This window comes from Celeribacter sp., from assembly GCF_048261515.1.
Classification (GTDB): Bacteria; Pseudomonadota; Alphaproteobacteria; order Rhodobacterales; family Rhodobacteraceae; genus Celeribacter.
Genome location: NZ_JBLXFZ010000006.1, coordinates 112,090 through 169,063 on the forward strand (window position 1 = coordinate 112,090; position 56,974 = coordinate 169,063).

The 56,974-nt window shown below is 59.9% G+C and carries 52 protein-coding genes and 1 tRNA gene (1 of these 53 cut by a window edge); 21 read left to right on the forward strand and 32 right to left on the reverse strand.

Translation table 11 applies throughout. The features are described 5' to 3' along the window. The coding region (gene pilP, locus ACN0SC_RS11865; RefSeq protein ID WP_417249889.1) for a type IV pilus biogenesis protein PilP at positions 1–2,478 on the forward strand (2,478 nt) is incomplete at its 5' end. 226 nt (positions 2,479–2,704) lie between these two features. Continuing rightward, positions 2,705–4,603, forward strand: a complete 1,899-nt coding sequence (locus tag ACN0SC_RS11870; RefSeq protein WP_417249890.1) for a monovalent cation:proton antiporter-2 (CPA2) family protein — start codon at positions 2,705–2,707, stop codon at positions 4,601–4,603. Positions 4,604–4,631: 28 nt separating this feature from the next. On the opposite strand, the gene cobT is transcribed toward ACN0SC_RS11870, so the two are convergent. Beyond that, entirely contained in the window at positions 4,632–5,636 is a 1,005-nt protein-coding gene (cobT, locus tag ACN0SC_RS11875) for a nicotinate-nucleotide--dimethylbenzimidazole phosphoribosyltransferase (RefSeq protein ID WP_417249891.1), read from the reverse strand. Positions 5,637–5,749: 113 nt separating this feature from the next. On the opposite strand from cobT, the gene cobS reads away from it, so the two are divergent. After that, positions 5,750–6,457, forward strand: coding sequence for an adenosylcobinamide-GDP ribazoletransferase (gene cobS / locus ACN0SC_RS11880; RefSeq protein WP_417249892.1), 708 nt, complete (start codon positions 5,750–5,752; stop codon positions 6,455–6,457). 10 nt (positions 6,458–6,467) lie between these two features. Then, a complete protein-coding gene (locus ACN0SC_RS11885) occupies positions 6,468–6,974 on the forward strand; it encodes a GNAT family N-acetyltransferase (protein WP_417249893.1) in 507 nt (168 codons plus the stop codon). A 76-nt stretch (positions 6,975–7,050) separates the two neighbouring features. Here ACN0SC_RS11885 and ACN0SC_RS11890 read toward each other — a convergent pair whose 3' ends face one another. The 5 genes from ACN0SC_RS11890 to ACN0SC_RS11910 all read right to left on the reverse strand — a co-directional run bounded on the left by ACN0SC_RS11890 (position 7,051) and on the right by ACN0SC_RS11910 (position 12,357). Further along, positions 7,051–7,563: a CarD family transcriptional regulator gene (locus ACN0SC_RS11890; protein WP_417249894.1), complete on the reverse strand. Its 513-nt coding sequence runs from the start codon at positions 7,561–7,563 to the stop codon at positions 7,051–7,053. Between the two features lie 480 nt (positions 7,564–8,043). Beyond that, on the reverse strand, positions 8,044–8,382 hold the full coding sequence (fdxA, locus tag ACN0SC_RS11895; RefSeq protein ID WP_417249895.1) for a ferredoxin FdxA: 339 nt from the start codon (positions 8,380–8,382) through the stop codon (positions 8,044–8,046). Between the two features lie 52 nt (positions 8,383–8,434). Next, positions 8,435–8,815: an RNA-binding S4 domain-containing protein gene (locus ACN0SC_RS11900; RefSeq protein ID WP_417249896.1), complete on the reverse strand. Its 381-nt coding sequence runs from the start codon at positions 8,813–8,815 to the stop codon at positions 8,435–8,437. A 6-nt stretch (positions 8,816–8,821) separates the two neighbouring features. Beyond that, complete coding sequence (locus ACN0SC_RS11905; protein WP_417249897.1) at positions 8,822–11,665, reverse strand: helicase-related protein; 2,844 nt, start codon at positions 11,663–11,665, stop codon at positions 8,822–8,824. Between the two features lie 101 nt (positions 11,666–11,766). Continuing rightward, positions 11,767–12,357: a tetratricopeptide repeat protein gene (locus ACN0SC_RS11910; RefSeq protein ID WP_417249898.1), complete on the reverse strand. Its 591-nt coding sequence runs from the start codon at positions 12,355–12,357 to the stop codon at positions 11,767–11,769. Positions 12,358–12,501: 144 nt separating this feature from the next. Here ACN0SC_RS11910 and ACN0SC_RS11915 point away from each other — a divergent pair, with 144 nt between their 5' ends. The 3 genes from ACN0SC_RS11915 to ACN0SC_RS11925 all read left to right on the forward strand — a co-directional run bounded on the left by ACN0SC_RS11915 (position 12,502) and on the right by ACN0SC_RS11925 (position 15,908). After that, on the forward strand, positions 12,502–12,792 hold the full coding sequence (locus ACN0SC_RS11915; protein WP_417249899.1) for an SCP2 sterol-binding domain-containing protein: 291 nt from the start codon (positions 12,502–12,504) through the stop codon (positions 12,790–12,792). Positions 12,793–12,913: 121 nt separating this feature from the next. Then, entirely contained in the window at positions 12,914–13,915 is a 1,002-nt protein-coding gene (locus tag ACN0SC_RS11920) for an alpha/beta fold hydrolase (RefSeq protein ID WP_417249900.1), read from the forward strand. A 151-nt stretch (positions 13,916–14,066) separates the two neighbouring features. Continuing rightward, positions 14,067–15,908: a M3 family oligoendopeptidase gene (locus ACN0SC_RS11925; RefSeq protein ID WP_417249901.1), complete on the forward strand. Its 1,842-nt coding sequence runs from the start codon at positions 14,067–14,069 to the stop codon at positions 15,906–15,908. Positions 15,909–15,999: 91 nt separating this feature from the next. On the opposite strand, the gene ACN0SC_RS11930 is transcribed toward ACN0SC_RS11925, so the two are convergent. Continuing rightward, the gene (locus ACN0SC_RS11930) at positions 16,000–16,317 is read right to left on the reverse strand and encodes a DUF4389 domain-containing protein (protein WP_417249902.1); all 318 of its coding nucleotides are present in this window, start codon (positions 16,315–16,317) and stop codon (positions 16,000–16,002) included. Positions 16,318–16,499: 182 nt separating this feature from the next. On the opposite strand from ACN0SC_RS11930, the gene ACN0SC_RS11935 reads away from it, so the two are divergent. Further along, positions 16,500–17,669: a dipeptidase gene (locus ACN0SC_RS11935; RefSeq protein WP_417249903.1), complete on the forward strand. Its 1,170-nt coding sequence runs from the start codon at positions 16,500–16,502 to the stop codon at positions 17,667–17,669. A gap of 406 nt (positions 17,670–18,075) precedes the next feature. On the opposite strand, the gene ACN0SC_RS11940 is transcribed toward ACN0SC_RS11935, so the two are convergent. Next, positions 18,076–19,050, reverse strand: a complete 975-nt coding sequence (locus tag ACN0SC_RS11940; protein WP_417249904.1) for a Gfo/Idh/MocA family protein — start codon at positions 19,048–19,050, stop codon at positions 18,076–18,078. Between the two features lie 159 nt (positions 19,051–19,209). On the opposite strand from ACN0SC_RS11940, the gene ACN0SC_RS11945 reads away from it, so the two are divergent. Continuing rightward, on the forward strand, positions 19,210–20,967 hold the full coding sequence (locus ACN0SC_RS11945; RefSeq protein ID WP_417249905.1) for a hypothetical protein: 1,758 nt from the start codon (positions 19,210–19,212) through the stop codon (positions 20,965–20,967). Position 20,968: 1 nt separating this feature from the next. Here ACN0SC_RS11945 and ACN0SC_RS11950 read toward each other — a convergent pair whose 3' ends face one another. From ACN0SC_RS11950 to ACN0SC_RS11980, 7 genes are all read right to left on the reverse strand, one after another. After that, entirely contained in the window at positions 20,969–24,202 is a 3,234-nt protein-coding gene (locus ACN0SC_RS11950; RefSeq protein WP_417249906.1) for a type I restriction endonuclease subunit R, read from the reverse strand. Next, on the reverse strand, positions 24,199–25,071 hold the full coding sequence (locus ACN0SC_RS11955) for a TIR domain-containing protein (protein ID WP_417249907.1): 873 nt from the start codon (positions 25,069–25,071) through the stop codon (positions 24,199–24,201). Before ACN0SC_RS11955 ends, ACN0SC_RS11950 begins: the two co-directional genes overlap by 4 nt. Next, complete coding sequence (locus tag ACN0SC_RS11960) at positions 25,068–26,315, reverse strand: restriction endonuclease subunit S (protein WP_417249908.1); 1,248 nt, start codon at positions 26,313–26,315, stop codon at positions 25,068–25,070. The genes ACN0SC_RS11955 and ACN0SC_RS11960 overlap by 4 nt, the downstream gene beginning before the upstream one ends. A 17-nt stretch (positions 26,316–26,332) precedes the next feature. After that, on the reverse strand, positions 26,333–28,354 hold the full coding sequence (locus tag ACN0SC_RS11965) for a type I restriction-modification system subunit M (RefSeq protein ID WP_417249909.1): 2,022 nt from the start codon (positions 28,352–28,354) through the stop codon (positions 26,333–26,335). A gap of 41 nt (positions 28,355–28,395) precedes the next feature. Further along, positions 28,396–28,560 (reverse strand): hypothetical protein, encoded by a 165-nt coding sequence (locus tag ACN0SC_RS11970; protein ID WP_417249910.1) that lies wholly within the window; start codon positions 28,558–28,560, stop codon positions 28,396–28,398. A gap of 256 nt (positions 28,561–28,816) precedes the next feature. Continuing rightward, complete coding sequence (gene rpoH, locus ACN0SC_RS11975; RefSeq protein WP_417249911.1) at positions 28,817–29,707, reverse strand: RNA polymerase sigma factor RpoH; 891 nt, start codon at positions 29,705–29,707, stop codon at positions 28,817–28,819. A 482-nt stretch (positions 29,708–30,189) separates the two neighbouring features. Further along, positions 30,190–31,212, reverse strand: coding sequence for an RluA family pseudouridine synthase (locus ACN0SC_RS11980; protein WP_417249912.1), 1,023 nt, complete (start codon positions 31,210–31,212; stop codon positions 30,190–30,192). On the opposite strand from ACN0SC_RS11980, the gene ACN0SC_RS11985 reads away from it, so the two are divergent. Then, positions 31,202–31,537: a DUF6476 family protein gene (locus ACN0SC_RS11985; RefSeq protein ID WP_417249913.1), complete on the forward strand. Its 336-nt coding sequence runs from the start codon at positions 31,202–31,204 to the stop codon at positions 31,535–31,537. The genes ACN0SC_RS11980 and ACN0SC_RS11985 overlap by 11 nt on opposite strands. 61 nt (positions 31,538–31,598) lie before the next feature. Here the strand turns inward: ACN0SC_RS11985 and ACN0SC_RS11990 are convergent. Continuing rightward, a tRNA-His gene (locus tag ACN0SC_RS11990) sits at positions 31,599–31,675 on the reverse strand. A gap of 134 nt (positions 31,676–31,809) precedes the next feature. Here ACN0SC_RS11990 and ACN0SC_RS11995 point away from each other — a divergent pair. Beyond that, a complete protein-coding gene (locus ACN0SC_RS11995; RefSeq protein ID WP_417249914.1) occupies positions 31,810–31,995 on the forward strand; it encodes a DUF6324 family protein in 186 nt (61 codons plus the stop codon). A gap of 14 nt (positions 31,996–32,009) precedes the next feature. Here the strand turns inward: ACN0SC_RS11995 and ACN0SC_RS12000 are convergent, their stop codons facing one another. Then, entirely contained in the window at positions 32,010–32,477 is a 468-nt protein-coding gene (locus tag ACN0SC_RS12000; protein ID WP_417249915.1) for an MmcB family DNA repair protein, read from the reverse strand. Positions 32,478–32,549: 72 nt separating this feature from the next. On the opposite strand from ACN0SC_RS12000, the gene ACN0SC_RS12005 reads away from it, so the two are divergent. Next, positions 32,550–33,401 carry an aminoglycoside phosphotransferase family protein gene (locus ACN0SC_RS12005; RefSeq protein ID WP_417249916.1) on the forward strand — a complete coding sequence of 284 codons (852 nt, stop codon included), beginning with the start codon at positions 32,550–32,552 and terminating at the stop codon, positions 33,399–33,401. A gap of 202 nt (positions 33,402–33,603) precedes the next feature. On the opposite strand, the gene ACN0SC_RS12010 is transcribed toward ACN0SC_RS12005, so the two are convergent. From ACN0SC_RS12010 to ACN0SC_RS12030, 5 genes are all read right to left on the reverse strand, one after another. Further along, positions 33,604–33,936 (reverse strand): hypothetical protein, encoded by a 333-nt coding sequence (locus tag ACN0SC_RS12010; RefSeq protein ID WP_417249917.1) that lies wholly within the window; start codon positions 33,934–33,936, stop codon positions 33,604–33,606. An 89-nt stretch (positions 33,937–34,025) separates the two neighbouring features. Next, positions 34,026–34,499 carry a transcription antitermination factor NusB gene (nusB, locus tag ACN0SC_RS12015; protein WP_417249918.1) on the reverse strand — a complete coding sequence of 158 codons (474 nt, stop codon included), beginning with the start codon at positions 34,497–34,499 and terminating at the stop codon, positions 34,026–34,028. Further along, positions 34,496–35,041 (reverse strand): 6,7-dimethyl-8-ribityllumazine synthase, encoded by a 546-nt coding sequence (locus tag ACN0SC_RS12020; protein WP_417249919.1) that lies wholly within the window; start codon positions 35,039–35,041, stop codon positions 34,496–34,498. Before ACN0SC_RS12020 ends, nusB begins: the two co-directional genes overlap by 4 nt. Before the next feature lie 3 nt (positions 35,042–35,044). Continuing rightward, positions 35,045–36,148: a 3,4-dihydroxy-2-butanone-4-phosphate synthase gene (gene ribB / locus ACN0SC_RS12025; RefSeq protein ID WP_417249920.1), complete on the reverse strand. Its 1,104-nt coding sequence runs from the start codon at positions 36,146–36,148 to the stop codon at positions 35,045–35,047. 131 nt (positions 36,149–36,279) lie between these two features. Next, positions 36,280–36,885 (reverse strand): riboflavin synthase, encoded by a 606-nt coding sequence (locus ACN0SC_RS12030; RefSeq protein ID WP_417249921.1) that lies wholly within the window; start codon positions 36,883–36,885, stop codon positions 36,280–36,282. Between the two features lie 235 nt (positions 36,886–37,120). Between ACN0SC_RS12030 and ACN0SC_RS12035 the strand changes: the two genes are divergently transcribed. The 3 genes from ACN0SC_RS12035 to ACN0SC_RS12045 all read left to right on the forward strand — a co-directional run bounded on the left by ACN0SC_RS12035 (position 37,121) and on the right by ACN0SC_RS12045 (position 41,642). Next, positions 37,121–38,434: a capsule biosynthesis protein gene (locus tag ACN0SC_RS12035; protein WP_417249922.1), complete on the forward strand. Its 1,314-nt coding sequence runs from the start codon at positions 37,121–37,123 to the stop codon at positions 38,432–38,434. Between the two features lie 192 nt (positions 38,435–38,626). Further along, a complete protein-coding gene (locus ACN0SC_RS12040; RefSeq protein ID WP_417249923.1) occupies positions 38,627–39,772 on the forward strand; it encodes a polysaccharide biosynthesis/export family protein in 1,146 nt (381 codons plus the stop codon). 7 nt (positions 39,773–39,779) lie between these two features. After that, positions 39,780–41,642, forward strand: coding sequence for a capsular polysaccharide biosynthesis protein (locus ACN0SC_RS12045; protein ID WP_417249924.1), 1,863 nt, complete (start codon positions 39,780–39,782; stop codon positions 41,640–41,642). Here the strand turns inward: ACN0SC_RS12045 and ribD are convergent. The 9 genes from ribD to dnaG form a co-directional block, all read right to left on the reverse strand. Beyond that, entirely contained in the window at positions 41,635–42,717 is a 1,083-nt protein-coding gene (gene ribD / locus ACN0SC_RS12050) for a bifunctional diaminohydroxyphosphoribosylaminopyrimidine deaminase/5-amino-6-(5-phosphoribosylamino)uracil reductase RibD (protein ID WP_417250057.1), read from the reverse strand. The two genes, ACN0SC_RS12045 and ribD, sit on opposite strands and share 8 nt — an antisense overlap. 26 nt (positions 42,718–42,743) lie before the next feature. After that, positions 42,744–43,211, reverse strand: a complete 468-nt coding sequence (nrdR, locus tag ACN0SC_RS12055) for a transcriptional regulator NrdR (protein ID WP_417249925.1) — start codon at positions 43,209–43,211, stop codon at positions 42,744–42,746. Positions 43,212–43,357: 146 nt separating this feature from the next. Beyond that, positions 43,358–43,777 (reverse strand): secondary thiamine-phosphate synthase enzyme YjbQ, encoded by a 420-nt coding sequence (locus ACN0SC_RS12060; RefSeq protein ID WP_417249926.1) that lies wholly within the window; start codon positions 43,775–43,777, stop codon positions 43,358–43,360. Then, positions 43,774–44,175, reverse strand: coding sequence for a hypothetical protein (locus tag ACN0SC_RS12065; RefSeq protein WP_417249927.1), 402 nt, complete (start codon positions 44,173–44,175; stop codon positions 43,774–43,776). Before ACN0SC_RS12065 ends, ACN0SC_RS12060 begins: the two co-directional genes overlap by 4 nt. Before the next feature lie 139 nt (positions 44,176–44,314). After that, positions 44,315–44,590 carry a hypothetical protein gene (locus ACN0SC_RS12070; protein WP_417249928.1) on the reverse strand — a complete coding sequence of 92 codons (276 nt, stop codon included), beginning with the start codon at positions 44,588–44,590 and terminating at the stop codon, positions 44,315–44,317. Positions 44,591–44,717: 127 nt separating this feature from the next. Then, a complete protein-coding gene (locus tag ACN0SC_RS12075) occupies positions 44,718–45,002 on the reverse strand; it encodes an HlyU family transcriptional regulator (protein ID WP_417249929.1) in 285 nt (94 codons plus the stop codon). Between the two features lie 154 nt (positions 45,003–45,156). Continuing rightward, positions 45,157–45,729 carry a hypothetical protein gene (locus tag ACN0SC_RS12080; protein WP_417249930.1) on the reverse strand — a complete coding sequence of 191 codons (573 nt, stop codon included), beginning with the start codon at positions 45,727–45,729 and terminating at the stop codon, positions 45,157–45,159. Between the two features lie 52 nt (positions 45,730–45,781). Beyond that, positions 45,782–47,785: an RNA polymerase sigma factor RpoD gene (gene rpoD, locus ACN0SC_RS12085; protein WP_417249931.1), complete on the reverse strand. Its 2,004-nt coding sequence runs from the start codon at positions 47,783–47,785 to the stop codon at positions 45,782–45,784. 284 nt (positions 47,786–48,069) lie between these two features. Beyond that, complete coding sequence (gene dnaG / locus ACN0SC_RS12090) at positions 48,070–50,061, reverse strand: DNA primase (protein WP_417249932.1); 1,992 nt, start codon at positions 50,059–50,061, stop codon at positions 48,070–48,072. Between the two features lie 503 nt (positions 50,062–50,564). On the opposite strand from dnaG, the gene ACN0SC_RS12095 reads away from it, so the two are divergent. From ACN0SC_RS12095 to ACN0SC_RS12105, 3 genes are read left to right on the forward strand one after another with little or no spacing between them, the layout of a single operon-like run. Beyond that, positions 50,565–52,184 (forward strand): pilus assembly protein TadG-related protein, encoded by a 1,620-nt coding sequence (locus ACN0SC_RS12095; RefSeq protein ID WP_417249933.1) that lies wholly within the window; start codon positions 50,565–50,567, stop codon positions 52,182–52,184. Further along, a complete protein-coding gene (locus ACN0SC_RS12100; RefSeq protein WP_417249934.1) occupies positions 52,181–52,726 on the forward strand; it encodes a TadE/TadG family type IV pilus assembly protein in 546 nt (181 codons plus the stop codon). Before ACN0SC_RS12095 ends, ACN0SC_RS12100 begins: the two co-directional genes overlap by 4 nt. A 16-nt stretch (positions 52,727–52,742) precedes the next feature. After that, positions 52,743–53,324: a TadE/TadG family type IV pilus assembly protein gene (locus ACN0SC_RS12105; protein WP_417249935.1), complete on the forward strand. Its 582-nt coding sequence runs from the start codon at positions 52,743–52,745 to the stop codon at positions 53,322–53,324. 121 nt (positions 53,325–53,445) lie between these two features. Here ACN0SC_RS12105 and ACN0SC_RS12110 read toward each other — a convergent pair whose 3' ends face one another. Continuing rightward, on the reverse strand, positions 53,446–53,940 hold the full coding sequence (locus tag ACN0SC_RS12110; protein ID WP_417249936.1) for a hypothetical protein: 495 nt from the start codon (positions 53,938–53,940) through the stop codon (positions 53,446–53,448). Here ACN0SC_RS12110 and ACN0SC_RS12115 point away from each other — a divergent pair. From ACN0SC_RS12115 to glpX, 3 genes are all read left to right on the forward strand, one after another. Beyond that, positions 53,917–54,438 (forward strand): hypothetical protein, encoded by a 522-nt coding sequence (locus ACN0SC_RS12115; RefSeq protein ID WP_417249937.1) that lies wholly within the window; start codon positions 53,917–53,919, stop codon positions 54,436–54,438. The two genes, ACN0SC_RS12110 and ACN0SC_RS12115, sit on opposite strands and share 24 nt — an antisense overlap. A gap of 109 nt (positions 54,439–54,547) precedes the next feature. Continuing rightward, a complete protein-coding gene (locus tag ACN0SC_RS12120) occupies positions 54,548–55,858 on the forward strand; it encodes a homoserine dehydrogenase (protein WP_417249938.1) in 1,311 nt (436 codons plus the stop codon). Between the two features lie 267 nt (positions 55,859–56,125). Beyond that, on the forward strand, positions 56,126–56,974 hold the 5' portion of the coding sequence (gene glpX, locus ACN0SC_RS12125; RefSeq protein WP_417249939.1) for a class II fructose-bisphosphatase. The gene runs 129 nt beyond the window's last position; only the first 849 of its 978 coding nucleotides appear in the window; its start codon is at positions 56,126–56,128; its stop codon lies off the right edge, out of view.

A 56,974-nucleotide genomic window follows, 5' to 3' on the forward strand; every position in this document is an offset into this window, starting at 1 on the left:
ACGGACACGGACACGGACACGGACACGGACACGGACACGGACACGGACACGGACACGGACACGGACACGGACACGGACACGGAGAAATCTGCCCTCGGCGAGGCCGCGTCAACAGATACTGACCACACCGAAACCGCGCAAGAGCCTGACGTCAAGCCGCGACCGCTGACCGCCTTCCGTTCCAACCGCGTGCAAAGCGACACCCCCGCGCCGCAGGTCTCGACCGACAGCATCAAGGCACAGTCCTCGCGCCTCTTCCGCGCCACTCCTGACGCGCCGGAAGAAAAAACGCTCACCCATCTCGCGGTAACGGCCGACACCCTGCCTGCAGATGATGTTCCCAAGAAACCGAAGGCCAAGCCCGCGCCCAAAGTTTCGCGTGGCGGTGCATTGCCCGAGCCACCGCCGATGCCCGCGCCGCCACCCTTGGGCCGCGCCTTTAGTTCTGCTGCATCGACGCCCCCCGCGGCCCCACGCACGCCAACACCAAGCGATCCCCCGCCGAGCCTGTCTCTGGGCAAAATCGACGACAAAGATGACGCGAAAGTAGACGCCAAGGTTGCACCCGCAATCGCTCCGCTGTCGCCGCCCGCCGACGAGGAAACAAGAGGTGGTCTGGGCCGCGCATTGGCACGTTTGGGCAGCCTTCGGCGCCCGCGGTCCGAGAAGGAAACGAGCGTCGAAAAGGATAAGGCTGACACGAAGGTGAGCGCGGCAGCTCCTACAGTCACGACGACATCCGACGCCCCAACCACGCCAGCGACTGACGCCCTCTCCGCCGACGAAACCGAGAAGACTGAAGCGCCAGCAGAGGCGCCTGCGCTCACCACAGCATCTCTGACGCCGCCAACACCGACGCCCGCACGATCTCCCGTGTCGCCACCGGCCTCTTCCCCTGCGTCCGCCCCCATCCCGACGCCTGCGTCCACGCCAGCACCGAAATCGAGCGGCCTTACCGCCAAGCCTTTGGTTGATGACGCACCCGACAGCGCGGTTCTTGCCGAGAGTGGCGCGCTAACCGAAGAGGAGGCGTTGACCGTCTTTGGCGCACGCAAGCCGCGCGGCGAGAGCGGGACACGTGGCAAGCCGCGCTTCATGGGGTTGATCCTGACCGCCGTGCTGATCCTCGCGCTTGTGCTGATCGGCCTGTGGGCCAGTTTCCTGCCTGACACGGATGCACCGCAGACCAGCGCCCTGTCGCCTGAAGAGACCCTACCCACTGAAGAACAGGCGCCCGAAACAGTCGCGCAAACCCCGACAACCATCATCGACACCACACCCGACGAAAGCGAACTGGCCCATGAGCCAGAGGCAGATTTCGCGGAGACGCTCCCTGCCGAACCGCTTTTGGACGAGGATCCTGATGCGCCCGCGCCGCAACTGGCCGAAACGGAATTGCCGCCGCCCCTCGCACCTGAAGCAGCTTTGCCAGATGCCGAAGAGGTCGCCGCGCATTTCGAGACCACAGGCGTGTGGATCGCCCCGCCTGACGCGGGCAATGCCGCCGCCCCTGCCGAGGACACGACGGAAGCGCTCTATATCGCCTCCATCGACCCGCAGATCAGCTCCAAGGACGCCACCGCCCTGCCCGATGTTGCGCGGCTACAATCGGATCCGATGACACTCGACGGCCTTCTGCCGCCCGCGCCCGCAGGGACAACCTACGACTTCGACGAACGCGGCCTTGTGCGTGCCACCCCCGAAGGGGCCCTGACGCCCAGCGGTGCCGTGGTCTTCGCGGGCCGCCCCGATGTGGTGCCTGGACCGCGCCCCGTGGAAGCCGCTGCCGCCGCACAAGCCGCCATTGACAGCGATCCCGAAGGCCCCGCCGCCACCCGCGCCGCCGAAGAGGACGCGATCCGCGAAAGCCTTGAGGGCTTTGTGCCACGCCTGCGACCAGAGGCGCTGATCGAGAACAACGAACGCGCCAATCTGGGCGGGTTGACGCTGGCCCAACTGGCCGCCTTCCGCCCCACCCTGCGTCCCGCTTCGCTCCAGCAGGAAGCACAGGAAGCCGCCGAAGCTGCAGGTCAGGACGCGCCCGCCGCAACAGCGCCGCGCGTGGAAGCCTCACCAATCCCGTCAGCGCGCCCGCAGGACTTCGCCAAACTCGCCGCCGCCGCACGCGCGGCTCAACAAGCCGCAGCGCAGGCCGCCGAAGCGAACACCACAACCAACTCGGCCGCCGCTGGCGTCACCGCGAACGTGCCGCAATCGCCTCTGCCTTCAGGTGCACCCGTTACCGTGGCGCGCGCGGCCACCGAAACCAACCAGATCAATCTGCGCCGTCTCAACCTGATCGGCGTCTTCGGCAGTTCTTCGGACCGCCGTGCGCTCCTGCGCCTGCCCTCAGGGCGGTTCAGCAAGGTCAAGGTCGGCGACAGCATCGATGGCGGACGGGTGCAGGCGATCTCCGCCGATGCACTGACCTACGTCAAGAACGGCCGCTCCATCACCTTGCAGGTTGGTGGAGGCTAATTCCTTCCCGTCCTGTCCATGCGACGGATCACCCGTCACATCGCAGCGGCACCCAAGGCCCTTTGGATACAAAAATTACGTTCTGATAGCTGCTTTCGGAATTTATTCACGTGGAGATACTTGTTCTTCACCAATGCAGACTTAATCTTTTAGGAGCGGTCCGTTCTTCCCTGTGACCGCCGCCCCCAAAAACTGACCCGCCCGTGGAAAAGGAAATTACACCGCGATGAACGGACTCCTGATGCAAGCGACCATCTATCTCGCGGCAATGGTCATTGCGGTCCCTATCGCGCGGCGTCTCGGGTTGGGTTCTGTGCTGGGCTACCTCATCGCGGGCATCATGATCGGCCCCGTGTTCGGCCTCGTCGCCCATTCCGAAAGCGAAGACCTGATGCATGTCGCCGAATTCGGCGTGGTGATGATGCTCTTTCTGATCGGTCTCGAACTGGACCCGCGTGCGCTTTGGGAAATGCGACACAAGTTGCTCGGTCTGGGAGGTTTGCAAATCGGCCTCACGGGCGGGGTCATCACCGCCGCCGCCATCTACCTCGGTCAGCCGTGGCAGACGGGCGTGGCGCTTGGCATGATCCTGTCTCTGTCCTCCACCGCGGTCGTCCTGCAAACCCTGTCGGAGAAAGGGTTGATGCGCACAGGCGGAGGGCGCTCGGCCTTCGCGGTGCTGTTGACGCAGGATATCGCCGTGATCCCCATGCTCGCCCTCATGCCGCTTCTGGCGGTCGGGTCGAAACTTTCCATTAACCCCGATGGCTCGATAAGCCGTGCGGTCGACGATCTGGCCCATTCGGGTAACCTGTCGCTGGTCGAGGGCTTGCCAGCATGGGGCGTGACGCTGGTCACATTCGGTGCGGTCGGCGCAATCATTTTTGCAGGTGTATTCCTCACCCGCCCCGTCTTCCGCTTTATCCACGCCGCCAACATGCGCGAGATCTACACCGCGATTGCGCTGCTGATGGTGGTGGGAATCGCGCTGTTGATGAACGCCGTGGGACTATCGCCCGCGCTCGGCACCTTCCTCGCGGGTGTGGTGCTGGCCAACTCCGAGTTCCGACATGAGCTTGAGAGCTCCATCGAACCCTTCAAAGGGTTGCTACTTGGCCTCTTCTTCATCGCCGTGGGCGCGGGCATCAATTTCACCATCCTGTTCCGCGATCCCATGCTGATCGTCGGCGCGACGCTTGCCCTTATGGTGACGAAGGGCCTGATCCTTTACGGCATCGGGAGGTTGTTCTCGCTGCGCAAACGCGCGCAATGGCTCTTTGCACTGGCGCTGGCACAGGCGGGGGAATTCGGCATGGTGCTGACCACTTTTGGCCTCCAGCAAGGCGTTCTTAGCGTCTGGCTCGGTCAGCGGCTGATGCTGGTCATCGCGCTGTCTCTGGTCTTCACACCGCTGTTCTTCATCCTCCACGACTACCTGCGCCGCAAGCTTACCGAACGTGGCGAGGGCAGCATGAGACAGGCAGATGAAATCGACGACCAACAAGCCGTGATCATCGCGGGCATCGGACGTTTCGGACAGGTGGTCAACCGCCTCGTGCAGGCCTCGGGGTTCAAGACCGTGGTCCTCGACAACGATCTCAAGACCATCCAGTTGATGCGCAAATTCGGCTTCAAAGGGTTCTTCGGCGACCCCACCCGTCCCGAGTTGCTCCATGCGGCAGGGATCAACGATGCGAAGGTTCTGGTGGTCACGCTCGACGATCCAGAGGCCGCCACGCGCCTCGTCGCCTATGCGCGCCAGCAGAACCCCGACCTCTTTATCATCGTGCGCGCGCGCGACCGCATCCACGTCTACCAACTGTTCAAGGCAGGCGCGGACAAAATCGTGCGCGAGATGTTCGACAGTTCACTGCGCGCGGGCCGCTACGTGCTCGAACAGATGGGCTTCTCCGAATATGACGCCGCGATGAGTGAGCAGGCCTATTTCCAACACGACCGCGAGGCGCTGCGCGTGCTGGCCGAGCTTTGGGATCCCAAGGTGCCGCTGAGCGAGAACACCGCCTATGTCGAGCGCTCCCGCACCCTTGATCGCAATCTCGAAGCCAGCCTGATGGAGCAGCTCGAAGCCCGCCACAAGGCGCAGGAAAAACCCGCCGCCGAGTGAACCGATTTCATGGGAGCGGGAGCAGCGGTTAGCCCGCCGACACCCCCGCCTCCGCAAAGGTCGCCATACCCGAATGACATTCGAGCGCCGCCCGCACCAAGGGGATGACCAACGCCCCGCCCGACCCTTCGCCAAGGCGCAAGCCGAGCGAAAGAAGCGGCTCCTTACCAATCCCTGCAAGCAGGCGACTATGTGCGGCCTCGTCGGACTCGTGGCCCGCGATACAGTGATCAAGCGCCCCGGAAACAGCCCGCTCCAATGTCGCCGCCGCCGCCGTACAGATGAACCCGTCCAGCACCACGGGAATGCGCAGGTCGCGTGCACGCGCAATCGCCCCAGCCATCGCTGCCAGTTCGCGCCCGCCCAAGGCAGCAAGAATGTCGAGCGGGTCTTTGTCGCCGTGCAGAGCCACGCCCGCCGCGACCACTTCTTCTTTGATCTTCAGGCCCGCGTCATCCACGCCCGTCCCGCGCCCGACCCAATCGGCTGCCGTGCCGCCGAAAAGCGCATGGGCAATCGCCGCCGCCGAGGTCGTATTGCCGATCCCCATTTCGCCTACGACGAGCAGGTCGGCTTTTTCGTCCACCGCATCCCAACCCACGCGCAGCGCCGCAACGCAATCGGCCTCGTCCATCGCCACAGTCTCGGTAAAATCACCCGTGGGACGATCAAGCTCGATGGCATGGACAGACATGCTGGCCCCTGCGTTGCGCGACAGTTGATTGATCGCCGCGCCGCCGTGTTCGAAATTCGCCACCATCTGCACCGTTACTTCCGCAGGGAATGCCGAAACCCCGCGCGCGGTGATGCCGTGGTTGCCAGCGAAGACAATGACTTGCGGTGCCTCTACCTTCGGCTGCGCATTCCCGCGCCAGCCCGCATACCACTGCGCGATCTCCTCCAATCGCCCGAGCGACCCCGCAGGCTTGGTCAACTGCGCGTTGCGTGCGGCGGCTCCATCGATCGCAGCAGCATCAGGCATAGGCGCATCAAGAAGGCGCGCGCGTAACTCGGAAAGGGTGGAAAAGGACATCGGCTAGGCTCCCGCATTGTATTTCTTTGCCCGCTTGTCTATCGCTAGACCCCATGGAGAAACAGACCCGATCGGTTAATTTTCGCCCCGAGCAAGGAGATATCGCGACGGCGATGGCGCTGCTCACGCGGCTGCCCGTGCGCGCGCGTTTCGAGCGCTCCGCACAGGCTATCTGGGCCTTCCCGCTTGCAGGTCTGGCCGTGGCAATCATCGCGGCGGCGGTGGCGACACTGGCAGGATGGGCTACCCTCACCGCCCCTCTCATCGCCGCCCTTGCTCTCGTAACGCCGATCATCGTGACAGGTGCGATGCATGAGGACGGGCTGGCCGATAGCGCCGACGGGCTTTGGGGTGGGTTCGATCCCGCACGCCGTCTGGAGATCATGCGCGACAGTCGAATTGGCGCCTATGGGGTGCTGGCCCTGATCGGCGCGCTCCTGATCCGCTTCGCCGCCCTCTCCGCCCTTGCCCATGCAGGCGCAATCGTCCCTGCACTCATCGCCGCTGCCCTCCTGTCACGCGCCGCCATCGGTGTGCCTATGCTCGTGCTACCCCACGCGCGACGCGACGGTCTGGCGGTGCAGACAGGTCGCCCTCCACGCGAAGCGGTGCTGCTCGGTGCGCTTATCGCCTTGGCGCTCGGATGGCTTGTGGCGGGGTTTGTCGCCGTGGTGGTCGCCGCCTGTGCCATCGCCGCCGTCACCTCCGCCGTCATGGCTATCGCACGGGCCAAGATCGGCGGTCAGACGGGCGATATTCTCGGCGCGACGCAACTGCTCGCCGAGCTTACCGCGCTGATCACCTTCGTCGCGCTGCTGTGAGACCGCGCGTATGAGATTGCGCACGGAAACCCCTGCTGACCACCAACGCATTTGCGACCTGACACAAGAGGCCTTTGCCCCGATGCCCTATGCGGACGGGGACGAGGGTTACGCCATCGGACGGATGCGGGAGGCGGGCGACCTGACCCTCTCGATGGTGGCCGAAGAAGCTGGCACAGTCGTAGGTCATGTTGCCTTCTCCCCTATCGCCATAGCAGGCCTGAATGACGGCTGGTTCGCACTCGGCCCTATCGCGGTCGACCCTGCCCATCAGGGCAAAGGCATCGGGCGCGCCTTGATCGAAGGCGGACTGGCCGCACTCAAAGCCCGCGAACCCAAGGCCAAAGGCGTGGTTCTCACGGGCGATCCCGCGCTCTACACGCGCTTCGGCTTCACCTCGGACGGGAGGCTGAGATACGGCGGACTGCATCCGCGCTATATCCTCCACCGCACGTTTGACGCTTCGACGCCCGTCCCAACGGGCGAGGTGCGCTTCGTCGACGGGTTGGAGACCTGAGGGGCAGGCAAAGGAAAACCGCCGCGCGAGAATCAGCTCGCACGGCGGTCAGAAATTCCAGCTCGGTCAGGAACGGTTAAGCCGCGGCGCGGCTCACCAGAACGTCACCAACCTGCTTTTGCGCTTCGACTTCATCGGTGCCTTCAACAGCGGCCACTTCGCGGGTCAACCGATCAAGAGCAGCTTCGTAAAGCTGACGCTCGGAGTAGGATTGCTCGCGCTGGTCGTCGGCGCGGTGCAGGTCACGAACCACCTCGGCAATGGCGATGAGATCGCCCGAGTTGATCTTTTGCTCGTATTCCTGCGCACGACGCGACCACATGGCGCGTTTGACCTTCGCCTTGCCTTTAAGCGTTTTCATCGCATGTGCCACGACGTCGGGTGAGCTCAAGCCCCGCATCCCCACTTCGGTGGCCTTATTGGTCGGCACGCGCAACGTCATCTTGTCCTTCTCAAACGAGATGACGAAGAGTTCGAGGGGCACGCCCACAACTTCCTGTTCTTCGATCGAGACGATTTTGCCCACACCATGCGCGGGGTAGACAACAAAGTCGTTGGGGCTGAATTCGGGTTTCTTGGCCTTGCTCATTTGCAGCATTTTCCTCGCAGAACCATCAATGCCACGAAGTCCCGACATCGCCCCGTTTCATGGTCCCTCGCACCAAATATCCCCGCCTCCCCTGTCAAAGGGTGGAAAGGAATCGCGGTCTGTCTTGCAACAGCACCGACGCGCGGCGCGAAAAACCTGATCCCCGGTCACGCGAAGCGCTGGGGTTCAGGGGCGATATGTCGTTTCGTGGTTGGGCCACCATACCAAAAAATTGCGCCAAAAGAAAGCGATGCACGAACTAGACCATCCCCACGGAGCCGCAGAACAGAGAAATAGGCACGTACCCCTGACAAATATGACGTTTTTCCAACAAACACGCCCGCGCCTCTCAAGAGGAACACGGGCGAAAAACGCGCGATGATGCGCAAAATCGGCCTTTTGAGCGAATCACATTGGCGCGCGGAAATCCATCTCAGACCACCGCACAGCCTCCCCTCTCACAAAGAAGGGCTTGTGGGATCAATCCCCCTCGCCAGGTGCCTCGGAGAAGTATTTCTCCATCTTGCCGGGCTCGCCGTCTTTTTCCTCATAGCCAGGAAGCGGATCTTTTTTCGAAAGGATCACAGGCCATGCTTCGGAATATTTACGGTTGAACTCGACCCATTTCTCCATGTCCGGCTCGGTATCGGGGCGGATCGCGTCGGCAGGGCATTCAGGTTCGCACACGCCACAGTCGATACATTCGTCGGGGTGAATCACCAGCATGTTCTCGCCTTCGTAGAAGCAGTCTACAGGGCAAACCTCGACACAGTCAGTGTACTTACAGGCAATGCAGTTTTCGATGACGACGTAAGTCATGGGCGTAGGGTCCTCGTTTAACCGTGGCACCTAGCTACCGCCACGGCGCGGATCATTCAAGCATATCACGGCGGGAAAGGAGACCGGTGCGACGATCTTTCTTCGTCGGGCGCCCCTTTCCTTCAAAGCGCGGCGATGGTGGAACAACGTCCCGATCGGGCGGCGGCGGGCTGCGATCCGTGTAAAGTGTCTGCGCTTCGGGTGCAGGGCCGCGGCGCGTGCCGCAAGCGGCAATCTCCACGACACGGATCGCGCGGCCTTGCGCAAAGGTCAGCACATCGCCCGCACCAACGGCGGTTGCGGCTTTCGCTACCTTCTTGGAATTAACCCGCACGTGACCCGCGGTGACGGTTTTCGCCGCCAGACCGCGGGTTTTGAAAAAGCGGGCATACCAAAGCCACTTGTCGAGGCGAATGGTTTCCCGCTCAGCCATTTCGGCTTACTTCTTGTCCTTCAGTGCAGCCAGCGCGGCGAAGGGGTTGTCAGGGTCGATGGGTTTTTCGCGACGCGGAGGACGTGCGGCATAGGTTTGCGGCTTGTTGCCACCCTTGCCACCACCGTCGCGACGCGGGCCTTTGCCCTTACCCTTCGGCTTGCCACCTTGCTTTTGCCCCTGCGGACGGTTGCCGCCACGACGGTTTCCGCCGCGATTACCCGCCCACTTGAAGGTATAGAAGACCTCCATTTCAGGCGCGGCATCCTCAGCGGGAGCTTCCGTTGCGGCTTCTGCCGTTGCAGCCTCATCTGTCGAGGTGGTCTCCTCGGCAGGAGCTTCCTCAGCCTTAACCTCGTCGGTCTTGGCCTCCGCCTCGGCAGGTGCAGCATCCTTGTCGGCTGCATCGTCTGTCTCGGACGCGGCAGGAGCAGCAGCCTCGACCGCCTTTACCTTGACCCGCTCGCCCTTTTCAGCGCGATAGCCAAGGCCGCTCATCAGGTCGGCAAACTGTTCCAACGTCATACCCGTGATCGAGAGCATATCGGGATTGGCTTCAAAACCGCCACGGCTGTCCTGACTGCGCAGCAGGTCGGCGAGACGTTCGAGCATGTCGATACGGATCGCGCGAGCACCAGCAAGGCGGTAGCCCGACATGTCGTAATAACCATCAGGCGCGCCCTCAAGCGCGGGGATGGTCACAAGACCCGGCGGCGGGCTGTCAGGGAAAACGTCAAACTTCGCGGCCAGTGCCCACAGCAACAGACGCAAGCGCGTCGGCGCGGGCTTCAAGAGCGCGGGCATGAAAATGGTGAACTGACCGAAACGCACACCGTGTTTGCGCAGTGCGCCACGGGCGTCTTGGTCGAGTTCCTTGACCTCGTTGGCCACCTGATCGCGCGGAATAATCCCCTGCGATTCGACCAGACGGAAAGCAAATCCGCGCGCCAGACCTGTCAGAGCCTCGTCACGCGACATCGCCAGAAGCGGCTCGAACAGGGTCGAGATCTTACGGTCGATGAAATGCTGCAAACGGCGCGTGACCTTCTCGGCCACATCCGCACCCGCCGCTTCATCGACGAAAGCTTCGACACGGGGCTTGAGCGGGTCGTCGCCCGCCACGAGTTTGCCCACGGCCATCTCGCCCCACATCAGACCACCTTGCTCGGTGAAATCCATTTCCGTATCGGGAGCGTTATAAAAACGGTCCGCCCGCAGATTGAATTCAGGCGCCAACGAGGCAACCGCCGCTGCTGCCAGCGTCTTCGCCTCATCTGGGCTGGACGCCTTGTCCTGCCTGAAACGGAAACCTTCGAGACGGCCGACGAATTCGCCCTCTACCGTCACTTCACCCTTGTCGTTCACCTCGGCCACAAGGCTCTCCTTCTGTTTGAGCCGCCGAAGGAGCACACTCGTCCGCCGGTCCACAAATCTCTGCGTCAGTGCGCCATGGAGCGCATCTGACAATCGGTCTTCTACTGCGCGGGTCGCTTCGCGCCAATGTCTTTCGTCATCGACCCAACCCGCACGTTGCGCAACATAGGTCCAAGTGCGCACATAGGCCAGCCTTTTAGACAGCGTGTCAATATCGCCGTCCGTACGATCGATCCGTTTGATGCGCCCCGCCAACCAATCATCGGGCACACGGCCGTATTCGTGCACGAAACCAAAGATTTGTTCCAGAAGCGACGTATGCTCCCCGTGGCTGATATCGCGGAAATCGGGAATGCGGCATACGTCCCACAAAAGTCGCACATCGCGCGAGGTGCGCAGGCGCGGCGCAACCGTTTGCAGACTTGAAAGCGTTTTGAGCGCGGCCAGATCATCGGCCTCACGCGCCTTGACCAATGCGCTATCCTCAGGCGAAGCCTCCAATGCAGCAATCAGAGCGCGCACAGAACCAAAGTTCAGCCGCGAATTGCGCCATTGCAGTTTCTTGAGCGGAGTGAACCGATGCTCCTCAATGGCCTCGATTACCTCGTCATCAAGCGGCTCGGCCTCACCAGTGACACCAAAGGTGCCGTCGGTCTGATAACGCCCCGCGCGCCCTGCGATCTGCGCCATTTCGTTGGGCGCGAGATGCCGCATCCGCCGCCCGTCGAACTTGATGGTCGAGGAGAAGGCCACATGGGTAACGTCGAGATTGAGCCCCATCCCGATGGCGTCCGTGGCCACGAGGTAGTCCACATCGCCGTTCTGATAGAGCTCTACCTGCGCGTTGCGTGTGCGTGGCGACAAAGCCCCCATGACCACCGCCGCCCCGCCCTTCTGGCGGCGCAGGAGTTCGGCCATTGCATAGACATTATCAACAGAAAAACCCACGATTGCGGCGCGAGCGGGCATCCGACTTATCTTTTTCGAACCTGCGTAGGTCAGGCGCGAGAACCGCTCGCGACGCATGAATTGCGCTTTCGGCACGAGGTGCTGAATCGTGCCTCGCATGGTCTCGGCACCCAGAAACAAGGTCTCATGCGTGCCGCGTGCATTCAAAAGGCGGTCGGTAAAGACATGCCCGCGCTCGGGATCGGCGCAAAGCTGGATCTCGTCCACGGCGAGGAAGTCTGGGCCTGTGTCTTGCGGCATGGCCTCCACGGTGCAGACCCAGTATTGCGCGCGTGGCGGAACAATGCGCTCCTCACCTGTCACCAGCGCCACAACAGACGGGCCACGGATCGCAACGATTCGGTCATAGACCTCCCGCGCAAGGAGCCGCAGCGGCAGGCCAATCACGCCCGTGCGATAAGACAGCATCCGCTCGATCGCGTAGTGGGTCTTGCCCGTATTGGTAGGGCCGAGAACCGCCGTGATCTGACCGACCGTGGCTGGCGTCATGCCCGAGTAGCCGCTCATTTCGGCGCCCTTTGTGGTTGGAATAGCGTGGTTCGTGGTGGCGTGTCTGGAATGGCCTGTCTGATGAGGCGGTGTGCCCTATGGTGTCCTTGTGCCCGTTTCTAAAGCGCCACGCCCTGAAGCGCCAGTTCAAGACGCGCTATTCGGTCCGATAGCCCCTCCATATAGGGGTGGATTTCCGTAACCTGCCGCAGCACTTCAAGCGCGCCCTCAGGATCGCCCGTTTCCTCCAGAATCAGCGCCAGCCCCGAAAGCGCCCCGAAATGACGCGGCTCCAGCGCGAGCACCCTCGCGATATCTTGCACTGCGGGACCGACGAGACCGGCCATGTAATAGGCCGTGGCCCGCCCGTTATAACCCGCCGCGAAATCGGGCGCGTGGTCAACAAGCGCGGTGAAATGCGCAATCGCAGTCTCCGTGTCCTGCGCCTCCAACGCCGCCTCGCCCCGTTCCAGAAGCAGGTCCATCGCATCCGACCCCGAACGCGCAAGCTCTAACGCAATCTCGCTCTCGATCTGCCCCGCTTCGTCGCGTGGTGCTGTGGCGAGTTGGTCGAAGAGATCGGCAAGCCGCAGATCATCCAAGGCATAGGCGGCACCGCCCGCGCCCCAAATCACCTGCCCGAGCGAAATCAGGAGTGACAGCGCAAAGGACGTAACGATATGTTTGAGAATGGCCTGTAATCTTTCCATAACAGGACTAAGTGTAGCGTGTCGGTTGCGCGGGGCAATGGCTTTAGCCGCCCGCGTCGCACACGTCCGAGCACGAAACCGCGCGCCAACAGCGTGCTTGCCCAATTCGGCGCCGCTTGGGCGCCACTCAAGGAAGGAAGACCCATGAGCGATATCGTCACCGCAGCCGTGGAAAAACTGAACGAGAAAATTGACGGCGGTTTCTCCGCTGGCACCGCGAAATTCGTGATCGAAGGCGAGGGAGCCATCGTCATCGACGAGAACGGCGCACGCGCCAGCGACGACGACGCGGATGTGACCCTCACCGCCGATGTTGAGACCTTTCAGGGTATGCTCGACGGATCGGTTAATCCGACCGCCGCATTCATGGGCGGCTCGCTGTCCGTCGATGGCGACATGAGCATGGCCATGCAACTGGGCGCGGCTCTGGTCTAACGATTTTTCGTGGCGCGCATCAGCGCGCCACGGCACATTACCTTCTCTCGACGCACAACGACCTTCTCTCGACGCACAACGCCGCACATCTGCCCCCCCTGCCACAACGGAGCCTCCACACGTGACAGCACAAACCAATGCCTCCCGCACCGAGCCTCCCTTCCCAACCGCGCCCTATCACGCGGATGTGGCCCAAGGACCAGAGACGTGGGAAAGCTATTGGCTCACTGCCGATGATGGTATCCGCATTCGCGCGGGCATTTGGCGCGATCCCGCGATGATCGGGGAGACACCGAAAGGCACGATCTTCATCCTGCCTGGCCGCACGGAAGCGGTCGAGAAATACGCCCGTGGCGCGGCGGTTCTGGGCGAGTTGGGCTATGCCTCACTTGCGATAGACTGGCGCGGTCAGGGATTGGCGGATCGCCTTCTGGACGATCCCACCATCGGCCATGTCGAACGGTTTTCCGATTACCAACGCGACCTTGCCGCCGTGATCGACATGGCAAAGCGGCTCGACCTTCCGAAGCCGTGGGGCATGATCGCGCATTCCATGGGAGGGGCCATTGGCCTGCGCGCCTTAATGGGCGACCACCCTTTCGAGGCGGCGACTTTCTCTGCGCCGATGTGGGGCATTGGCCTGTCACCAACTCAAAAGCTTCTCACACGGGTGGTAGCTCCCGTGCTCAAGGCCGCAGGCTTCGCCAACAGGCATGCGCCCGGGACCAACGGGAAACCCTATTACCAAGTCCAACCCTTCGAGGGGAACACACTGACCAGTGACGCGGAGATGTATGCCTACATGCGTCGTCAGGTGGAGGCAGAACCGCGCCTTGGCCTTGGTGGACCGTCGAGCCACTGGGTGCTTGTTGCAACGGCTGAAAACGCCGCAGCCGCCCGCCTGCCCTCACCCGACATACCTGCCCTTTGTTTCCTTGGCACCGACGAGGCGATTGTCGATTCCGAGGCCGTGCGCGACCGCATGAGCCGCTGGCCCAACGGCACCTTGATCTCCGTCCCCAAGGGCCGCCACGAAATCCCGATGGAACTGCCCCCGATCCGCGCCGAATTCTACGCCCGTGCGGCAGCGCTTCTGGACGAGGTGCGGATGCCGATGACGTAGAAGCGTATTGCCGCTTACACATCGGCCTGCGCCCCCTGTGCGCGAATGCCCCCTTTGCATCCAGCACCCCACTGCATATGTCTAGTCCCAACCCAATAACCCGATGCGCACCCTGCACCGATCCGCGGCGGCGCGCCACAAGGAGCCATTGATGCGCGACCTGACCAAGACCCTACCATTTTCCCTGCCCCTGCCAGTCTATGACGCGGAGGCCGTGAGCGGCGACACCGAGTTTGGCGACCTGCCCGAATGGGATCTCACCGACCTCTATCCTGCCGACGATGCACCCGAAGTCAAACGTGATCTCGACTGGCTGGAAGAAGCCTGCCGCAGCTTTGCCGCCGATTACGAGGGCAAGCTGGCCGATCTCGACGGTGCGGGGATGTATGAATGCATCAAACGCAACGAGCGGATTTCTCAGGTCGCGGGCCGCCTCGGCTCCTACGCGGGGCTGCGCTACTACCAGAACACCACCGATGGCGCGCGGGTGAAGTTCTTCTCCGACATTCAGGACAAGCTCACCAATTTCACCGCACCTCTGGTCTTCTTCTCGCTCGAAGTGAACCGCATTCCCGACGAGACCATTGAGGAAATGCTCACCCATGCCGACCTTGCGCGCTACCGTCCGATCTTTGAACGGATGCGCAAGATGCGCCCCTATCAGCTTTCCGACGAGCTGGAACGCTACGAGCACGACATGTCCATCGTCGGCGCCGCCGCATGGAACAAACTCTTTGACGAGACAGTTGCCGATCTGACCTTCACCGTGGACGGCGAAGAGCGCGGATTGGAAGCGACCGCGAGCCTTCTGTCCGAACCGGACCGCGACCTGCGCGAGGCTGCGGCGAAAGAGATCTCCCGCGTTCTCGGCGCGAATATCAAAACCTTCGCCCGCGTCCACAACACCCTCGCAAAGATGGGTGAGATCGAAGACAAGTGGCGCGGGATGCCCACACCGCAGACCTCCCGCCACCTCTCCAACGATGTCGAGGCGGAAGTGGTCGAGGCGCTGCGCAACGCGGTTGTTGCCGCCTATCCGAAGCTCTCGCACCGCTATTACGAACTCAAACGCGGGTGGCTCGGTCTCGACAAGTTGCAGATCTGGGACCGCAACGCGCCGCTACCGATGGAAGAAAAGCGCGTGATCGGCTGGGACGAGGCGCAAAAGACCGTGATGGAGGCCTATGCGGGCTTCGATCCACGCATGGCCGAAATCGCGAAGCCGTTCTTCACCGAAGGCTGGATCGACGCGGGCGTAAAACCGGGCAAGGCACCAGGTGCCTTCGCGCATCCCACCGTGACCGACGCGCACCCCTATGTCATGCTCAACTATCTGGGCAAGCAACGCGATGTGATGACGCTGGCGCATGAATTGGGCCACGGCGTCCATCAGGTTCTCGCCGCCGATCAGGGAGAGCTTCTCTCCTCCACGCCGCTCACGCTGGCCGAAACGGCCTCGGTCTTTGGCGAGATGCTGACCTTCCAGAAACTTCTGGGCGATGCGAAAACCGACGTCGAGCGCAAGGTTCTACTGGCGGGCAAGGTTGAGGACATGATCAACACGGTCGTGCGCCAAATCGCCTTCTACGACTTCGAATGCAAACTCCACGAGGCGCGCAAGGGCGGAGAGTTGACCGCCGATGACATCAACGCGATCTGGATGTCGGTGCAAGGCGAGAGCCTTGGACCTGCGTTTGAATTCATGGACGGCTACGAGGTCTTCTGGTCCTACGTGCCGCACTTCGTCCACTCGCCCTTCTATGTCTACGCCTATGCCTTTGGCGACGGTCTCGTGAACGCGCTCTACGCGGCCTATCAGGAAGAACCTGAAGGCTTCCAGGACAAGTATTTCGAGATGCTCAAGGCGGGTGGGTCGCTGCACCATTCCGAACTGCTCAAGCCTTTCGGGCTGGACGCCTCGGACCCGAAATTCTGGGACAAGGGCCTGTCGATGATTTCGAGCTTTATCGACGAATTGGAAGCGATGGAGTGAGAACCGATTCCCGTTAGGGATAATCGCCCCACAAAACACAAAGCCCCGCTCAACCGGCGGGGCTTTTCATTTGGACAATAGCGCTTAAGCCTCAGTCCAACTCTGTCCAGGGCCAGGGTTTCACCTCGCTATCGGCGGTGATGTAGCGGGTGGATTTGGCAAACCAGATGCCAATGTCCGTGCCGACGCTGGCGATACGACCATTGGGCTTTTTCCCCGTGGTCAGCAGAACGATCCCCTGCAACACCGCCAGAAGGCCGATGATGGTCGACGCGAAGCTCATCATGATCCAGATGATGATCGAATAGAGAATGCGCGCACCGATGTTCTCGGTGATTTCCTTGGGACGCTTGTCCGTTGCACCGCCCAGATCGGGCATTACGTGGTCGAATTCATTCGGGTCGGCCATGGCGATTCCTTTAACGAGTTGCCGTAGTTTACCCGTTTTAGGCCCACACCCCAATCGAAAGGCGCGAGGTCGGCATGACGCCCATCCGAAACAGGTGAGCCGCCTGACGCAAGGTTTCACTTGGCGGCATTGCACCCCCACTCATAGGCTGGCCGAACTTGTTACAAACGGGAGGAATTTTCATGGTAAAATGGATAGGACGCGGCCTCGGCATAGTGCTGGTGGTCGGGGCGGTGGTGTTCTTCGGAATATTGCCCGGCATTGTTGAAAAGGGACAGAACCCTGTTGCAGACCATGCCCCCTACCCCGTCACCGCCGAAGCGCAGGCCCTGCACGACAGCCTGACCATTGGCGATCTGCATGCGGACAGCCTGTTGTGGAACCGCGACCTCTTGAAGCGCGCAGATCGGGGCCATGTGGATTTCCCGCGTCTCAGAGAGGGTAATGTCGCCGTTCAGGTCTTCACCACAGTGACCAAAAGTCCTGCTGGCCAGAACTATGACCACAACTCCGCCGACGCCCGCGACAACATCACGCTTTTGGGCATTGCCCAACTCTGGCCCGTGAAAAGCTGGTTCAACCTGACCGAGCGCGGGCTCTATATGGCGAAACGGATGCAGCGCTATGAAGAGAAAGCGCCCGAACAGGTGCGAATCCTGCGCACCAAAAGCGATCTCGATGACGTCCTCGCCGCCCGCGCGAACGGGCAGGCCCTGACCGGTGCGCTGATCGGGTCGGAAGGCGGGCATATTCTCGAAGGCGATCTCGCCAATCTCGACCGCATTTATGACGCAGGTTTTCGCCTGATGGGGCTGACGCATTTCTTTGACAATGCTCTGGGCGGCTCGCTGCATGGTGAGGAAGAACACGGGCTGACCGACTTCGGCCGTGATGTGGTGCGGGCGATGGTCAAAAAACATATGGTGATCGATCTGGCCCATGCCTCACCGCAAATGGCGCGGGAGGTGATCGAGATGACCGACCAGCCGCTGATCCTGTCGCATACGGGCATCCATTCCCATTGCGAGGTGAAACGAAACTTCCCCGATGAGTTGATGCAACAGATCGCCGCGACAGGTGGTGTGATTGGCATTGGTTACTGGGCAGATGTGACCTGTGACGCCTCCCCCGACGGGGTTGCCCGCACGATCAAGGCTGCGGTCGATCTGGTCGGCGCGGATCATGTGGCGCTCGGCTCCGATTATGACGGCTCTGTCGCGGTGGAATTCGACAGTTCCGAACTCGCCGCGCTGACACAGGCGCTGATGGATCAGGGATTGAGCGAGACGGAGATTGCCAGCGTCATGGGCGGCAATATGGTCCGCGTCCTGCGCCAGATTTTGCCGGACTAACACCTTTCGCATAAAATTCGGGCGCCCTATCAGGGGCGCCCGTTCGAAAATATTCCTGATAACGTCCAATCAAGGCGCTCGTCCTCAAAGCCCTGTCTCTGATCCCACCCGCGGACATCAAACCAAGGCTCGGATCACAGGCAACGACGAAGCGCTAGGCGCGGTGCCGTCTACGCGAGGGGGTTCCTACCTCAATCTCGCCAGTCTCAACACGCGCGCCCGCCGCTTCCGGCGGCCCGTCACTTGCTTCCACACCGCCTCCCACATCGGCGGGGCAGGTTTTCGCGCCCTAGGGCGCTAAACGGGCGGTTCCTCCGCATTGGTCTGGCGCGGTCCTCGGGACTGTCTCATCTGAAAGCCTCCTTTCCTTGCCGTTCCAACACTTTAACTATACCCGAGTCGCCCCCTAGCGTCCTTGATCGAGCGCAAATATCGCATCAATCATGGCCTGCGTGCCGCGTGCATCCTCAAGAGTCCACGGGTAGGGTTTGCCCTCCCGCACGGACGCAACGAAATTCTGCACCTGAAGCACATACTGCCGCACGGGGGTGAAATCCTCGACCTGCTTGGCTCCGTCCGCGTCCTGCATCTCCACCGTGGTGCAGCCGTGAGCGGAGGCGTTGAAGGGCATGGTGAGCGTGATGATGCCCTCGGTCCCGTGAAAGCGCATCGACTGGGTGTTGGCCATCCGCGTCGATGTCAGCGCGTGGTAGGAAAACCCGTCGAAGTCGGCGTTCACTTCCGCAAATGTATCGACACCGTTTTCATAGCGGATATTGGTGCGGGTGATCGCGCGCGGTTCCTGCCCCGTCGTCCAGCGCACCGCGCCATACGGGTAAACGCCAATATCGGGGATCGAGCCGCCGCCCGTTTCGGGACGGTTGCGGATATTTTCGGGGTCAGGGTTGTTGTAGCTGAACACTCCCTCAACATGCACCAAATCACCAATCGCACCCTCAGCCAGAAGCCCCTTAACCCGCTGCCACTGCGGGTGATGGACGATCATGTAGGCCTCCGCGCACAGCAGCCCCGTCTCGTCACGTTTGGCAATCAGCGCGTCGATGTCGCCCGCCTTGAGCGCAATCGGTTTCTCACACAACACATGCTTGCCCGCAGCCAGCGCCTTCAAGCTCCATTCGATATGCAGATGGTTGGGCAACGGGATGTAAACCGCGTCAATCGCATCGGAGGCGAGCAGCGCGTCGTAATCCTCGAACACTTCGAGATCGGGACAAAACGCCTGAAACGGTGCGGCCTTCGCGGCCGATGAGGTGGCAATCGCGGCGAGTTTTGCGCCTTCAGCTTCGTGGATGGCTCGCGCCATGGTGGATAGTGCGAAATTCGAAGCGCCGAGCACGCCGAAACGGACGGGGTTGGTCATGGTTCTCTCCCTGATTTTGCGCAAACATGCGCCACCACCGCCCGTAAGAAAAGGGGGCAGCCCGCGGCCACGCCCCTACGGTAAATGTTGATAGTTGGAGGTGCCCGCATTAAGTTGCGGGCACTTTCTTTTTGTTTTCTGCCTTTCCAGAGGTGAAATTTGCCGAAAAACAACGAAATTCCACCGAAGAAATCTTCGGTGGAGCGTAAACGCCGCCTTCCACGAACTCCTGGCGGGTTCAGCATTAACTTTTGCCGCAATCCACATTGCGAGCTCTACGGAGAAATGCCGAATCCATTTGATGGCAGAGGCCGTGGAATCCAAGGAAATGGTCGGGTTGTCGGGTCCGGTGAAGACCGCACCTATGTTTGTCCGTCCTGCGGCAAGTATCACATTGTAAAGTCAAATACAGGCATTCTCGAGGAATACGCACGACTACGCAAAACCTTTGGAAATCTGCACTTTCCTTCATGCCAAAACCTTGCGTGCCAAAATCATGGCGTTCCAATCCACCTCGCGAAATTGGCTTATGCGAAGTTTGGGAAGACAGCTTCCGGCGATCCTCGATATCGTTGTAATACTTGCCGACAGACGTTTTCGGTAGGTGCTCCTACCAGACGGCACAAGAAGACCCATGAGACCGGCAGCATCCTGAAGAACCTTGTGAATAAAGTTCCTCTCAGCCGCATGTGCGAAATCAACAACGTCAACTTTCAGCACATCTACTCGAAGATCGACTTTATCGAGCAACAATGCCTTAAGTTCGGAAATCGCCGAGAAGTGGATCTCGCAGATTGCTTTTCAGGGACGTCTCCTTTTTTCGCGACTGACGCCCAGGTCATCCATGTCAATTGGCAGGTCCGGTCTCGGCGAGGGTCGGTGCCTATGATCCATACCGCCACGGTCCACCAGGGAAGCCAGTATGTAGTCTCATCGACGATGGATTATGACCCTGACGTTCAACCCGAAGACCTTGATGAGTGGATGGCGGTAAACGGCGATTTCACTCTGCCGCGATCTATGCGGAAGCAAGCGCGTTTATGGTCACATCGAGAGTATGCCGAAAGCGTCGCCCGATATAACAATGACATCATCTCCGAAGATGATTTAATGGTCGGAGGCGACTTGCAGCTGCCTGGCGTTGGGTCTCGGGTTCGGACAGACATAGCAGCTTATGCGCATCTTATGCAGGTGAAGAAACGCGTTGGAAAATGGTATCGCAGTGCAACCTATTGCCTCGATATGGACAGCGTTCTGGGGGCTGCCGCTTCTGCTATCTGGGTCGATGACATCAAAAAGCACAGTGTGAATATCGCACAGATCGACTTTCAGAAAAATCTGACCAGTGATCAGAAACAGGCGCTCAGCCGACAAGGTAAAGCAAAGCATCGTCAGATGTTGGATGAGCTATCAGTCGAGGTCGCGGCCATTCTCGGTCAGAATTCAGATCTTACCAGCACGGAAGCGTTGGTCGCAGTTCTTCTGGAGCGACTGGAGGATAGCCTTGATCAAGAAGAACGCGGAAAGCGCCTCATGGAAGATGGAATGCCTTGGCCATTCCACACGCAGGGCGAGCCCAACAAGAAGATTAAGCTGTGGACCGATTTCGGACAGCATACGCGTGTCGAATTGGCGCAGATCCTATGTCGCGCGTCCATTCATCCAGTTGATGCCTATTTTGCAGTTGTCCGACGCCGCGTCGCGGGATTTGATCGAGGATTGCAGACTGGGTCGAACCGGCGGCGAACCTGGTATGCCTACGCGTTCTACGACCCCAATATGGTCGTGAAGATCATCAATATCCTGCGTTTTTACTACAATTACATGGTCGCGGGATCTGACGGGCGAACCCCCGCCATGCGTCTTGGCTTGGCGAGGGGCGTGATCTACGAGAGAGACCTATTTTCACTTGTGTAAGCTATTGGCCGAGCTCAATACGCCCGCCCTGCTTCAAGAGATCATAGATCACAGGGGTCAGGAGTTCGAGGCTCTGACGATCAGACTTGAGCAGTAAGGTCGCGAGGGCGGCATGAGATGACATGGCGCGCGCGACAGCCGTTTCCACTGCACCAGGCAGGTGCCCTTTCATGGCGCCAGTCTTATCGTTGCGCTCGACCTGGGCCATCACCACAGGATTCTCTCTGGCAATCGTTGCGATCTGATTCACGAAACTGACCTGATCGCTGAGAGGTGTTGCTTCTCCGAAGATACTGTTGAGCTTGGTGATGATTTCCTGAATGTAGACAGGAACAGGGCCAGGCGCCACAGAGCCTCCAGGGCCTTCTGGCTTCAGGGTGGTGTCACCTTCCCCATCGTCATCGCTCCCATCGGCATTCTCAAGGGGGCGGGTTTTGATATCATAACCCGTTAGAGTAATACCCCGAAGGTCAACATTTTCAGGCGGAACGCCGTTGAGGCGATTTTCCAAGAGCTTGGCGAAGGACGCAAAGTTCTCCAGATCCGGATCACCAAGATCAATCAACTGGGCGATGTAGGAATAGGTCCGGGCGAAGCGGCCAAGTCCCTTCTTGAATTCCATCATCTGCCCGATTGCTTCAGCGATCTGCCGACGGTCATGGTCCGCCTTCTTCATGCCGTCATCATCGCCGACCAGACGTGCTTTCTCGAAGGCGTCTTCTGCGTCCTGCGCAACACCGCGCAAGCTTTTCAGGCGATCATTGAAGGTATCTGTCGGCTCTTGGGTGGCTGCGAACATGGCTTTGTGCTCGTTGTCACCACCGGCATTAAGGGCCGCGGCCGTTTGATATCGCGCCCTCATAAAGTTCAACACATGGCTATCATCATAGACGCCCTGCGCGTCGAGTTTTTCCTTGATGTCATAAATGACATTCAGATCCTGAACCTGCTCGATCTTTGCGCCGCTGTCGTATTGGGCAAAGGCAGCCTGGATCGTGCCGGGCTCATTCACAAAGTCGATAATGAAGACCTGATCCTTGCCGGGGAATGTCCTGTTCAGGCGGGACAGAGTCTGCACAATTTCTACGGCGTTGGCGATCTTCTTGTCGATATACATCGCCACAAGTTTGGGTTGGTCAAAGCCGGTTTGGAATTTGTTGGCCACCAACATCACGCGATATTCTGGGCGATCAAAAGCGACCCGTAGATCCTGTCCGCCGATACCAGGGTTCATGTTGGCTTCGGAGAATTCAACATCCTCATCGACAGTGAACACATCATCCAGCAGAAGATCGTCATTTGGATGCATGACCTCTTTCCCCGTCAGCTTGCCTGAGAAGGCCACTAAGGCGCGTATCTCCTTGTAGGCGGGGTTGGCTTCAATAAAGGCATCAAAGGCCTTCTTGTAGCGCACAGCGGCCGCGCGGGAGCTTGTGACCACCATGGCCTTGGCCTTACCGTCCAGACGGTGAGCAACATTCTTTGAGAAGTGCTCCATGATGAACTGGACCTTCTGGGTCACGTTCGTCGGGTGCAAAGTCATCCACTTTGCCAAAGCTCGCTTGGCCGCCTTGCCATCGACGCGCCTTTCCTCAACCATCTCCTGACCGAGATTGAATGCGGTTTTGTAAGGAACGTAGCCTTTCAACACATCAAGGATGAAGCCTTCGTCGATCGCCTGACGCATCTCATATTTGTGAAAGGATACAGGCAGGTTGTCATCGGAAACCGGTTTTTTCGGGTCTGCCGGCCTTCCGAAGAGCATCATGGTGGAATGCTTCGGGGTGGCTGTGAAGGCGAAGTGAGAGACATTGGCCGGACGCTTCCGCGAGCTTTGGATTTCCGCAAGAAGATCCTCGACCGTCATATCCGACATGTCTTTCTTTGAAGACAGGGCCAGCGTCGCCTGAAGCTTGGATGCTGTATTACCTGTCTGTGAGGTATGCGCCTCGTCGATAATCACCGCAAAGTTTTTATCCTTCAGAGACTTCTCCGTCAGGATCGCCTCCATGGCGAAAGGGAAGGTCTGAATCGTCACGACGATGATCGGCGTGCCCTTGGTCATCGCCGCAGTGAGTTGCTCGCTCTTCGACTTCGAGGAGGTCTCGCGATCAATGGCGGCAATCAGGCCCTGTTGGTGGTCGATCTGCTGCACCGCATCTTGCAACTGCCCGTCGAGCACATTGCGATCGGTCACAATGATTGCCGTGTCAAAGATTGGCGTGCCGTCATCCTTGCGCAGTTTGACCAGATCATGGGCGGTCCACGCAATAGTTGAGGTTTTACCCGATCCCGCGCTGTGCTCACAGAGATACGCCTGTCCCGGACCTTTATCCTTGGCGTCCGAGATCATTGCGTTCACGGCGTCAAACTGGTGATATCGCGGGAAGATCAGGGTTTCCTTGACTGTCCAGTTCCCCTTCAGGTCGACCACATTTTTCTTCTCGACATAGACAAAGCTATGGAAAATCCGCAGGAAGTTGTCGGGCTGGCAAATGGTTTCCCAGAAATAGGCCACGGGATATTCGCCATCCTCGCGCGGCGGGTTGCCGCCGTGACCGTCGTAGCCCTGATTGAACGGCAGGAAGAAGGTGTTTTCGCCTGCGAGCTTGGTTGTCATCCAGATTTCGCTATCCGACATCGCGAAATGCACCACGGCACCGCGCTTGAATGTCAGAAGTGGATGCTTGCGTTTCGAGACCGGATCGACCGGAAGGCGGTCGTTGCGATACTGGTTCTTGGCGTGTTCAACCGACTGGGTGAAGTCGGTCTTCAACTCCACTGTGGCCAGCGGCAAGCCGTTAAGGAAGAACCCGAGATCGATCGCCAATTCACGGCCCGGATGGTATTTCAGCTGCGGCACCACGCGAAGGCGGTTGGAAGCATAACGGTGCAGGACATCGGCGTTGCGCTGATCTTCTGGTGCTGCCTCGGAGAGATCGAGATGCCCGCAGCCGGCGATCGAAAAGCCGTTGCGCAGGACATGCATCACGCCGTCCTTTTCCAACGCAGTCTCGAGGCGTTTCATCACAACCTCTTGGGTCTTGTCACCATTCATGGCGGCAAGCTTGTCCCACTTCGGCCCTTGGGTGGTTTTCAGCCACGCCTTGAGGTCTTCTGGATAGAGCGCGTAATCCTGATCGTAACCAGCGCTGTCACCGACCAGCCAGCCCTGCGCGGCGAGCTTCTCGACGATATAGGATTCAAGGTGCTTTTCGTGGTGTAAATCGGTCATGGTAAAACCTCGGAGAAACTTGTGCCGCCTTCCTTCAGGATGACGTAGTCGACAGTGATAGTATCGGTTTCTGCTCCGCGAGAACGATCCTGAACTTCAATGACCTTGAGTGCCGCAAAAAAACCTGCGGTGTTTTTCATGATCAGGATTTGACCCTCTGAAACAGTTCGGGAACTCGAGGTAAAGTTGTAAGAGGTAGCGTCTTTGACGTCATCAAAATCGGTCGCACCTTCTGCAACGGCAATACCCCTGATGGTTTCCGGATCATTGTAAAAATATACGGAGGAACCCGATGCAGGGGATGTCTGTATTTCGAATCTCCAGATATCTTCGCCAATTTCCGCCCTTCCGTCGTAATCCTCCTGCGAGAAGGAAAATCGACCAGACTCGGTCTTGGATCGAGGGGGAGTCACGTCGTTGTCCTTGTGTGTCAACGTTGCACCGATGACTTTACAAATCTTCGCGGCCAACTGTTCTGGCGTGTTTCTGGCTGCCTCAAGATAGCTGATGGTCGATGGCATTCCCGGCAACTTCACATCATGAAACCTGACTGGATAGATATACTTATTCTTGGCTGAGATGGCTTTTGATTGAGCCGCCTGTCGCTCTACACTAGTGAATGCCTTTTCTACGTATTCCTTGGAAACGAAGATAATCACAGCCTTCATTCTTTCGCTGTAGAGATCGTCAAGGGTGTCGACCAAATTGCACCCCCAGAGATCAGCCTCATGGAAAGCATCGTAGAAGACGTTTACATTGCGGGCCCGCAAAGCAAGTGCAACTTCTTCGACATAATCCCGCTGCTCTCCGGCAAAGGACAAGCCGACCGAAAACGAAGATTCTTTAAAAGCTGTCATTCCTCCAGTCATGCTGCGCTCCTTACGTCAATCTTTCCGGTCACGGCGGCGGTAATCAGAGCCGAACGTTTTTCTTTGAGGAGCTCGATGCTACGGTCGGTGGTGGAGATCAGGCCGTCGATGCGGGCGGTCTCGCGGTCGATGTATGCAAGGATCTCATCCTGCTCTTCCAACGAAGGCAGACAAACACGCAGGTTCCGGAAGTGATCCCAATAGAGCCTCATCCGGAAATCTGCGATACCACGTGAGAACCGACGAATTTCTTCGGAAGCCGATTTCGTGTGCAGAAGATGCTCGATGAACTTCGTGCGGAACTCTGCGATCGGATGGGCCACGACATATGCGGGGCTAACAAGCCCATCGACCTGAACTGCGCCAAAGGCACCCTGCCATGCGCGCATCATGTTGTAGACCAGATCACCAGGCGCCACGCCCTGATATTTGGTTCGGTCTTCGCTCAGTGCCACCTTGCGGTCGCGCTCTTCATCAGAAAGCTCTCCATCGGTGACGCCATCGTGGATGGAGACTGAAAGAACAGGAAGGCTGGGATCGGGCGCGCGGAAAGCTTCGCGGAAGAGCGCAGCGATACGTCTCACATCCCAATGGGACGGAACCTGCCCAATCCACTCGACACCCGAGTCCTTCATCGGCACATCGGCATCAATTCCCTTGGTCACCGCATGGGTGATCACGGCGGCGCGCTTTTCTTTCAGAAGCTCGATGAACCGGCCCTTCTTCTCGATCAGCCCATCAATCCGTGCGGTCTCGCGGTCGAGGAAATTCGCGATGGCGGTTTGTTCTTCATAGCTAATGTCGGGAACCGGAAACTCAAGAAGCTCCGATTGACTCAGGTTCTGGCGAATTCCGCCGCCGAGTCCGTTGAAGATATTTCCGAGGTAAGCCCCGTAGAAATACCAATAATAAAACTCCGAAAGCACGCTCGAAATGCGCGGCGATAGGCGAATATATGCGGAACTCATGATACCGCGACGTGGAACGAGTCCGACTCGGCTTGTCTTGATGTTTTGCAAGTCGATCAACTTGAAAGCCAGATCTCCCTTCTCGAAAATTTGGTAGGTGCCATAATCTGAAGACTGCAATCCATCGGTATCGTCGAGTGATCTATCAATAACGCCGCCCATGGTTAGAGCTAAACGGTGGGACTCTTTCATTCCTGTGTTGTGTTCCTTTCGGTAACCAAACAGATGTTTTACGGGAACAGTTTCCCAAAGGGACGTTCCAACAAAATCTTCCATGAAATCTCTTGGTAGACTCATTCCGTCACCTCCGACAGCAGCCCCGCAATCTCGGCCTCTACAGCCTTCAGATCGGCATCAATATCTTCGAGATCCCGTGGCGGCTGGTATTCATAGAAATACCGGTTGAAGTTGATCTCGTAGCCAACCACGCCAACCTCGCCATCGGTCTCGTCGCGATACGTCTCGTCAATATAGGCGTCCTCGGCATGAGGTAGCACCTCGGTCGCGAGGTAATCGTGAATGTCGGTCCCCAGCGGCACGTTCTCGTAATCTGTTAGGTCATCATCCGGAATGATGTTGCCCTTCTTGTCCACAACCGGATCAAGTTCAGGATCATGAACACCAAAGGCCTTGCGGAAGGCCTTGATCAGCCCGACATCGGCTTTACCCAAAGTCTCGTTACGCTTGACGGCATTCTTGGCGAAACTCTCCATCCAGTGCCAGCCTTCGGTCCGGTCCATGTTCTCGCGGAAAAGGTCCTGCCATGCGGCCTGCTGTTCTTCCGTCCGCTTCTCCCAAGCCTTCTCCTCGGCTAGAGCGGCAATACCCTCCTCCGAGATGACCATCTTCTTGCGCAGCGGGCGCAACACTTTGATACGGCGGTATCCGAAGTCGGTGCTGTCACAGATCAGGCTTTGCTTGCCGGGCTCAAACTCGGAATACATCCGCACGATCTCGCGCGTTTGATTCTCGCCTACGCGGCGGCGCTTGTTGCCTTCCGACTTGCGCATCGCCTCATACATCTCGGTCGCATTGATGAGCTGGACCTTGCCTTTGCGATGTGCGGGCTTCTTGTTGGATAGGATCCAGATGTAGGTGCCGATGCCTGTGCGGAAGAAAATTTCAGTCGGCAGGGCAATGATCGCCTCGACCACGTCCTGCTCCAGCAGGTGACGGCGGATTTCGGATTCACCTTGTCCCGCATTACCGTTGAAGAGCGGAGAACCCGACAGGACAATGGCAGCTCGCCCACCACCCTTGGAGGGATCTTCCATCTTGGACAGCAGGTGAAGCAAGAAAAGCATGGAGCCGTCCGAAACACGCGGAAGTTTTGGGCCGAACCGCCCCTCGAAACCCTGCTCCTTGTGTTCGCGGGCAACCTCGGCTTGATCCATTTCCCATTTTTTGCCGAAGGGCGGGTTGGAAACGCAGTAATGGAACTTCTCATCGCGGTGCTTATCGGCTGAAAGGGTGGAGCCCAGCATGATGTTCTTTGACAGGTCGCGCCCGGGGTCGTTTTCCAATGTCTTCAAAAGCATGCCAGCAAGGCAGACCGCGTGTGTTTCGGGTTCAAGCTCCTGACCATAGGGCACGATCACAGGGGCGATAGAATACCGGTCCTGAAGGCTGCGGACATGCTCCATACCATCAGAGAGGAAGCCACCGGTGCCGCATGTCGGGTCATAGAGTGTGCGAATGAGGCCCGGATTGTCGATGAAAAGTTGGTCGTCAGGATCGAGCAGAAGTTCAATCGCCAGATGAACCACATCGCGCGGCGTCATGAAGTCCTCGGCCGCCTCGTTCACCTCGGCACCGAAGCGGCGGATCAGGTGCTCGTAGATGTTGGACATCACGCGCTCAGGGACAGCCTTGGGATGCAGATCGATGGTCGCAAAGTTCTGGCAGATCTTGTAGAGCACACCAGCCTTGTCCATGCGGGCAAGAGTGTTGGCAAAATCGAACTGTTCAAAGATGACGCGGGCGTTCTCGGAGAACTGAGCAATGTAATCCTCGAGGTTTTGACGGGTTCGGGTCGCGCCAAGGCTCGCGAGGGAATAGTTCGAGGTGTTGTAGAACGGATGGCCGGTCTGCTGGCGCAGAATGACATCCATATCGATCCCGCTGTCTTTCAGGGACTTAATGGTTTCCTGAACCTGTTCGCGGGTCGGCTCCAGCACGCATTCCAGACGACGCAGAAGCGTGAAAGGCAGGATAATCTTGCCGAACTCAACGTGTTTAAAGTTCCCCCAGAGGTCATCCGCATTTCTCCAGATGAAATCTACCAGGGAGGTGTTCTTTACCTGCGTCTTACTCAATGTCGCCATCCTTCTTAAATCAGCAAACCTATGCGTCACTACTATTCATTTTTGTCATCAAGATGCGTCTTCAGAAGCTCAAACGCCAAACGAAAACCGTCAACCTGGCTCATCCTGTTTCGCACACAGAGCTCTTTGAAAGCCCATCGTTCATCCTCTGTAAGCTTCAGGTTAAGATTGGCCAGCTTCTGTTGTCCTTCGGGCATCCCAATATCCTTTTGAAGAATGTAGGTCTCAATTAAAGTTTATGCAAATAACGAAAGCAAGAAAAAACGCATCTCCTTTGATTTTTTGCATGATCTGAGCTGAGAACAAAACAAAAGGGCGGAAAGCTCTCGCTTCCCGCCCTTTTGTTTTTGGCGACCATGCACGCATCAACATTTATCGTAGGGGCGTGGCCCGCGGCCACCCCCTTTGCATAATTCATCGGTCCCGCGCGGCCTTGGCCGCAGGAAAGCGCGATCAGTTTGGAAGCATCCCCTGCTCGACCGCAAGTTCCTTCATGCGCTTTTGCAGCTTCTCGAAGGCCCGCACCTCGATCTGACGAATGCGCTCGCGCGACACGTTGTAGACGCTGGAGAGGTCTTCGAGCGTAACGGGTTTGTCCTGCAAACGACGCTGCATCAGGATGTCCTTCTCGCGGTCGTTAAGCACGTCCATCGCCTCCATCAGAAGCGCACGGCGGCTTTCCAGCTCGTCCTGCTGCTCATAGTGCTCGGCAGTGTTCGCACTCTCGTCTTCCAACCAGTCCTGCCATTGCGCCGAGCCATCTTCGTCACCGACGGTGGCGTTCAATGACGCATCACCGCCCGACATACGGCGGTTCATCGAGATCACCTCGTCCTCGGTCACACCGAGATCTGTCGCGATCTTCTTAACGTTTTCGGGTCGCAAATCGCCGTCCTCGAGCGCTCCGATGCGCGACTTGGCCTTGCGCAGATTAAAGAACAGTTTCTTTTGCGCTGAGGTCGTGCCGAGCTTCACAAGGCTCCACGAACGCAGGATGTATTCCTGAATGCTCGCCCTGATCCACCACATCGCATAGGTGGAAAGGCGGAACCCCTTTTCGGGATCAAAGCGTTTGACGGCCTGCATCAGGCCCACGTTGGCCTCGGAAATGACTTCCGCCTGCGGCAGCCCGTAGCCACGGTAGCCCATGGCGATTTTGGCTGCGAGACGCAGGTGGGAGGTCACGAGTTTATGCGCCGCCGAGGAGTCCTCATGATCGACCCAGCGTTTGGCCAGCATATACTCCTCTTCCTGCTCGAGCATCGGAAATTTCCGGATCTCTTGCAGGTAGCGGTTCAGTCCCTGCTCGGGAGACGGCGCTGGCAAGTTGCTGTAATTCGACATTTTCTTCACTCTTTCGCGTTTTGGTTACCGTCATGTTACACTATTTAACATTATGTAACAACCTTTAACATTCAATCGACGGCAGCGCCCCTTTTGGCGGGACTTGGGGTGGGTTTTGCGTCCGCCGCTCGGGAGGGACAGGGGGAGGATGGCGGACGCATGTCGTTCGGCCTTATCAAGACCGGCTGGAGAGAAAATGGACCTCAACGGGCGGTCATGCCACTCCAAACGACTGCACTCACATATTTGTGCAAATTCAACGCAATCAATGCGGACCTTCTCTCTATTTATGCAAACCCCACTGTGCGCAGGTCTAGAGACGGAAATCGCAACCCTTTGTAAAATAAAGTAAACCTCAAACCCGCTATGAACCTCACACAAATGTGTGTGTTACCAAGCGACGGAAAGATGTTTCAACGCCCGTCACAAATTGCCGTGCATCATCGTGGGTTGGAAGTCATTTTCACGACGCAACCACGCCCCTAGCGCAGACCCGCAATCAAATCCGCCATATCGGACGGCAGAGGCGCTTCGAAGCGAATCTCGTCCCCCGTCACAGGATGGATAAATCCGAGCACCGCCGCGTGCAGCGCCTGACGCGGGAAATCCGCCACAGCCTCGCGCGCGGCCTCACTAAGCGCCTTGTGGTTGAGCTTGCGCCGCCCGCCATAGGTCTGATCCCCGACGAGCCCGTGACCTGCATGCGCCATATGCACGCGAATCTGGTGCGTGCGCCCTGTCTCCAGCCAGCACTCCACCAAGGACAGTTGCACAGGCGCACCAAAGCCCTCGATCACTCGCGCACGTGTCACCGCGTGGCGCCCCTCGGAAAAGCTCACCGCCTGTTTCTGGCGATCCGTGCGGTGGCGTCCCAAAAGTGTCTGGATCAGAAGAATGTTGGAGCCTTCGAACCCCACGCCCTTCACGCCGCGCAACCGCGGGTCCATCACATCGGGCGCACCGTAGACCAGCGCAAGATATTTGCGCTCCACCGTGTGCTTCTCGAATTGCTTCGCCAGCCCCTGATGGGCCACATCATTTTTGGCCACGACCAGAAGGCCGCTGGTATCCTTGTCGATGCGATGCACGATGCCTGGCCGTTTGACACCGCCGATGCCCGACAGGCTCGCCCCGCAATGATGCATCAGCGCATTGACCAAAGTGCCGCGCGGACTGCCTGGGGCGGGATGGACGACCATCCCGACAGGTTTGTTCACCACGATCAGGTCGTCGTCCTCATAGATCACGTCGAGGGGGATATCCTCGGCCACAACATCGACCTCCGCCGCCTCGGCGACCGTGATCTCAACCGTGTCGCCCTGTGCGACTTTGCCCTTGGTGTCGGTGACAACTGAGCCGTTGATCCGCACCGCCCCCTCGCCCAGTAGTTTAGCCAGCCGAGACCGCGACAGGTTGGCGCTCTCTGGCACATCGCGCGCGATGGCCTTATCAAGGCGCTTGGGCGGGTTTTCCGCGATCTGGAAGGTGACGGTTATGTCGGACATGGAAACTTCTTCAAATGACGCGGTGGAGATCGACCCCGCCGAGGCCGCGCGATTGACGTTCCTGCGCAGGCTGGTGACGGTGCTGACCGTTGTGATGATTGGCGGGTTTCTAGTCCTGATCGCGCTCCTTGTCACCCGTTTCCCCACGAGCGGCGACACATCGCGTGTGAGCTTCGACCTGCCAGAGGTGATCGACCTGCCCGATGGCGTGGCTCCGCTGGCCTTCACACGTGGTCCTGACTGGGTGGCAATCACCACAGAGGTAGAGATCCTGATCTATGATGCCACTACGGGAGCACTGCGCCAGCGCGTCGGGATCGAATAGTCAAAGCACGCAATTGCCCATGCGGCAGGAACGGGCCTCAAAAATCTGGCGGGGAGAAGAGTGGTACCACCTCCCCGGCTCGAACGGGGGACCTCCTGATCCACAATCAGGCGCTCTAACCTACTGAGCTAAGGCGGCACTGTCGGGGGATTTACTTCCCTGCGGAGACGAATGCAAGAGGGGTTAGGGCGAAAATTGCGCCCATATCGCTAAGCTTGCACCGCGCCGACGATCCGCGTATTTCCTGTTGCGCAACATCAGGAGCCATAGCCATGGGCATCAATTCCGAGAAAGACATCGAAGCCAACCTGCAAATCGGGCCGACCACCGAAGGCATGGTGCGTCTCTTCGTGGAAGCGGGTGAGATGGAAATCCCGATGGACTTCGACCCCGAAGAAGCCGAGGAAATTGCCGAAGAGCTGCGCGCGGCTGCGGCTCAAGCGCGCAAACTGGGCTAACGCCCCGCGTGGGCCTAATCGACCAGCCCCGCCACACCCGGATCCCGATAGCCCTGCAAGCGGCTCGCCGCCGTGCGCGCGAATTTCATATGCATAACCTTGCGCCGCGCGGGCGCGAGTTTGGCCTCATCGGGCATTCGGATGATCTCGGCACTATAGCTGTCGGCCAGAATCAGCCCCGTATCATCAGGTAAAAGTTCGGTCGGGAAATCCTGATCCACCGCGAAGAAGTAGCGGTCGCACCATTCCAGATAGCCCTGCCATTTTGTGTCCGAGGTGAAATCCGCGCGGCTCGATTTGCATTCGATGATCCAGACCTCACCTTTCGGCCCGAGCGCCATCACATCCACACGCAGCCCGCGCGTCGGCACCAACTCTTCGACGCAGACAAAGTCATGGCTGCGCATGTGACGGCTCACCCCGCGTGCCAGAAGCTGCCCAGGCTGGGCCCTGGAGAGGAAAGGATCAATCGTGTTGCTCATGCCCCAATGTGAACAAAACGGAAACACATTGCAAGACTTGTGCCCCCTGCCCCTCACGAACATAGTGGCGCGATGGAATTGACCACCGCCCTTGCCCGCTTTGAGGCCACCGACCCGACGCGGCTTGCGCAAACGCCGCGCGCGGACCTTTGGCGTGTTCAATGGCGCGGCGACGTGGCGGTTCTGAAACTGCTCACTGATGAAGGCATGGCGGCCAACGAGGCCCGCGCCGCCGACCTGCTGCGGATTTGGGACGGTCGTGGCGCAGTGCGCCTGCTGGATGCGAGTGTGGACGGGCGGGCGCAACTGATGGAGTATTTGGACGGGCCGCTTTTGGGCGATATTGCGCGGGACGGAGATGATTTGGCTGCGGCGGCAGAACTGGCGCAGGTAGCAATGTCCCTCGCCCAACCGTCTGATCCGCGCTTCCCTGATATCGAGACCTATGGTGCGGCACTGCTGATGGCATCGCCCACGCTCTTTCCCGCGCGCCACCGCGCGACCTTCGAGGCGGCGCGGTCGATGTTCCGGCACCTGCTCGACACCACCACCGAGCAACGCCTCCTGCATGGCGACCTGCATCACGACAACATTATGCGCGGAACACGGGGATGGGCGGCAATCGACCCCAAGGGCATTAACGGCGATCCACATTACGAATTCGCCAATGCCTTCCGAAACCCTGAAGGGTTGGAAGAAGACTGCGCACGGCCCGAGCGGTTTCACGCCTATGCGGAGACCTTTGCCAAAGCGACAGGGTTGAACGCGGCGCGGCTCAAGCAATGGGCCTTTGCCCATTGCGCTTTGTCGATTTCATGGAACCTTGAGCGCGGGCATTCCCCCGACGACGATCTCGTCCTGCTCACTCTATTTGCCAATCTGAGCGACGCCCCCTTGTCGCGCCCCCATGAACGGCTTACCTAGACCAGTGACGGGATCTGCTCGGTTCGTACATATGGGCGCAAGTCTCTGGTGGCCTTAAACACCCGAAAGGGAGCTGGCTCTGTCTGGATCCTGGTCCAGTTACCTGGCGCCCACCTGATATATCAGGCTTCGGGAGCAACGCGCTGCTACGGCTGCTGCGGTCCCCCGTCACCCTTTCCCACTTTGATAGATAGCTGTCGGACTAGCGGCGCCCCGCCTCGGCGGGCCGCGTCTCGACGGGCACGGGAATAGCAACAGGTGTGGCGTGAACCGGGATTGTGTCCCGCTTCCCACCTTGGTCGCCATCCTCACCCGTTTCCGCCATGCGCATGATCGTCATGCCAAACTGAACCCCCGAAAACACGATGCCATTCGCAGCCCAGAGAATCACCACAGCAATCGCACCGCCCTCGGTATGCGTGACGAGATGCCAGAGGTTGCCGACGTTGAAATAGAGCAAGGCCACCACGAAAGCCGCGGCCACGGCAAAGCCGATCAGCGTTTGAGTGATATAAAGTTTGACCAGTTTGGGCACGACAGGCTCCCCGATAACGATGCACGTTTGAGGAGAGGATAGCACCGCCTTGGAGCGATGCCAGACCGCGAATGGTCGCAGGTGCGGCCTTAGAAGGCTTCGGGATGCGCTTCGCGTGCCATGTGATCAAGCACGGCGTTGACGAATTTCGGCTCGCGGCCATCAGGGTAGAAGGCTTGTGCGACCTGAACAAATTCCACGATCACGACCTTGGGCGGGGTCTTTCCCGCCACCAACTCACCACCCGCAGCGCGGAAGAGCGCACGCAGGGTGCTGTCGATCCGCGCGATCGGCCATTTCGCCACCAGCGCACGGTCGGTCATCTGGTCGATCTTCGCCTGATTGGTGACGGCGGTTTCGGTGATGTCGTGGAAGCTGTCCACATCTCCTTCGATGAACTCGCCCTCCTCTTCCGTCACCAGACCGAAGAAATGGTCGTAGAACTGGCGGCGGACCTTATCCACCGTCGCATCCGACATTTCCATCTGGAACAGCGCCTGCACCGCGTAAAGGCGGGAGGCGCTTTTCATGTCACGTTTGCTGGGGGTCTTTGGCTCGCTCATGCGGTTTCGGGTCCTGTGGTCTCGCCCGCCATGCGGATCGCGTCGGAATGGAACCCCACGTTATCGCGGGGAGCCGCCCATTTGCGCGAAAGCGCGACGAGATGCAAGGCCGCAGCCGCCGCACCACCACCTTTGTTTTGACCCGCTGCCTCGGCGCGCACGTCGGCCTGCGCCTTGTTCTCGACAGTCAGGATGCCATTGCCGATACAAAGCCCCTGCAACCCCATGAGGGTCAGAGCCCGCGAACTGTCGTTGCACACGGTGTCGTAATGGGTCGTCTCGCCACGGATCACACAGCCAAGAGCCACGTAACCGTCGAAGTTGGACATGCGTTCGGCAATGGCAATCGCCGTTGGCACTTCAAGCGCTCCGGGCACCTCAACGAGATCCCACGTACCGCCAGCCGCCTCGATGGTGGCCTTGGCACCTGCAACCAACTCGTCGGCCACGTCCTTGTAATAGGGCGCCACGACGATCAGCACCTTCACGGGCTTGTCGAATGTGGGCAGGTCCAGAGTGTAATGAGCTTCATTCGCGGCCATATCTTAGCCCTCCTCGGAAATCTTGCGGGTGCCGACGATTTCAAGGCCATAGGCTTCAAGCCCGACCACCTTCGGCTGCGGGTTGTCCGTCACCAGTTCCAGTTTGGACAGGCCCAGAGCCGCCAGAATCTGCGCACCCAAACCATATTGGCGCAGGGTCTGCGGCGAGGCATGTTCGTCCGCGATCAGTTTCATCGTGATGTCGCGCAGAAGCACTACGACGCCGCGCCCTTCGCGTGCGATCAATTCCATCGCGCCTTCGATTTCCCGCGAGGTCCGCCCGATACCGAGCACATCCTCCAGCGGGTTGAGCGCATGCATCCGCGCCAGAACAGGTTCGTCCCCCGCAAGATCGCCCTTGGACAGAACGATATGTTCGGCGCCCTGCAAGTCGTCGGTGTAGATCTGCATGTCCCACGCGCCACCGAAGGCCGATGTGACCGTCTTGTTGGTGGTGCGGGTCACAAGATTGTCGTGGCGTCGACGATAGGCGATCAGATCGGAGATCGTGCCGATCTTGATATTGTGTTTCTGTGCGAAACCCACCAGTTCGGGCAGGCGCGACATGGTGCCGTCTTCGTTCATGATCTCGCAGATCACGGCGGCAGGCATCAGCCCCGCCAGACGGGAAATATCGACACCCGCTTCCGTGTGCCCCGCCCGCACAAGTACACCGCCATCGCGCGCGCGCAGCGGGAAGACATGACCCGGCGTCGCAATATCCTCGGCGGTCTTGGAGGGGTCAATGGCAACGGCCACGGTGCGCGCACGGTCATGTGCGGAGATGCCTGTTGAGACACCTTCTTTCGCTTCGATGGAAATCGTGAAGGCGGTTTCGTGGCGGCTGGAGTTGTTCGCCGCCATCATCTCCAGACCGAGCGCATCAATGCGCTCTCCCGTCATCGCAAGACAGATCAGCCCGCGCCCGTGGGTCGCCATGAAGTTGATCGCCTCGGGGGTCGCCATCTGCGCGGGGATCACCAGGTCACCTTCGTTCTCGCGATCCTCATGATCGACCAAAATGAACATGCGCCCGTTGCGCGCATCCTCGATGATCTCCTCGATGGAGGAAATTGCGGGTTTGTAATGCTCATTCGCGTCGGTCATATCGGGCCTTCCTTCGTTGCGCCCTCTCCGTTACCTCTTCGGCACGGATTTGGAAAGTGCGACCGCACGTATCACCCGTGCGCCCATGCACCAAGATATGCGGATGGACGGCTGCTCTCCGCCCGCGTCACTCACGCTTCGAATGCTTTGAGCCGCGCGACATAACGGGCCAGCGTGTCTATTTCGAGGTTCACCGCGTCACCAACCGAGGCGTCTCCCCATGTGGTGACGTCCTTGGTATGGGGAATGATGTTGACGCCGAAACGGCTGCCCTCAACCTCGTTGACGGTCAGCGACGTGCCATTGAGGGCCACCGATCCTTTTTCAGCGATATACCGTGCCAGCTCGGCAGGCGCTTCGAAGGTATACCGCGTGCTGTCACCCTCGCCTTCCATGCCGACGATCTCGGCCACGCCATCGACGTGACCCGACACGATATGACCGCCCAATTCGTCGGCCAGCTTGAGCGCGCGTTCGAGGTTGATCCTGCGTCCTACAAACCATGCATTGCGCCCGATGTTGGTCTTGTTCACGCTCTCGGCGGAGATCTCTACATCGAACCAGTTCTGCGGCGTGTCGCCCAAAGCCACCACCGTCAGGCACACACCGTCACAGGCAATGGATGCGCCAATGTCGATCCCGTTCACGTCATAAGAGGTGCCGATCCGCGCCCGCAAATCGCCGCGCTGTTCCAGCTCCAAAACGACACCGACATCGGTGATGATTCCAGTAAACATCGCATGCTCCTGTTTGCGGTTTCGCCACAGACCTAATGCGGTCTTTTCTTCCTTACAAGCCAGCACGATATGGATTTGTGCCTCGCTCTGCGCTAAAACCGCGTCACCGCGCACCTTTAGGGCTATGTGTGGTCCGTCATAAATTGGCCCGAAAGTGGCGTTAACGAGTGCTGAGTTAACCTCGTCGCGCCCCGATCTGACGGCGCACCCATGAACAAAGGACGGCCCACGGCACATGACCACGCAGGCTACCCAAATCGCTGCCCCTCCCGCCTCGGCCCGCGTCTTCTTGATGCTACAGGGTCCGCACGGGCCGTTCTTCTGGCAGTTGGGCAAAATGCTGCGAGCAGCGGGTGCCGAGGTTTGGCGCGCGGGGTTCAACGCAGGCGACCGTGCCTTCTGGTTCGATCCCAAGACCTTCCTGCCCTATCTAGGAACGCCGGAGGAATGGCCCGACACCTTTGCGCAGATCGTCGCGGACAAGGGCGTCACCGACATCGTTCTCTACGGCGACCCCCGCCCGATGCACGCCATGGCCGTGGAAAAAGCCCGCGCACTCGGCCTGCGCATCCATGTCTTCGAAGAGGGCTATATCCGCCCCTTCTGGGTTACCTATGAACGCGATGGCTCCAACGGAAATTCCGCGCTGATGGAGCTGACAGTGGCCGATATGCGCGCCGCGCTGGAGACCATCGAAACCGACAATATCGAACCGCCCGACCATTGGGGCGACATGCGTCAGCACATCTTCTACGGCGCCCTCTACCATTGGTTCGTGATGTTCCGAAACGGCGCATTCAAACATTTCCGCGGCCACCGCGACCTGCCCGTGTCAAAAGAATTTTCGCTCTATTTCAAACGGTTGCTGATGATGCCGCTGCACCGCATGTCGCGTCGTTGGCGCACGTGGCGCATTCGCAATTCAGGCCACCCGTTCCACATTGCCTTGCTTCAACTCGAACACGACGCAAGCTTTCAGGTGCATTCGCCCTACACCTCGATGCCCGAGTTCATGTCCGACGTGATCGCAGGGTTTGCCAAGGGCGCACCGCGCCACCACCACCTCGTGTTCAAAGCCCATCCGCTCGAAAACGACCGCCGCGATCTGGTGGCCGAAATGCGGCGCATCGCGCGCAGCCACGGGATCGAGAAGCGTGTGCATTTCGTGCGCGGGGGCAAGCTCGCGGGCCTGCTGAACTACGCCCGCTCCGCCGTCACCGTCAATTCCACATCTGGACAACAGGTGCTTTCACGCGGCCTGCCGCTGCGCGCTTTCGGTACTGCGGTCTATGACAAGCCCGAGTTTGTTTCCCGCCAGCCTCTCGACGAGTTCTTCGCCGCCCCCGACCGCCCCGACACGCGTGCCTATCGCGATTTCCGCCAGTTCCTTCTGGAGACCAGTCAGGTGCCTGGTGGCTATTATTCCGCACGCGGACGGCGCCAACTTCTTCGCCTCGTCGTCGACATGATGTTGGCCGAGCGTGGCCCTTACGAGGCGTTGATCAGCGGGAAAGCGCCGCCGCGCCAGCCTGTGCGCCTCATAAGGTAGGCTCCGCGCCCCCATATTTCGTGCGCCTGCACACGCCCACCACATCCCCTGCCCGCCGCCCTTCCACACGCGACCCCTGCGCAACAGTTGTCTGCGCCCCGCGCCCGCCAGCCCCCGCGCGACTGGATTTTTGCGTTCAAATCGTCTATCTGTCCTGAAAAGCTTGCAAAAAGCATGAAGAGGAACAGAGCAGTGAAATTCCTTACAACGCGCACGGCCCGTGTCGTGATCGCCGCAGCCTTGGTGGCGAGCATTTCCGCCTGTGGCCTGCCCCGTTCGGGGCCCAACAAGCGCGAGATTTTCTCCGGATCGGTTTTGCAGGAGGGTGATGCCTTCATCATCTCCGTCACCGACCGCGTCACCGCCGCGACCGCCATCACGCAAAGCCTTGGTTTCTCGTCGGAGTTCATCAACGCGGGCCTCGTCGGCTCCGACACGATCTCGGCGGGCGACACGCTCTCGCTGACGATCTGGGAAAACGTCGATGACGGCCTTCTTGCCAATCAAGGTGCCAACGCCACCGTGCTTTCCGAAGTGCAGGTAGACGGTGCGGGTTTCATCTTCGTGCCCTATGCGGGACGGATCAAGGCTGCGGGCAACAGCCCCGAAGCCATCCGCCGCATCATCACCGAAAAGCTCAACACCCAGACCCCCGACCCGCAGGTTCTCGTTTCGCGCGTCGCAGGCGATGGCGCGACCGTTACCGTCGCGGGCCGCATCAACGGCCGTGGCATCTATCCGATTGAACGCCCCACACGCACCCTTTCGGCCATGCTTGCCGCCGCTGGTGGTGTCTCCGTCGAACCCGAAACCGCCCGCATCAAGGTCGTGCGCGGCGGCCATACTGGCACGGTCTGGTATGAGGATATCTTCGACAATCCGAAATACGACATCCCGCTGCGTGGCGGCGACCGCATCCTTGTCGAGGCCGACCCGCGCGAGTTTACCGCGCTCGGCGCGACAGGCGCGCAAACCGTGGTGCCCTTCGAAAGCCGCACCCTCTCCGCGCTTGAGGCCATCGCCCGTGTGGGCGGTCTGCGCACCAATTCGGCAGATCCCACGGGTGTCTTCATCTTCCGCAACGAAGGCGAAGAGCTGGCCAAACAGGTGCTTGGCCGCGACGACATTGTGGGCACCCAGCGTCTCGTTTACGTCCTCAACCTCACCGAGCCCAATGGGCTGTTCCTCGCTCGCGACTTCCTCGTGCGCGATGGCGATACCGTCTACGTGACCGAAGCACCCTTCGTGCAGTGGCAGAAAACGCTCGGCGCGATCACTGGAACGATCAACTCCGCCGATGGTCTGGCAACGGCGGCTGGCGATCTCGGCGGAAGCTGACCTCCCCATGTCCGACAAACACGACGCCCCGCCAAATGTCGCGGGGCGTGGTGCGTTTGACGCCGCACTGACCGCCCCCTCCAATGCCGCCCTGCGCCGCGCCGTCGTCACCCATCCGCGCGCGCAAAGCGCAGCATGGCTCGGTGCCGCGCCGCTCTGGGCCGATGGCTGTGCATTCGGTGTCTGGACAGATGGCACCGCCAATCCTCTCGATGGCGCGGAACGTTCCGAATTCGAAGCTGCACTGCGCGAAGCGCCACTCGACGATACCGCCCTTCTGGATCGCGCCCGCGCGGGCATCGAATGGTGGGTAACATCGCAAATTCACAAGTTTTCAACCGATCATAGCGACGACGCGCTTCCAAATGTTCCATTTGTGCTACTTTTGGATCAGAGCAAAGACGACGCGCGCCTTGGAACTTCTGGTAACAGCAGCGCCGACCTACGCGAAATCCTCATCTTTGCGCGCACCGAGCTCCTTAACGCCCATGTCGTGATCCTCACCGCCGAGAACGGCCATTTCACCGAGGAGGACGCAGGCCCGAACGTCACGCTCTTGCCCGCAACGGCAAACCCGTGGCCCCTCTTCGAACGCGCTACCGCCGTCTATACCCACAGCGCCGAGGCAGGGTTTTGCGCCCTTCTCGCAGGACACCGCCCGCGCGTCTTCGGGACGCCGTGGTATGCGGGTTGGGGGCTGACACAGGACGAAAATCCCTCGCCCTATCGCGGGCGCAACCTTACCCGCGCGCAACTCTTTGCCGCCGCAATGATCGAGCAGGCCCTCTGGTTTCACCCCGACACGGGCACGCAAATCGAGTTTGAACACGCCATGGCCATTGCCGAGGCCCGCCACCGCGCCGCCCGACAGGACAGCGATGGCTATGTGATCACGGGGCTGGCACGCTGGAAGCACCAGTTCATGCGGCGCTATTTCGGGCGCAACTCCGCAACGATTTCCGACCGCCCCGATACGGTCGCCGCCGCGAAGGCCTTTGGCGCGCGCCACATGGCATGGGGCATGGACCCCGCCGCCGATCTGCGTGTTGAGGACGGCTTCCTGCGCTCCAAGGGCCTCGGCGCCGCTTTGGTGCCACCCGTTTCGCTGGTGGTCGACGACCTCGGGATTTACTTCGACCCGACCCGCGCCAGCCGCCTTGAGAAGTTGATCACCGCGCGCGAAACTCTGCCCGATCACGCCGCACGCCGTATCCGTGCCTTTCTCACCCACCTGCACGCGCTTGGACTGAGCAAGTATAACCTTGAGGCATCCACGACAGAGCCCCTCCCCGATGGCGAGAAAATCCTTGTTGTGGGACAGGTCGAAGATGACGCCTCCATCCGCCTCGGCGCGGGAGAAATCGCCACCAACGCCGCCCTACTCGACGCCGCGCGCGCCGCGCATCCCGATGCTGTGATCGTCTTCAAACCCCATCCCGATGTGGAAAAAGGCCTGCGCAAGGGCGCGCTTACTCCCCTCGCGTCCAAGGCCGATATCGTCGCCCGAAATGCCGACCCGCTGACGCTGATCGACGCTTGTGACCATGTCTGGACCATGACTTCTCTGATGGGGTTCGAGGCGCTCTTGAGGGGCAAGGACGTGACGGTGACGGGCACGCCCTTCTACGCGGGTTGGGGGCTGACACGTGACCTCGGTCGAGTGCCCGCACGCCGCGCCGCACGCCCCTCACTCGACGCTTTGGCCCATGCGGCCTTGATCGACTATCCGCGGTATTTCAATCCCGAAACGGGCGCGGCGATCTCGCCCGAATGCGCCCTCGATATGCTCGCTACCCACACGCAGGGACGCAGCGGCATCGCCGTCAAAGCGCTCTCAATACTACTGAAATTGCGCGACAGTATCAGGTAGTCCGGGGCGCCCGCGTCCAGAGCGACAGCACATCGGCACCGATTTTCTCAACGCTGGACAAAGCGAAACGTGGTGCTTGCGACAAATGCACCAGCCCCATAGCCCCGAGACTTGGAAGCCCGTCCGCTCCGATGGCCACACCTGCCGAGAACAGCGCCGCGCGATCCACCAGATCGGCTTTCAGAAGCGCACCCGCAAGCGCACCGCCGCCCTCGCAAAACACCCGCGTCAGCCCCGCCGTGCCGAGCGTTTCCAAAGCGGCGGAGGGATCAATCCGCCCCTGCGTGACAGGCACCTCGAAAAGCCGCGCACCAATCCCCGTCCAGGCCTCGACCAATTCACGCGGGGCGCCTGGTCCGTGCAAGACCCACAGGGGCACCTCGCCTGCCGTCATCGCCAATTTTCCCGTCAGCGGCAGATCCAGAGCGCGGGACATCACGACCCGCACGGGTTGGCGCGTTATTCCCAGACCGCGCACGGTCAGGCTCGGATCATCAGCACGCGCCGTGCCCCCCCCCACCAGAACCGCATCATGATCAGCGCGCATTGCGTGGACACGCCGCCGCGCATGCGGCCCCGTAATCCACTGGCTCTCTCCTGTCGCGGTGGCAATCCGCCCGTCCCAAGAGGCCGCCATTTTCAACGTCACTATCGGACGACCATCATTGACACGTCGGAAAAACCCGTCGAGCACCTCCGCCGCCTCATCCGCGCATAGCCCCGTCTCCACCGCAATCCCAGCCGCGCGGAGCATGGCGATGCCGCGCCCGTTCACGCGCGGGTCAGGATCGCCACAGGCCACAACAACCCGCGACACGCCCGCCGCGATCAGAGCTTCGGAACATGGCGGGGTTTTGCCGTGGTGGGAACAGGGCTCCAGTGTCACGTAAACTGTCGCGCCGCGTGCCAATGCTCCCGCCTGCGCCAGCGCCACGGGTTCTGCATGGGGGCGCCCACCGTCCTGCGTCCACCCGCGCCCGACAACCCGCCCGTCAGCCACGATCACGCAGCCCACGGCAGGGTTCGGCCACGTCCGACCAAGCCCGCGCCGCGCAAGGGCGATCGCGTGCCGCATGTGGGCCACGTCAACACTCACGGAGATTACTCCTCGGGAGGAAGTTCGGGACGCAACTCGCTGACAAATTTGTCAAAATCGTCGGCCGCTTGAAAGTTCTTGTAGACAGAAGCGAAGCGCACATAGGCCACGGTGTCGATCCGCGCGAGGCTTTCCATGACGATCTCGCCAATGGTTTTCGACGGAATATCCGTCTCGCCCATGCTTTCGAGACGACGCACGATGCCCGAAATCATCTGGTCCAGACGTTCGGGTTCGATGGGACGTTTTTGCGCCGCGATACGGATCGAACGCTCCAGCTTGTCACGGTCGAAATCTTCGCGCCGTCCGTTTGTTTTCACCACCACGAGATCGCGCAACTGCACCCGCTCATAGGTCGTGAACCGTCCTCCACAGGCCGAACAGAACCGACGCCGACGGATCGCAACGTGATCCTCCGCGGGGCGACTGTCCTTCACTTGGGTATCCAAATTTCCACAAAATGGACAACGCATAGGGAGTTCCCCTCTTTCTTCTCTACTGCCTCACCGTAGGGTCTTCGCCCCACTTATCCACAGGCACTATAGGGGGCCTCCCATAATTTGGGTAGATGGAAAATTGACAACGATATGTTGTGTTGCCTCCAACCCGCGCGGCAGCACTAGCGCATCATCGCCACGACGCGTCTCAGGTGTGGATGGTCCCGATGTTCGAAAAGGTAAATTCCTTGCCACGTGCCAAGGCACATCCGTCCAGAAATGATCGGAATTTGTAAAGTTGTGGGAAGCAGTGCCGACTTGATATGCGCAGGCATATCGTCGGGGCCCTCATAGGTATGGGTGAGATAGCGCATCGAGGGATCGGTGGTCGGCGGCACAAGACGGGTGAAGAATGCCTGAAGATCCGTGCGCACTTCAGGGTCCGCATTTTCCTGAATGAGAAGGGAGGCGGAGGTGTGCTGAACGATCAACGTCAGCACCGCCTCATCCGCATCCTGCTGCGCCACCCACGCCGCAACTTCTGTCGTGAATTCGTATAGCCCTGGCCCGCGCGTCGAAATCTCGAACTGGCAATGGCTCATTCACAGCTCCCCTTGCTGAGCGGATCCACCGTGTCCGAGCGACAAAAGCCAGCGTCCTGCATGGCAAAAATCAGCGTATCAAAGTCGAAATATCCGCCCGCATCGCAGGAAACAGATGCAAGCACCGCCTCACCACGCCGCACATTCACACCTCCAACAACCGTCCTGTCGATCTTGTCGGCGTTCCAGTGGAGTTCATAGATGAAATCGCCGTTGGGAATTTCCACCATATCCCAAATCCCGCGTCCGATCCCCGACCATGGCTGCATTGTGATCGCGTCAAAGTCGCGCGTCAGCTCAATCTCGGGCGCCTCGGCGGGACCAAAACGGTAGGTGACGCGGTTTTCGTTGGGCGTGAGGCATAGCTCGACGACCTTCCCCGCCACCGTGCAATTCATGATCGGTTCCTGATTGCCTGCGCAGGTGGCGTGAGCGGCAGATACAGAGCACACCACTACGGCAGCTATGGCGAACGGACGGTGTGTGAATGAATGTCTCATACGCGGACAGTAGCGGAAGGCGCACGCGTGATAAAGCTTAGGTGGCGACGCCCTCAATGACACACTTCACCACGGGCGCGTGCTCGCTGCCCAACGAAACGGTCTCAACCGCTGCACCATCGACGGGAGAGAGAAAGACCTGATCGAGCGTCGCAATACAACGCGCCAACTCATCGGCAGGCACAGGTATCTCAATTATCTCCCGCGCCTGCTCGGCGGGGTGGCATAGCGAGAAAAGGGACGGCGGCGCGGCAAAGCAAACCCCGGCGAGAAGTGCAGAGACAGTCGTGAGTGCCAAGAGGCGATGTGTCATAGCGTTGCCTTTCTGAACCATGTGTTCAGTCAAGAAACGCCAGTGGAGTTAATAAGGTTTCAATATTCGGCGGCTTTACCCGCAAAATTACGCGTCGTCTTAAGACTAAGAGGGTGCCACGCGCCCCTCAGTCGAAGATGCCCACGCCCATCTGATCAATGAAAACTTGAGCCTTGCGCAGGCTCTCCGCCCGCGCCTCAGTTTCGCTCGCCATGGTATCGGCGCGCACCATCTGATGCGTTTTCATCGCGCCATCAATCTCGCGCTCGATGCGAGCCGCAACGCGAAACCCGCCCGCGTCTTTGATCGGTTCGGGGTAGATGAGGAAGCCATTATACTCCTCAGCGGCCGCCTTCTTGCCCCCGCCCGAAGCGTCCCCTTTGCCCCCGAAAAGTTTGGAAAATAGCCCCATCTCGCGCACCTCCTGTTTAAGCTGAGTTTGGCGGGATGGCGCGGGGAGTTCAAGGCTAAGAGAGGTGAGATATGTACTTAGCCAATGGCACGCCCAAAACGCCACAGTGCAAAACGACCCGTTGATGAGAACGCAAAGCTTCTATCGGGAAACGTTAGCTTTCAATCCCATTTTTCAAAAGCTTATGGAAGCCAGAAACCTTTTTGTACATCATCTCGGTAGAGAACTGATCGGGGTGAGCAAAATTTCTTACCCCGTTATCGCCTCCCAGATCTTTGTAGATCTTTGAATACAGCAACAGCGTGGTCTCTCTTAGGGCACGTGGTGACGGAATACGTTGCTTTTTCAGGACTTCTAGTTGGTCCAAGTGTGCAACAAACTTGTCTCTGTAGCCTCTTACCAGTGTATGAAAGTCTGTATACGATACATGCTCGAACGTTTTGAGCCCTAGCGCATCTGACTTAAGAGCGCGCTGCAGACCGCTCTCGAGCTCTGACCGAAATCTCTCATGCTCATTTTCATCAATTAGTTTTTTCCAATGATGCTTTTCCTCCCATTTCCCGAACAGCTTGCACCAATCGGCGCAAATCGTATGAAAAAGAGAATTGTAGAGCGTAGCAACCAGCACATTGCCATTCTCGAACTCTAAACGATCCACAGCCATCAAAACTTCACTCGCGTCAAGAATGCTTTGCATCACATGAAGCGCAAGAAACCGTTTATCCATCGCATTACTCATATCACAAAAAACGCCCCCCTTTCGGGAGGCGCTCCTATCTTTACTGATCCAAGAACGACCGCAGCTTGCGAGATCGCGAGGGGTGCTTCAGCTTGCGCAGGGCCTTCGCTTCGATCTGGCGAATACGTTCGCGGGTCACAGAGAACTGTTGGCCGACCTCTTCGAGCGTGTGATCGGTGTTCATGCCGATACCGAAGCGCATCCGCAGCACCCGCTCTTCGCGCGGGGTGAGGCTCGCCAAGACGCGCGTTGTCGTCTCTTTGAGGTTCTCTTGGATCGCGCTGTCGAGCGGCAGGATCGCGTTCTTGTCCTCGATGAAATCACCCAGTTGCGAATCTTCCTCGTCGCCAATCGGCGTTTCCAGAGAGATCGGCTCCTTGGCAATTTTCATCACCTTGCGGACCTTTTCGAGCGGCATTTGCAGCTTCTCGGCCAATTCCTCCGGCGTCGGTTCGCGACCGATTTCGTGGAGCATCTGACGACCAGTCCGCACCAGCTTGTTGATCGTTTCGATCATATGGACCGGAATACGGATGGTGCGGGCCTGATCGGCAATCGAGCGGGTGATCGCCTGACGGATCCACCACGTCGCATAGGTGGAGAATTTATAGCCGCGCCGGTATTCGAATTTATCCACGGCCTTCATCAGGCCGATGTTGCCTTCCTGAATGAGGTCAAGGAATTGCAGACCGCGGTTGGTGTATTTCTTGGCAATGGAAATCACGAGACGCAGGTTGGCCTCGACCATTTCCTTCTTGGCCTGACGGGCTTCTTTTTCGCCCTTCTGGACCTGTGCCACGATGCGGCGGAATTCGGAAATGTCGACGCCGACATACTGGCCGACCATCGCCATCTCGCCGCGCAATTCCTCAACCTTGTCAGAGAAACGGTCGATCAGCATCTGCCAACCGCGTCCCGTTTTCGCATCCATCCGCTCAAGCCACGTCGGATCAAGCTCGGAACCGCGATACTCGTCGATGAACTCGCGGCGGTTAATGCGCGCTTGGTCGGCGAGTTTCACCATGCCGCTGTCGATGGACATGATGCGCTTGTTGATACCGTAGAGCTGGTCGATCAGCGCCTCGATACGGTTGTTGTGGAGATGCAGCGAGTTGACCAGAGTGACGATCTCGGAGCGCAGTTTCTGATACTCCTCCTCGTCGGCTTTCGAGAATGTTCCATCCTCGTTGAGCGTGGCCGACATCCGCAGATCCTGCATCTCGGAGAGACGTGCAAAGTCGTTGGAAATCTGTTCGAGCGTTTGCAGAACGGACGGTTTGAGAGCGGCTTCCATCGCGGCGAGCGACATGTTGGCCTGTTCGTCCTCATCGTCGTCATCGTCATCATCGGAAGCAATCGGGTTGCCGTCCGCGTCGAGTTCCTGCTGCTTCTCGGCGGCGGGTTTCGCGGCCGCCTCCGTTTGCACAGCGCCGCCGACGACGGGTTCTTCGCCCTCGTCCTCGTCGAGCCCTGTGCCAAAGGTGGCCTCAAGGTCGATCACATCGCGCAGCAGAATGTCCTCGGACAGAAGCTCGTCGTGCCAGATCGTAATCGCCTGAAAGGTCAGCGGGCTTTCGCACAGACCTGCGATCATCGTGTTGCGGCCTGCCTCGATGCGTTTCGCAATCGCGATCTCACCCTCGCGGGAAAGCAATTCAACCGACCCCATTTCGCGCAGATACATGCGCACAGGGTCATCGGTGCGGTCGAGCTTTTCGGTCTCCGAGGAGGCAAGCGTCACGTCGCGGTTCGACTTGGCCTCGACCAATTCGCCGCCTGTCGCGCCGTCCTTGCCCTCTTCCTCTTCGGCTTCTTCAGCCTCGATAATATTGATGCCCATTTCCGAGAGCATCGACATCACGTCCTCGATCTGCTCGGAGTTCACCTGATCAGGCGGCAGTACCTTGTTGAGTTGATCGTAGGTGATGTAGCCCTTTTCACGCGCCTCCGAGATCATCTTCTTGACCGCGGTCTGGCTCATATCGAGCATTTCTTCCTGGTCCTGATCGTCGCGTTTGGCGTCGTCGTTGTCTTTGGCGGCCATCTGGCTCTCCTCATACGTCCCTATACGCACGCCGCGACCCCGTAGCTCACAAGGCGCGGAGCCGTTATCGCGTGGCGTTGCGAGTCGATTGATCTCAATCGCCCGCCCCAGATCAGCGCGAATCATGTCACGCGAATCACCGATTCGCCACCCGAGTAGCGCATATTCGCTTAGCATTTGCGTCTTGGCGCTCGGATTACAAGGGTTCACGTGCCTTTATCGCAACGTCCGTTGCATCCTCTCACGGGCTCTGACGGGTGATTCGCACCGATTCTCCCCCGCTCTCAGCGGGGCTTGCTGCCGCCCGTGAGACGCTCAAGCAATTCGCGAAAGGCGTCGCGCTCGTCGCGTTTGAGTTCAGCGCCATTGTCGGCGATGTCGAATTCGGTGCGATCCTCGGCCTCGGCCTTGGTCGCGCGGTTGCGTGCCTCCGCCGCCTGATAAAGGCGCCAAGTCACATTTTCATCGCCCGCTTCCACCAGATCGACGATCCCGTCACTCAACTCGGCCTGATAACCGCGCCGCGCCTTGATCTTCGCCAACTCCTCGGTGAGGCAGGCCTGCGCGACCTCGGGATCTGGATTGCGCACTGGCGGAGCGATCTGGACATGGGGATGGGCGAAAAGGCGATCAATCGAGCCGCGCCCGACCATCTCCGTCACCACATCGCGCAGGGTCTCCCCCGCATCCGCCCGCGTCACAATGGCATCAAGGATTTGCGCGTGATCGGGACTTTCGGGGAGAAGATGCTCAAGCTGGCTAAGAAAAACCTCGGCCATGCTCGGATTGCGCAGCACCGTGGCAAGGATCACAGCCTCGCGCATCAGGTCCGCGAATCCCTCGTCACCCGCAACCAGCCGCGATGATTTCACCCCTTCGGTTGGGATGGCCAGTTGCTTGCCCCAGCCGCCACGCCCGCCACCGCCCGAGCCGCGCCGTGGCCGCGAGTAGCCACCCTGCTGGGGTGCGGGCCCGCTATCGGGACGCCCGCCCGCGGGGCGGAACAACTCGTAGCGCATCTCCTTGAGGATTTCGCCGTAGTGGCGCTTGATCGACGGATCGGTGATCGGGCGGATCGCATCGCGCAGGGATTTGTCCAGCGCCGCGCGCCGTTCGGGGCTGTCAAAGACCTTGCCCTCGGTCTCCCGCCGCCAAAGCAGAGCCACCATCGGCAGAGCGGTATCAAGCTGCTCCTGCATCGCCTCGACGCCCTTGTCCTTAATCAACTCGTCGGGATCGGTGCCTTCGGGCATCACGGCAAAGCGCAGGCTCTGCCCCGCCTGAATGAGCGGCATGGCCAGATCAATCACGCGGTAAGCGGCCTGAAGCCCCGCGCGATCCCCGTCGAGCGCGATCACAGGCTCCTGCGCCATGCGCCACATCAGTTGCAACTGGTGGTCGGTCACTGCGGTGCCGAGAGGCGCCACAGCCGCCCCAAAGCCCGCCTCCGAAAGCGCGATCACATCCATATAGCCTTCGGCCACGATCAGCGTCTGACCCTTACCACAGGCCACCCGTGCGGGACCGTGATTGTAGAGCGCGTGGGATTTGTCGAAGAGGATCGTCTGCGGGCCGTTGAGATATTTCGCGCGCGCATTGGGGTCCATCGCCCGCCCGCCAAAGGAGATCAGCCGACCACGTGCATCACGGATCGGGAACATGATGCGGTCGCGATAGAAGTCATACATCGCCCGCCCGTCATCGGGCTTGCCTGCCAGTCCCGCCTCATGGGCGGTCTTGTCGTCAATGCCCTGATCCTTGAGATAGGCGAGAAGCGCATTGCCCGCGGGCGCATAGCCGATTTCAAATTGCTCACGTGTCTCGGGGCGCATCTGCCGCCGGTCGAGATAGGCGCGCGCATTCGCCCCGCCCGCCTGCGCCAGCGACATTTTGAAAAATCGCTGCGCCGCTTCGAGAACCTCCGCCAGTTCGGAACGGCGGTCAGCCTTCTTCTGCGCTTGCGGGTCGCGTGCAGGAATGGGCATCCCCACCTCGCGGGCCAGAATTTCCACCGCCTCCATGAAGTTGACGTTCTCGGTCTCTTTCACAAAACCGATCGCGTCCCCTTTCGCATGGCACCCGAAGCAGTAATAGAAGCCCTGCTTGTCATCGACATGGAAAGACGCGGTTTTTTCCTGATGGAAAGGGCACGGTGCCCACATGTCGCCCTTGCCCTGATTGGACTTGCGCGGATCCCACACGACCTTGCGCCCGACCACTTGGGCCAGCGACACGCGCGAGCGTAGTTCATCCAAGAATCCCGGTGGTAGCGACATGGGGCGCAGTATCCGCTTCCGCGCCTGCGCTGTCCAGCCGATTGCGCGCGCTCCTCGTCACTCAATCGCGGGCGCTAAACGGGGCGGAAATGGCCCCTGCCGCGCGGCAATCTGGCACGCGTTCATCCCAAATTAACCATGTCGCGACAGAATCGCGGTGCCGCAGAATCGCTTTGCGGCGAAATGGAGGCAAATGTGGCGGCTTCGGCGCGCAAATGTGGCGCAAATGTGGCGGCCAGTTCTGGATAGAAACGAAACCCCGCATGAACGCGGGTATTGTTGCCGCAATGCGACCATAATTCCACTAAGCCTTTACGCAGGATCAACTTTTAACCTATTAATCAGGCCAGCCCTACGTGCGCGCACTTGCCGTGTTACGCTGGGTTAACTGGGATTGGGGGCACCTCACGCAAGAGCGGAATGGTGCTATGCAGAATGAATACTCGTCCGCGTCGGTTATTGGGACGCAATCGCGCGCTTTGGGGAAAGAGCGCGATAACGGCGTGAAACAGGAGCGCCGGCCATTCGGTCGCCGCCTGTCGCTTCGTCATATCCATCGTCGCTTCGCACGCAACGAGGAGGGATCCTTTGCGATCTTCTCCCTGTTCAGCATTCTCATCATTTTTGTCCTCGCAGGGATCGGTGTCGATCTGATGCGCCACGAGGCGCTGCGCACCGAATTGCAGGGCACCCTCGACCGCGCGGTGCTCGCCGCAGCAAACCTCGACACCAATGCCGATGCCGAAGAGGTCGTGACCGACTACTTCGAAAAGGCGGGCCTCGGGGAATACCTCAACGACGTCCAACAGACAGGTAACGGCAACCAGCGTACCATCTACGCGGAAGTCAAAGGCATCGTGCCGACCTTCTTCCTCAAACTCGTCGGCATCGAAACACTCGAACTTGGCACTCACGCAAAAGCGCAGCAGGGGATTACCGATCTCGAGATCGCCATGGTCCTCGACGTGTCAGGCTCGATGCGTGACTACAGCCGTATTAGCAACCTGCGCAGCGCGGGCGAGAAGTTCTCCGAGATCGTCTTTGGCAACTCGGACCCCGATCACATCGCGGTTTCCGTCGTCCCCTATTCCACCCAGGTTAATGTGGGCCAAGACGTGCTGGGCGCTTTCGACATCGACGACGCGCATAACACCTCCGCCTGTATCAACTTCGAGGGGCAGGATTTCTCCTCCAACGGGCTCTACTTCAAGGACAACGACGATGGTCGCCACTATGAGCAGACCATGCACTTCGACCCTTTCTACAACCGCAGCTACAACTCGGGCCTCAGCCTCGAAACCTGTAACCCCTCCTCCAGCAATACCGCGCTGCTCTTCTCGCGTTCGGAATCGGCTGTGACGAACAAGATTAAGAACCTCACCACCGACGGGAACACCTCCATTGATCTCGGCGTGAAGTGGGGCGCGGCGGTGCTAGACCCGTCCAACCGCCCCCTCGGCTTGCACCTCGCAACGAACAATGTCGTCGATCAATCGATGGCGGGTCACCCGCTCAACCGCTCCGCCTCGAACCTCAAGGTAATGGTGGTGATGACCGATGGTATGAACACCAATCAGTACTACATCCCCGATCCCTATCGCGAGGGGCTAAGCGATCTCTACATCTACAACGACCGCGTGTCCTTTCCGTCCAGCGACCGCGAGTGCTATTACAGCTGGGGTAAGAAATACTGCTATGACGTCGAAGGCTACTACGTCCCCCAGACAGGCTACTTCTACGAGGACGAGCCTTACGGCGGCGACAAAGCCCGCCAGCTGACATGGGCCGAGGTTTGGTCACGGTTCACGGTGACATCGCACGCCAACGCGCGCCGCGATGCGAATGGCAACAGTAACTCCACCTACAATAGCTGGATCAACAAAACTCGTAAATCCATCGGGGGCACCACCAAGAACACGCGCCTGCTGACCGCCTGTCAAGCGGCCAAGGACGCTGGCATCATCGTCTTCACCATCGGGTTCGAAGCGCCAAACAGTTCCGTCACCCTGCTCAAAGAATGCGCAACTTCTGACAGTCACTACCACGACGCCGATGGCGCACAGTTGAGCGATGTCTTTGCCTCGATCGCGACCAAAGTTACGGAATTGAGGTTGGTTCAATGAGTATTCTGTCACGTCTCACCCGCCGCCTGCGCCGCCATCGGCGCGACGAGGAGGGGTCCGCCACAGTCGAATTCGCTCTGATCTTCCCCGCATTTGCGATGTTGCTCATGGGCGGGTACGAGGTGGGCTATTACGCGGTCAGTTCCACAATGATGCAGCGCGGCCTCGATCTCGCCGTGCGCGACATCCGTCTGGGTGCAATGCCCACGGTAACGCCCGAAAACGTGCGCCTCTCGATCTGCACCTATGCGCGGTTCGTGCGTGGATGCTCCGACAATATCCACATCATCCTTGAGCCCGTGGACGCGCGCAACTTCGACATGCCCAACAAGACGGGTGAATGTATCGACCGCGCCTCCAACACCATTCCCGACACTATCTTCCAAGACGGTGGCGAGAACGAGTTGATGCTGGTGCGCGCCTGTATGAACGTCTCGCCAGTGCTGCCGCTGGCGACGATCTCCTCGCGCCTCGAAAAGTCCTCCGGCTCAGGCTACCAGATGTATGCCACAGCAGCCTTCGTCAACGAACCCAACACCTAAAGGAAGGTGGCCGCCCATGTTGTCAGTCATCAACCGCGTAAAAGCCGCCCGCGCCCGCTTCCACCGCGCCGACGAGGGGTCCATGTCCGTCGAGGCGATCATCTCGGTGCCCGTCGTCTTTACGGCGCTGATCTTTTCCTACTGCTACTTCTCCGCCTTCGAGGCAAAAGCGCAGGCCAACAAGGCCGCCTATACGCTGGCCGATTACGTCACACGACAAACCGACGCCGTCACACCCGAATTCATCGACGGGTTGAAGGGCATCTACACCTTCCTCACTCGCGACTATGACGTCTCGGTGCGTGTCTCGGCCGTGAAATGGATCGAGGAAGATGGCGACGAAGACTCAGGCGAATACGTCCTGCAATGGTCCACCGCCAAAGGCGACTTCGATCCCCTCACCGACGACAATTTCGCAGTTATCGAAGGCCGTTTGCCGATCATGTCGGCGGGCAATGAATCCATCGTTGTCGAAACCATGCGCTATTGGAGCGCACCGATGATTATCGGCCTCGACAAGGTGCAATTCTACGACATCATCTCGTCGATGCCGCGCTTTGCCACCCATGTCGCCTTTGATGATTCCGGTCGGGGCTGATCGCGCCAAACCACCTCTTATCGCAGATCACACCGCGCCCCGTTAGGCGCGCGGTTTTCTGTGTCCTATCAGTTGCATCAGAAGCGAGGCTCAACGGGCCCACAGGCCTTATAGCGCTCGGTCAAGCAATCGGCGAGGAAGGGTTTGCCACACGGGAAGCGAGGATATCGGCCATCGCCTTGCCCTCGCCTGCGGGTGTCACGCCACCTATACCGATCCGCCGACCAAGCCGCCAGTAGAGGCCAGGGGCCCATGCACGCGCCTTGCTCCCTGCGCCCGCGCCAGACTTGAGCACCACAACGAACCCGTTCGACGGCTTGAAGGCAAAGGCACCGCGCTCGACCTTTTGCACCTCGTCGATGCGGCACAAGACCTCGCCCGTGTTCAACTCCAGCCCCTGCTGCGTCAGAACCAGATGTGCCTGCGTCGCGGTCCATGAGCGTGCGGACACCGCCAGCGCCCCTGCTCCGACCACCAGCATGAAAACCTTCCAGCCCGCCGACATCTCGCCCGTTTTCATAGCGATGTAGATCAACAGCGCACCCAGACCTACCATCATTGCCACCGAGAACACGCGGCGGATGGGGGATGGATGGAGGTAGAAATTATCGTCCACGAGCGGCACTCCCTTGGCTGTCTCGCGTTCTCCCTACCCTGCCGCCTGCCCGCACGGCAAGGGGGAAGCGGGCGCGGTCGAGACTGGCCGTTCGATGCGCTCCGCCCATTGCCCCCGCCGCGCGCGCTCGCTACTGTCCGCGCCAAGGTGTGCATCGCGCGCGTCACTCGCGGCACCACGCCAATCCGCAACCAACCCGAAGGGGGCATCACATCCATGCGCATATCGCCCGCCCCCTTTCACCGCCATCTGTCGCACCGTGCCGCCCTTGCGATCCTGATCGCATGCGGAACACTCACGGCCTGCTCCCCGAGCGAAGACATCAGAAGCGCACTGCCGCCGGTGCCTGAAGATACGCCGTGGCCCACCCTCGTGCCCCGTTCCCAAATTGAATCTCCTGACGATGAAGCCATCGCGCAAAGCGAGGCTGAGACCGACGCGCTTCTCGCCCGCGCCGCCGCCCTGCGCGCCCGCGCAGCGTCGATGTCCGCGCAATAAGCCACGTCCCCGCGCCCTGCCCGACCCACGCCCCGTTGCACCGCCCTGCGTTTAGGGCTATCAGCATCGCCGAATTCACCGCTGCTATCTTTCCTTTCCTGAGGTTCCCATGTCCGACACTTCCTCCTCCAAGCCCCCCCTCCGCCTCGGCATTGCGGGTCTGGGCACCGTCGGCGCGGGCGTCATCAAGATCGTGCAGCGCAAAGCCAATCTGCTTGCCGCGCGCACGGGTCGCCCCATAGAGATCTCCGCCGTCTCCGCGCGCAACCGCGACAAGGATCGCGGCGTGGATATCTCCGCCTATGCGTGGGAAGACGATCCCGTCGCGCTTGCCCTGCGCGATGATGTAGACGTGCTGGTGGAACTGATGGGTGGCGCAGACGGCCCCGCCAAAGCCGCCACCGAAGCAGCCCTCGCCGCTGGCAAGGACGTGGTCACGGCCAACAAGGCCATGCTCGCCATCCACGGCAACGAACTGGCCGCCAAAGCCGAAGCCAAAGGCGCCGTCCTGCGTTTCGAGGCGGCCGTCGCGGGCGGCATCCCCGTAGTCAAAGCGCTCACCGAAGGCCTCGCAGGCAACCGCATCACCCGTATCGCAGGCGTGATGAACGGCACCTGCAACTACATCCTGACACGGATGGAGAACGAGGGACTGACCTACGACGAGGTTTTCGATGCTGCCAATGCGCTCGGCTATCTTGAAGCCGATCCGACCCTCGACGTGGGCGGCATTGATGCGGGCCACAAGCTCGCGCTGCTCGCGTCTATCGGTTTCGGCACCCGCGTGGCCTTTGACGACATGGTGTTGGAGGGGATCGAACGGATCACCATCGAAGACATCAACCACGCCGCCGACATGGGCTATCGCATCAAACTTCTGGGCGTCGCGCAGATGACAGGCCGCGGCCTTGAACAGCGCATGACCCCCTGCCTCGTCCCTGTCAAAAGCCCCCTCGGCCAGCTTGAGAACGCCACCAACATGGTGGTGCTCGAAGGCGACGAAGTGGGTCAGGTCGTGCTACGTGGCGCGGGCGCGGGCGAAGGACCGACGGCCTCCGCTGTTCTCTCCGACGTGCTCGACATCGCGCGCGGCTTCCGCATCTCGACCTTCGGCGTGCCAGCCACGACACTCGACAGTTCGACCCCCGCCGTTGCATCCACGCCCGCGCCGCACTACCTGCGCCTGTCGCTCGTCGACAAACCCGGCGTTCTGGCGAAGGTTACGGCGGCACTGGGTGATGCGGGCGTCTCCATCGACCGGATGCGCCAGTATGGCCAGCACGACAACCCCGATGTGGCCCCCGTGCTGATCGTCACCGATCCGACCTCGCGCCGCGCCATCGACGAGGCGTTGACCGTGATGGAAACCAGCGGCGCTCTGGCCGCCCAACCCGTCACGATCCGCATCGAGGACGTGTAACCCACGCGCGCCAAACACCACGCCAAATTCCTATACCCGCCGCCGCCATGACGCGCGCGGCCCGAGCAGCCGTGCGCCCGCGAATACGGACGCGCTGCTCGGCGCAAAAAACGGCACACAACCCAACCCCGCGAAATCCTTAGCGCTTTGGCTCTCCGTTTGCGCAAACATCACAGATGTTAGCGCACACAGCGTCTTGCCCACGTCCTGAAGATATGCACAAGAACGTCTGCACCGTTGACATAAATGACCGACAGGACCACCTCCATGGCACCGCCCAAGAACCTCTTCTACGACCGCATGCTCTCCCTCGGCCTCGCCCGCGTCGCCGAACAAGCGGCAATCGCCTCCGCCGACTTCATCGGCCACGGTGACGAGAAGGCCGCCGATCAGGCTGCGGTCAATGCCATGCGCGACCAACTTAACCAGCTCGACATCCACGGCACTGTGGTGATTGGTGAGGGGGAACGCGACGAGGCCCCGATGCTCTACATCGGTGAAGAGGTCGGCACGGGCAACGGTCCTGCTGTGGACATCGCGCTCGACCCGCTGGAAGGCACCACGCTGACGGCCAAGGACATGCCCAATGCGCTCACTGTCATCGCCATGGCGCCGCGCGGCACGCTCCTGCACGCGCCCGACGTCTACATGGAAAAACTCGCCATTGGGCCGGGTTACGAGAAAGACGTCGTTTCCCTGAAAATGTCCCCGACCGAACGTGTCGAGGCGCTGGCCAGGGCCAAAGGCGTCACCCCCAAAGAAATCACCCTGTGCGTGCTTGAACGCCCTCGCCATGAAAACCTGATCGACGAATTGCGCGCCACGGGTGCTGCGATCCGCCTGATCACGGACGGCGATGTGGCGGGCGTCATCCACTGCGCCGAACCCACAACGGGCATCGACATGTACATGGGCTCTGGCGGCGCTCCCGAGGGCGTCCTTGCGGCCTCCGCGCTCAAATGCATGGGTGGCCAGATGTGGGGTCAGCTGCAGTTCCGCAACGACGACGAGAGAGGCCGCGCCGACAAGGCAGGCATCCGTGATCTCGACCGCATCTATGCGCGCGACGACATGGTGACTTCTGACGTGATCTTTGCGGCCACGGGCGTCACCGAC

What these genes read in the sequence shown, in the direction of transcription:
- ACN0SC_RS11890 (WP_417249894.1), bottom strand. Translation starts at nt 7,563, where the DNA reads ATGAGCAAGGCCAAGAAACCCGAATTCAGCCCCAACGACTTTGTTGTC.
- ACN0SC_RS11930 (WP_417249902.1), bottom strand. Translation starts at nt 16,317, where the DNA reads ATGGCCGACCCGAATGAATTCGACCACGTAATGCCCGATCTGGGCGGT.
- ACN0SC_RS11935 (WP_417249903.1), top strand. Translation starts at nt 16,500, where the DNA reads ATGGTAAAATGGATAGGACGCGGCCTCGGCATAGTGCTGGTGGTCGGG.
- ACN0SC_RS11900 (WP_417249896.1), bottom strand. Translation starts at nt 8,815, where the DNA reads ATGGCTGAGCGGGAAACCATTCGCCTCGACAAGTGGCTTTGGTATGCC.
- ACN0SC_RS11980 (WP_417249912.1), bottom strand. Translation starts at nt 31,212, where the DNA reads ATGTCCGACATAACCGTCACCTTCCAGATCGCGGAAAACCCGCCCAAG.
- ACN0SC_RS11940 (WP_417249904.1), bottom strand. Translation starts at nt 19,050, where the DNA reads ATGACCAACCCCGTCCGTTTCGGCGTGCTCGGCGCTTCGAATTTCGCA.
- ACN0SC_RS11950 (WP_417249906.1), bottom strand. Translation starts at nt 24,202, where the DNA reads ATGACCGATTTACACCACGAAAAGCACCTTGAATCCTATATCGTCGAG.
- ACN0SC_RS12005 (WP_417249916.1), top strand. Translation starts at nt 32,550, where the DNA reads ATGGAATTGACCACCGCCCTTGCCCGCTTTGAGGCCACCGACCCGACG.
- ACN0SC_RS11905 (WP_417249897.1), bottom strand. Translation starts at nt 11,665, where the DNA reads ATGAGCGGCTACTCGGGCATGACGCCAGCCACGGTCGGTCAGATCACG.
- dnaG (WP_417249932.1), bottom strand. Translation starts at nt 50,061, where the DNA reads ATGTCGCTACCACCGGGATTCTTGGATGAACTACGCTCGCGCGTGTCG.
- ribD (WP_417250057.1), bottom strand. Translation starts at nt 42,717, where the DNA reads ATGCGGCACGCGATCGCCCTTGCGCGGCGCGGGCTTGGTCGGACGTGG.
- ACN0SC_RS12060 (WP_417249926.1), bottom strand. Translation starts at nt 43,777, where the DNA reads ATGAGCCATTGCCAGTTCGAGATTTCGACGCGCGGGCCAGGGCTATAC.
- ACN0SC_RS11870 (WP_417249890.1), top strand. Translation starts at nt 2,705, where the DNA reads ATGAACGGACTCCTGATGCAAGCGACCATCTATCTCGCGGCAATGGTC.
- ACN0SC_RS12065 (WP_417249927.1), bottom strand. Translation starts at nt 44,175, where the DNA reads ATGAATTGCACGGTGGCGGGGAAGGTCGTCGAGCTATGCCTCACGCCC.
- ACN0SC_RS12070 (WP_417249928.1), bottom strand. Translation starts at nt 44,590, where the DNA reads ATGACACATCGCCTCTTGGCACTCACGACTGTCTCTGCACTTCTCGCC.
- ACN0SC_RS11955 (WP_417249907.1), bottom strand. Translation starts at nt 25,071, where the DNA reads ATGACTGGAGGAATGACAGCTTTTAAAGAATCTTCGTTTTCGGTCGGC.
- ACN0SC_RS12000 (WP_417249915.1), bottom strand. Translation starts at nt 32,477, where the DNA reads ATGAGCAACACGATTGATCCTTTCCTCTCCAGGGCCCAGCCTGGGCAG.
- ACN0SC_RS11995 (WP_417249914.1), top strand. Translation starts at nt 31,810, where the DNA reads ATGGGCATCAATTCCGAGAAAGACATCGAAGCCAACCTGCAAATCGGG.
- nrdR (WP_417249925.1), bottom strand. Translation starts at nt 43,211, where the DNA reads ATGCGTTGTCCATTTTGTGGAAATTTGGATACCCAAGTGAAGGACAGT.
- ACN0SC_RS12120 (WP_417249938.1), top strand. Translation starts at nt 54,548, where the DNA reads ATGTCCGACACTTCCTCCTCCAAGCCCCCCCTCCGCCTCGGCATTGCG.
- ACN0SC_RS12115 (WP_417249937.1), top strand. Translation starts at nt 53,917, where the DNA reads ATGGAGGTAGAAATTATCGTCCACGAGCGGCACTCCCTTGGCTGTCTC.
- ACN0SC_RS12020 (WP_417249919.1), bottom strand. Translation starts at nt 35,041, where the DNA reads ATGGCCGCGAATGAAGCTCATTACACTCTGGACCTGCCCACATTCGAC.
- ACN0SC_RS11885 (WP_417249893.1), top strand. Translation starts at nt 6,468, where the DNA reads ATGAGATTGCGCACGGAAACCCCTGCTGACCACCAACGCATTTGCGAC.
- ACN0SC_RS11915 (WP_417249899.1), top strand. Translation starts at nt 12,502, where the DNA reads ATGAGCGATATCGTCACCGCAGCCGTGGAAAAACTGAACGAGAAAATT.
- ACN0SC_RS11910 (WP_417249898.1), bottom strand. Translation starts at nt 12,357, where the DNA reads ATGGAAAGATTACAGGCCATTCTCAAACATATCGTTACGTCCTTTGCG.
- ACN0SC_RS12075 (WP_417249929.1), bottom strand. Translation starts at nt 45,002, where the DNA reads ATGGGGCTATTTTCCAAACTTTTCGGGGGCAAAGGGGACGCTTCGGGC.
- ACN0SC_RS11985 (WP_417249913.1), top strand. Translation starts at nt 31,202, where the DNA reads ATGTCGGACATGGAAACTTCTTCAAATGACGCGGTGGAGATCGACCCC.
- cobS (WP_417249892.1), top strand. Translation starts at nt 5,750, where the DNA reads ATGGCGCTGCTCACGCGGCTGCCCGTGCGCGCGCGTTTCGAGCGCTCC.
- ribB (WP_417249920.1), bottom strand. Translation starts at nt 36,148, where the DNA reads ATGACCGACGCGAATGAGCATTACAAACCCGCAATTTCCTCCATCGAG.
- ACN0SC_RS12080 (WP_417249930.1), bottom strand. Translation starts at nt 45,729, where the DNA reads ATGGATAAACGGTTTCTTGCGCTTCATGTGATGCAAAGCATTCTTGAC.
- ACN0SC_RS11960 (WP_417249908.1), bottom strand. Translation starts at nt 26,315, where the DNA reads ATGGAAGATTTTGTTGGAACGTCCCTTTGGGAAACTGTTCCCGTAAAA.
- ACN0SC_RS11970 (WP_417249910.1), bottom strand. Translation starts at nt 28,560, where the DNA reads ATGCCCGAAGGACAACAGAAGCTGGCCAATCTTAACCTGAAGCTTACA.
- fdxA (WP_417249895.1), bottom strand. Translation starts at nt 8,382, where the DNA reads ATGACTTACGTCGTCATCGAAAACTGCATTGCCTGTAAGTACACTGAC.
- ACN0SC_RS12045 (WP_417249924.1), top strand. Translation starts at nt 39,780, where the DNA reads ATGTCCGACAAACACGACGCCCCGCCAAATGTCGCGGGGCGTGGTGCG.
- nusB (WP_417249918.1), bottom strand. Translation starts at nt 34,499, where the DNA reads ATGAGCGAGCCAAAGACCCCCAGCAAACGTGACATGAAAAGCGCCTCC.
- ACN0SC_RS12030 (WP_417249921.1), bottom strand. Translation starts at nt 36,885, where the DNA reads ATGTTTACTGGAATCATCACCGATGTCGGTGTCGTTTTGGAGCTGGAA.
- ACN0SC_RS12100 (WP_417249934.1), top strand. Translation starts at nt 52,181, where the DNA reads ATGAGTATTCTGTCACGTCTCACCCGCCGCCTGCGCCGCCATCGGCGC.
- ACN0SC_RS12035 (WP_417249922.1), top strand. Translation starts at nt 37,121, where the DNA reads ATGACCACGCAGGCTACCCAAATCGCTGCCCCTCCCGCCTCGGCCCGC.
- rpoD (WP_417249931.1), bottom strand. Translation starts at nt 47,785, where the DNA reads ATGGCCGCCAAAGACAACGACGACGCCAAACGCGACGATCAGGACCAG.
- cobT (WP_417249891.1), bottom strand. Translation starts at nt 5,636, where the DNA reads ATGTCCTTTTCCACCCTTTCCGAGTTACGCGCGCGCCTTCTTGATGCG.
- ACN0SC_RS11925 (WP_417249901.1), top strand. Translation starts at nt 14,067, where the DNA reads ATGCGCGACCTGACCAAGACCCTACCATTTTCCCTGCCCCTGCCAGTC.
- rpoH (WP_417249911.1), bottom strand. Translation starts at nt 29,707, where the DNA reads ATGTCGAATTACAGCAACTTGCCAGCGCCGTCTCCCGAGCAGGGACTG.
- ACN0SC_RS12105 (WP_417249935.1), top strand. Translation starts at nt 52,743, where the DNA reads ATGTTGTCAGTCATCAACCGCGTAAAAGCCGCCCGCGCCCGCTTCCAC.